This is a genomic window from Bradyrhizobium sp. 215_C5_N1_1 (genome assembly GCF_052075935.1).
Taxonomy (GTDB): domain Bacteria; phylum Pseudomonadota; class Alphaproteobacteria; order Rhizobiales; family Xanthobacteraceae; genus Bradyrhizobium; species Bradyrhizobium barranii.
Genome location: NZ_CP197228.1, coordinates 5019688 through 5075027, shown reverse-complemented (window position 1 = coordinate 5075027; position 55340 = coordinate 5019688). Strand labels below are relative to the sequence as shown.

Here is a 55340-nt window from a genome sequence, read left to right as displayed (position 1 = left end):
GGATTCCGCGAACACGCCGTTGGTGTCGTAGACCGTCACCTTCTGCCGATCGATCGACACGACGATCACGAGCGGACCTTGCGGCTTCGTGCCGGCTTCCTTCTCGGCGACGACCGCTTTCTTGCCAGCCGTACTGCGCTTCTGAGGCTTCTGCCGGGGAATGTCGGGATAGCGCTCCTGCCGGGCGGCGTAGGACCCGTCGGAGTAGTCGCTCCAGTAGTAGAACGCCGCGTCCGCCTGGCTGGTCAAGCCAATCGCACCCGCCGCCGTCAAAATGGCGACCTGCCACAGCCGGGCCGGCCTGGCAGAAAAACTGGCCCCGTTCACGCTATTCATTCCTCGAATCCACAATCCAACTCAGAAATTAGTCTCGCAGAGGGGATACGCGTTCACTAGCACGGCAGTTCTGCCGTCAGCGAATTTTGTCCATGACGTAGCAAAAAAGCCTCACGGAGCGGTAAACGGCGGCCGCGTTGGCTCCCGGTCGTCTTCCTGACCGGCTGTCGCATGCCTACATTGCCGGGACTTGTTACCGGAGAACTTCATGTCATCTCGTTTCCCCGGTCTTTCCGGCATCCGCTTGAAAGGCCTTGCTTTATTCCTCCTGTTGCTCGCTGTCCCAGCGAGTTCTGCAATCGCCGCCGACGAGCCGGATCTGATCTTCCGCCGCTCGACGGTATTCAAATGGATGAGCCCGAATGACAAGCTCGCGACCTACGGCCTCGACGACCCCGAAGTCGAGGGCGTGGCCTGTCATTTCACGGTGCCGGAGAAGGGCGGCTTCAAGGGCTGGCTCGGCCTTGCCGAGGAGGTCTCGGATATCTCGCTGGCCTGCCGCCAGGTCGGTCCGATCAAGTTCAAGAACAAGATGGAGCAGGGCGACGACATGTTCCGCCAGCGCCGCTCGCTGTTCTTCAAGAAGATGCAGATCGTGCGCGGCTGTGACGCCAAGCGGAATGTGCTGGTCTACATGGTCTATTCGGACCGGCTGATCGAAGGCTCGCCGAAGAACTCGACCTCGACGGTACCGGTCATGCCGTGGGGACCGGCTGACGCCAACGTCCAGAAGTGCGGCGAGTTCTTCACTCAGTGACGCGCGTGCGTTCACTCAGTGACGCTCTTGCGTTCACTCAGTGACGAGAGTGCGGCTGGCGCGCGGTTTTGCGAGATGCGAGCCGGTCAGCCGCACGAATGCTTGTGGCGCGGCCTCGTGGCCGCGGTCCGACTGCAGCGACATCGCCCCGATTGAAGCGACGCGGCTGGGTCGCTGGTCGGCGCGGTCCGTCCGCAGGTCCGCGTCGCGCGGCGTTGCGCGATCTTGCGCCGTCATGATGGCATCCCTCAACTGAACGCGCCCGGTGGTTCCGGGCTTCTCGGTTTCGATGGCTTGGGTCGCAGTCGAATCGCGCCCGGTTCGACGGAACCCAGCCCCCGTTCGGGCTTCTCTTCAGCAGAAAAACGTAAAATGCATGTGAAGTGCGGAAGGCGTGCGTGTGACGGCGCGCAGTGTGGGTCTGCTTCCAAGCAGGGACAGAGCCTGCAAGGCCACTTTCAGGCGCGGCGCGACCCATTTGAAAAGACTGGGATTTTCCGCTGAATGTTTCGTCGCCTAGCGCGTGACGAAACAATTCTCACAAAGACGAAACCATTTTCCGCTTTTGGCGCATCACGCGCGAAACGACGCATGGTTATCAGCTTCACAACGACGACGCACCGCCGGCCAAGGAATTGGGACACGAGATCATGCGCACGCTCAGCTTCATCCTTGCCTTCGTTTTCGTGCTCGCCGGCTCTTCGTTCGCGGGGGCGCCGGACGGCAATCTCCCGGGTGTCGGCACCTTCCAGTACAGCGGCTCGCCGGTCACCACCACGGCGCCGCAGCCGATCGTGGTCGCTGCGCGTTTCTGATCGACAGCCAAGAAAATCAAAAGAAAAATCACAAGAAAAACCAGCCGATAAAGGCCATCATGATTGTCCGATTCTGCGCCGCAGCGTTCGTTTCGCTTCTGACGATCAGCGCTGCCCACGCGCAGGTTCGCGCTCCTTCGAGGCTACCGGATCCCCGCAGCGAGTTCATGCGTCAGTGTGCGCCGCGGATGCTCGGGCGCTGGGAGCATCCCGAGGAGGTCTGCGGCTGCCTGCATGATCACGCCGTTGCTGCCGTCGAGGACCGCGATCTGCGCGAGGCGCTGTTGCGCGGCATCAGCGAGACCGGCGTGCCAACGATCGAGACTGATTGGGTGCCCGCGTCCAAGCAGGGCGAGATCGGCTCGACCTTCACCAAGATCGCCAAACCGACCTTGCAGTGCATGTTCGACCCGGCGAAGTCGTAACCATCACTTCGATTTCGGACCGAAGCGCGGAACGCAGGCGATGGTCCGCGCGACGCCCTTGTCGGTCATTCTCGCACCGCGCACTTCCTTGACCTGCCCGGCGGGGCAGGTTCCGTCATCCACTTGCACGCGCTGGCCGAGCTTGAGATCGGTGATGTCCTGTTCACGTCCGACAGTGACGGCATGCGCCGCCGTCGCGAGGGCGACCGAGATCAGCAGCGAGAGGCAGGTCGCGCGGCGCAGCAGCATGATGTGAGGTCCCGGCATCGATGCCGCAATGTAGGGAGCGGCAGGCGATTCTCATAGTGAACGTTCGTCACGCCCGCCGGGCCGATTTGCTCCTCGCGCGCAAGGCGCCACGCGACTCCAGCGCGAGCCGTTCGGCGGAGGCCACGAGTTGCGGAACCGCGTGGCCGGAAAATCCCAGCACGAACCCGGGCAGGGGACGCGCGCGCGAATAGGTGTCGGCCAGTAGCCAGCCTTCCGCGCCTGCCGCCTGCTTCGCTTCTGCCGCCGCCGACAGCTCGACCGATGGATCGAACCGGGCGACGAGGTGCAGCCCTTGCGACGGCACAGGCACCGACAACGCGCCGTCGGATGCTGTTTCCAGGGTCTCAGCCAGCGCGTCGCGCGCCTCGCGATAGAGCTTTCGTACCCGCTTCAGGTTGGCGGCGAACGCGCCGGAATTGAGCATGTCGGCCACCGCGCCCTCCATCAGCGTGCCGGGAAAGCGGTCGAGCGCGGCGCGCGCGGCCGTGACGTCCGCGATCAGCCGCTCGGGCAGCGCGCAATAGCCGATGCGCAGGCCCGGAAACAGCGTCTTGGCGAACGTGCCCATATAGATCACGCGCTGGAGATGATCGATGCCGGCAAGCGACATCAACGGCGCGCCGTCATAGCGGAACTCGCTGTCGTAATCGTCCTCCAGCACGAAGGCGCCGGCCTGCTTCGCCCAATCCAGCAGCTCCAGCCGTCGCGGCATCGACATCTGCACGCCCAGCGGAAACTGGTGCGACGGCGTCACATAGGCCGCGCGTGCGGACGATACGGCGGTGCGGCCCTTGGCGACACGTATCCCGTGCTCGTCGACGGGGACGGGCACGGCGCGATAACCGCAATGCCAAATGGTGTTTCGCGCGGCGGGGTAGCCCGGGTCCTCGCACCAGACCTGATCGTTGGGCCTCAGGATCGCGCTCAGCACGATGCGCAACGCGTGCAGCGTGCCCGAGGTCAGCATGATCTGATCGGGGTCACAGCGCAGGCCACGCGCTGACAGCAGATGATCGGCGATCGCGGAGCGCAGCTCGCGGCTGCCGCGGGGATCACCATAGTGCAGATGCTCAGGTCCGAACGCGCGCATGCGCCGTCCGAGGAAGGCACGGAAGCGCTGCACCGCGCGCTCGTCGATATGGGTGCAGCCGAGCGAGAACGCGCCCTGCCGCGGTGCTTCGACCACGGCCTTCGGCTTCTTCGAATCGGCCGCAGGCGCCGGAATGCGCGCGGCGACGAAAGTGCCGGAGCCAACGGTCGCGTCGGCAAAGCCGTCGGCGATCAGCCGCTCATAGGCAGTGACGACGGCGTTGCGGCGGAAGCCGGTCTGCTTGGCCAGTGTCCGCGACGGCGGCAGCGGCTCGCCGGGTTTGACGAGGCCAGAGACGATCATGTCGCACAACGCCTGGTACAGCCGGTGCGCCGACGACGCGACCGCGGTGATGTGCGGGCCGGTGAGGTCGAGGGGCAACTCCGCCTTGGCGGGCGCGGGTGAATTGGTTGGAATTTTTCGCATGGAATTGGCACTATCGCAGACCAAATCCGCGGTTACAACTCTCCTGGAATTGTTCCAAGCCCGACAGGAGCGGCCGTGAGCCAAACTGAACGCCAGAATTCCTATCCGACGTCAGCGCGCAACCAGGTCAAGCGCCGTCACGACCGCGGCTTCTACGATCACGACACCGTTCACCGCATCCTGGATTCCTCGATGCTCTGCCACGTCTCCTATGTCATCGACGGCCAGCCCTATTGCACGCCGACCTTCTTCTGGCGCGAAGGGACAAAACTCTATTGGCACGGCTCGAGCGCGAGCCGCATGCTGCGCAATCAGACCAGGGGCGAGCGCGTCTGCCTCACCGTTGCCCATCTCGACAGCCTCGTGCTGGCGCGTTGCGGCTTCAACCATTCCGCCGACTACCGCGCCGTGATGGCGTTCGGCACTGCCTATCTCGTCACCGATTCCGAGGAGAAGGAGCGGGCGGTGATCGCCATGGTCGATCGCTTCTTCCCGGACCGCACCGCGACCCTGCGTCAGAGCAACACGCAGGAGATCAAGGCGACCTCCTTCATCGCGATGGAGATCGAGGAGGCCTCGGCCAAAGTCCGCGCCAAGGGTGTCGCCGATGACGACGAGGACTACGAGTTGCCGATCTATGCCGAGTGCATCCCCGTGCGCACCGTCTTGGGCGCGCCGGAGCCGTGCTCGCGCCTGCTGGATGGTGTAACCCGGCCTGCGACGCTGAATGGCTATTCGGAAGGCCGGCTGCTCGAAGATGCATTGCGGGATGCTTATTTTGTGGAGTACCCGAACGGCTGAAATCGGCTAGCTTGCGCGCACCATTGACCAATTGGATGCTTGGAGTTGCCTGATGAATGCCGAAACGCAGCAGAGGATTCTTGACGCCGTCGATGTCGGCTTCGAAGCCCAGCTTGCGACCACAAGCGATTTCGTTGCGATCCCTTCGACCCGCGGGGCCGAGGGGCCGTGCCAGGACATGATCGGCGACCTCCTGCGCGAACGCGGCTACGAGGTCGACGACTGGCACATCGATGTCGATGACCTCAAGGATCTGCGTGGTTTCGGTCCGATCGAGCACGATTTCTCCAAGGCGCGCACGGTGGTGGGCACCTACCGCCCGCAAACGAACGGCGGCAAATCGCTGATCCTCCAGGGGCACTGCGACGTGGTGCCCGCGGGGCCGCTGGAACTGTGGGACACGCCGCCATTCTCGCCGGTCATCAAGGACGGCAAGATGTTCGGCCGCGGCGCCTGCGACATGAAGTCGGGCACGATCGGCGCGCTCTACGCGCTGGATGCGATCAAGGCGGCGGGTTTCAAGCCGACGGCGCGGATCCACTTCCAGTCCGTGATCGAGGAGGAGAGCACCGGCGTCGGCGCGCTCTCGACATTGCAGCGCGGCTATCGCGCCGACGCCTGCTTCATCCCGGAGCCGACCGGCGGCAAGATGGTGCGCTCGCAGGTCGGCGTGATCTGGTTTCGCCTGCGCGTGAAGGGCCATCCGACCCACGTTGCCTTCGCCGGCTCCGGCGCCAACGCAATCATGGCGGCCTATCATTTGATCCAGGCGCTGCAGAAACTCGAGATCGAATGGAACGAGCGCGCGAAAGCCGATCGGTACTTCAAGACGCTGAACCATCCCATCAACTTCAACCCTGGCATCATCAAGGGCGGCGACTGGGCCTCCAGCGTGCCGGCCTGGTGCGACGTCGATTGTCGTATCGCCGTCCTGCCGGGCTGGTCGATCGCCGATCACCAGAAGGAGATCATGGCCTGCGTTGCGGCTGCCGCGCGCAACCACCGCTTCCTCGCCAACAATCCGCCGGAGGTCGAATGGTCGGGCTTTTTGTCGGAGGGGTATGAACTGACCGACGCCGCGGCGCCCGAGGCCGCGTTCGGCAAGGCCTTCAACACCGTCTATGGCGGCGAAATCCAAGACCTCGTCTTCACCGCGCTCACCGACACCCGCTTCTACGGTCTCAATCACGGTATCCCGAGCCTCTGCTTCGGCGCGAGCGGCGGCGAGATGCACGGCTTCAACGAATTCGTCGACCTGGAGTCGCTGAAGAAGTCGACCAAGGCGATGGCCCTGTTCATCGCGGATTGGTGCGGGGTGGAGAAGGCGTAGGTCTCTCCGCCGTCATTGCGAGGAGCCCTTGCGACGAAGCAATCCAGAGCGTCGCTGCGGAAGCAGACTGGATTGCTTCGCTGCGCTCGCAATGATGGGCGGACGGTCCTGTAGGGTGGGCAAAGGCGCCCTTGCGCCGTGCCCACCATCTCTCTTCGATCTTGCGCGAAAGGGTGGGCACGCTTCCGCCTTCGCTCTTCGAGCTACGGCGGACAAATCGCTTTGCCCACCCTGCGGCACCTCGGTTGGAGCGCCCACTGCCTGAAACACGGGCGCGATCAAATACTTTAAGCTTAAAAGAAAGACTAGGACGCCGTCCTGACTGGTGGCAGACTGGCGCCCGGTTCGACGGCCGAATCCTAGGGTGTCACGATGCGCGATTGGGATGATGCTTATGCCAATTCGGCCCATATCCCGGGCTCGGACAAGATGCCGGCCCAATGGGCGGAGCGGGCGGCGGCTTACCGCGCCGGCCTGAAAGACTTCCGCGCGGACGTCTCCTACGGCCCGGGCGAGCGCCAGCGTCTCGACCTGATCCTGCCCGACGGCGACAGCAAGGGCCTCGTCGTCTTCGTGCACGGCGGCTACTGGATGCGCTTCGACAAGTCGACCTGGACCGATCTGGCCGAAGGCGCGCGGCATCACGGCTGGACGGTGGCGCTGCCGAGCTACACGCTGACGCCGGCCGCCCGCATCTCCGACATCACCGCAGAGATCACCGCCGCGATCGCCAAGGCGGCTTCGCTCGTTTCCGGCCCGATCCGGCTCGCCGGCCATTCCGCGGGCGGCCATCTCGTCACGCGCATGCTGTGCAACGACAGCCGGCTCGAGCCTGCCGTCTACAACCGCATCGCCGGCACGCTCTCGATCAGCGGCTTGCATGATCTGCGACCGCTGCTCAAGACGAAGATGAACGACACGCTACGCATGACCATGGAGGAGGCGACGCTTGAAAGCGCGGCGCTGCACCTGCCGCTGGGACATTCGCCGGTCACGGCCTGGGTCGGCGGCGGTGAGCGGCCCGAATTCATGCGCCAGTCCGATCTGATCGCCAATGTTTGGACCGGTTTCGACGTGCCGACGCGCCTCGTCGTCGATCCCGGGCTCAACCATTTTACGGTGATCGACGGACTGAAGGATCCGTCGTCCCCGATCACCGCGCGCCTGATCGGCCTCGACTGACGCGGCGAGGATCGATCGATCGAAAGGGCCTGCCATGACGTCCAGCGATTACGATCCCACGAGCGAAGGCGCCGAGACCGATTTCGCCCGGCGTATGTCCTACGGCGACTATCTGGCGCTGGACGCGATCCTCGGCGCGCAGCATCCGCTCTCGGAGGCCCATGACGAGATGCTGTTCATCATCCAGCATCAGACCACGGAGCTGTGGATGCGGCTTGCCATCCACGAGCTCAGCGCTGCGCGCCGCGCCATCGCCAGGGACGAAGTGCAGCCCGCGATGAAGATGCTGGCGCGGATGTCGCGCATCTTCGAGCAGCTCAACGGCGCCTGGGACGTGCTGCGCACCATGACTCCCAGCGAGTATACGCGTTTCCGCTCGCAGCTTGGCCAGTCCTCGGGCTTCCAGTCGCGCCAGTACCGGCTGATCGAATTTCTGGTCGGCAACCGCAACCACGCCATGCTCAAGCCGCACGCGCACGACGTGGAAACGACCAGGGTGCTCGAAGGCGAGCTTGCCACGCCGAGCCTGTACGACGAGGTGCTGCGGCTCGCCGACCGCAACGGGCTCAAGATGCCCGCGTCCGTGCTGGCGCGCGACGTTCGCGAAACCCACAGCTTCAACGAGGGCGTGCTCCAGGCCTGGCGGATCGTCTACGAAGCGCCGGAGACGCATTGGATGCTCTACGAGCTTGCCGAGAAGCTGGTCGACTTCGAGGACTACTTCCGGCGCTGGCGCTTCAACCATGTCACGACGGTCGAGCGCGTCATCGGCTTCAAGCGCGGCACCGGCGGCACCGGCGGCGTCAGCTATCTCAAGCGCATGCTGGAGGTCGAGCTGTTCCCCGAGCTCTGGCGCGTCCGCACGATTCTGTAGAGATCCCATGACCAAGCTTCGCGTCTATGACGACACCAGGGCCTTGTTCCATTTGCCTGAGGGCGTGATCTATCTCGACGGCAATTCGCTCGGCGCGCTGCCGCTGGGCGTTGCCGAGCGCGTCGGCAACGTCATCACGGCCGAGTGGGGCAACGAGCTGATCCGCGCCTGGAACAGTGCGGGCTGGTATGCCCAGCCGCGCCATGTCGGCGACCGCATCGCGCGATTGGTCGGTGCGGAAGCCGGCTCCGTGATGGTCGGAGACACGCTGTCGCTCAAGGTCTACCAAGCACTCGCCGCCGCGCTCGACATGAACGCCTCGCGCAAGGTGGTGCTATCGGACACCGGAAACTTTCCGACCGATCTCTACATGGCCGAGGGCCTGATCGCGACGCTCGGCCGCGGCCATCAATTGCGCCTGGTGGCGCCGGAGGAGATCGAGGCCACGTTGTCGGAGGAGATTGCGGTCCTCTACATCACCGAGGTCGACTATCGCACCGGACGGCGCCACGACATAGCGACGCTCACCGCGAAGGCGCATGCGCTCGGCATCGTCACGGTCTGGGACCTCGCGCATTCGGCCGGCGCGCTGCCGGTCGATCTCGCTGGCTGCGGTGCCGATTTCGCCGCCGGCTGCACCTACAAATATATCAACGCCGGCCCCGGCGCGCCGGCCTTCCTCTACGTCGCGCCGCGCCACGCCGACGGCGTGCGCGCCGCGCTGTCGGGGTGGATGGGCCACGCCAAGCCGTTTGCGTTCGAGCTTGGCTACGCGGCGGCCGGCGGCGTCGAGCGCATGCGCGTCGGCACTCCGCCGGTGCTCGCAATGGCGGCGCTGGAGGCCTCGCTCGACATCTGGGACAGGGTCGACCTTCGTGAGGTCCGTGCGCGTTCGCTCGCCCTTGGCGATCTCCTGATCGCCGAGGTCGAACGCCGCTGCCCCGAGCTCAAGCTCGTCACCCCGCGCGCGCACGAGCACCGCGGCTCACAAGTCTCCTTCGCGTTCGACGGCGGCTACGCCGCCATGCAGGCCCTGATCGCCCGTGGCCTCATCGGCGATTTCCGCGCGCCTGACATCATGAGGTTCGGGATTACACCGCTCTACATTGGGGAGAGCGAGATCATGCGAGCAGCCGAGATCATCGAGGAGGTGATTGCAGGCGAGGTCTGGCGTCGGCCGGAATATCAGGTCGTGAACGCGGTGACCTGAAGAAGGTCTCGTGCCCCGGACGCGGCGCAGCGCCCCCGGCAATGCGAAGCATCGTCCGGTGCGGTGCGCTGCAGAGCCGGGGCCCACGCTGCACTGAACTCCGTATCGAGACGGGTCCCAGCTCTGCGCAGCAACGCTGGCGCGTTGCAGCGCGTCCGGGACACGAGAGCCGCGATCAAGCTATTTGAGTCTACCCCACAAGGCCGTCACGATCGCATCGAGCCCATCCGTCAGCGCCGCCGGCCCCGGCTGCAAGATGATCGGCGACTTGATCTCGACGATGCGGTCGTCGCGCACGGCGGGGATCTCGTTCCAGCAATCGCGCGCGCGGATGCGGGCAGGGACGACCTTCTTGCCGCACCAGGAGGCAAGGATCACGTCGGGCGCTGCCTCGCGCACCGCCTCCGCCGAGACGATGCGATCCTTTGCCGCCTGCCGATGTCGCAATTCCTGAAACACATCCTGACCGCCGGCGATCTCGATCAACTCGGACACCCAGCCGATGCCGGAGATCAACGGATCGTCCCATTCCTCGAAATAGACCTTTGGCCGCGCCGAGGGGCGAGGTGTTGCCGCCATCTCTGCGAGGCGCCGTTCGAGATCACGGGCAAGGCCTTCGGCGCGTTCAGCGGCGCCGACCAGCGCACCAAGTGTCCGGATCATCGCCAAAATCCCGGCGATGTCGCGCTGGTTGAAAACATGGACGTCGACGCTCGCGCGCACGAGATCGGCGACGATGCCGGCCTGGAGGTCGGAGAAGGCCAGCACCAGCTCCGGTTCCAGCGCCAGGATCTTCGGGATGTCTGCGGAGACGAAGGCCGACACCCGCGGCTTCTCCCGCCGCACCTGGGGCGGGCGGACGGCGTAGCCGGAGACACCGACGATGCGGTCCTGCTTGCCGAGCAGGTACAGCGTTTCGACCGTCTCTTCGGTCAGGCAGACGATGCGGCGGGGCGGGAAGTGGCGCATGGGAAGAGCATATGCGCAAATGCCGTCGCCGATGTCAGCAGGGCCATTACCTCGGACGTCATTGCTTTGCCGCCCGAAGCAATTCACGCTGAAACAACAATGAATTGGGAGGAGATCCGATGACGCCGCTCGAGAAACTTAAAGCGATGAAGATGCCGTTTGCCGAGCTCAAGGGCGTCGAATTCGTCGAGGCCGAGAAAGACCGCGTGGTGGCGCGGATGACGGTCAGGCCCGACCTCTGCACACTCCACCACACCATCCACGGCGGCGCGGTGATGGCGCTCGCCGATTCCGTCGGTGCCGCCGCGACCGTGATCAATCTGCCGGAGGATGCCAAGGGCACCACGACGCTCGAGAGCAAGACCAACTTCATCGGTGGGGCGAAGGAGGGAACCACGGTTATCGCCACGGCTACACCGGTCCATCGGGGACGGCGGACCCAGGTCTGGAGCACCCGGCTGGAGACCGAGGACGGCAAGCTGGTTGCCGTGGTGACCCAGACCCAGCTGGTCCTCGTATGACTACGGGGGCTTGATTTTATTAACGAATTGGTCGCTTTCGATGCCTGAAACTTGGGCAGGTTCCCGTCTTGAAAAATATGCTGCGACGCACAATATTGGGGGCCTAGGGATTCGAACGCCTCCTCGAGGGACACCAAGAGGAGTTTTGACGTGGTACTTGACGTGGTACTTGAAGACACGACCCGCACGACGCCCGTTCCGGGCTATGTGCGGACCTTGAGCCAGCAGGAAGAATTGCCGCTTCTGCGCGATCACCTCCTGAGGCTTGATTCCGCAAGCCGGCACGACCGTTTCAACGGCTTTCTCGACGACAGCTTCATCGAGCGTTACGCCGCCCGCTGCGCCGAGGACGGCACCGTGATTGTCGCCTACATCGTCGACGGCGTGGTCCGCGGTGCGGCCGAGCTGCATCCGCCGGAGGACGATTCGTTGCCGGAGGTCGCCTTCAGCGTGGAAGCCTCGGCACGGCGCCAGAATGTCGGCACCATCTTGTTCAGCCGGCTGATCGCGGAAGCGCGCTGGAAAGGCTACAAGCGCCTGCGCATCACGACCGGCGCCGAGAATCACGCCATGCGGGCGCTCGCCAGGAAGTTCGGGGCGAATCTGCAATTCCGTCATGGCGAATCGACCGGCACGATCGATCTCGCCAAGACGCCCGAGGCCGAGCTCGCTGAACTCGCGGCCTCGCCCTTCACGGCCGGCCGCGCTCTTCTCAGCTTCAACTCGACCTGCTGGAAGATCATCTCCAGCATGTACGGCAATCGCGCCGCCTAAATCTAAAAGCGGACTGGAATCAAAAAGCGGACCGGCAAAACCGGTCCGCTTTCGTATTTGAGATGGGGAATTGAGCGCTCAGGTACCGGTGCGCTTGTCGTTGCCGAAGCGGCGGACGACACGGCGTTCGACCACCACCGAGCGCTGCGCACCCTGTTCGCCTGCGATCACGCGCGTGGCGGTGATGCGGCCGTTGGTGCGGGCCTGCTTCTTCACCTCGGCCTGCACGATTTCGAGCGGCATCCCCATCAGCGCTGCCGCGATCTCCGCCTGCTGCTCGTGATCGTCGGTGATGCCGACGGCGGCGAAGATCGCCTCGTCCAGGGTCGGCGGATCGTGGCGCACGCGCCGCGTGCCATATTTGGTGTTCCAGTCTGCGCTCATAACGGCCTCGGTTTGATGCCGGGATACCTAGTGCCGGAGATGTTGCATTGCAATATGAATTTGGTGTGGCATCACAGCTATGCGCTCACAGCTTTTCGAGCCTGTCGGCCTCATAGAGGTCGAGCGTGGTCGGCCCCGTGGCCAGCGAGCGCAAGGTGCGCACGAACTCGCCGGATGCAGGTACCGCAAAGTGGGCGGCGAGCGCGGTGCGGTCGGCCCATTGCTCGAAGAACACCAGCCTGAGCGGGTTCTCGCAGTCGACATGCACTGCATGTGAGATGCAGCCGGGTTCCTGTCGCGACCGATGAACATGCTCGAGGCTCAGGCGGCGCGCCTCGTCGAACGTTTCGGTGCGGACCGTTACGCTGCCAGTCACAACGATCATGCGATGTCTCCCGACGTGATTTCCGCTAGGGCGGCGATGCCTCGCGGGGCGTCTCTTTCATCGGTGCCTGCGGCCAGCGTGTCAGCGCCGCGTGTCCGGCCTCGGTCAGCCCGTAGATTCCCCGCTCAACGCGTTCGAACCAGCCATACACATTGCTAAGCAAGATCTTGCCGGCATCGGGACAGCGTTCGCGCAGTTCGCTCACGCGCCGCGGACCTCCCGCGAGCGCCGAGGCGCAGGCCAGCGCCTGCTGGCGATAGGCCGTCATGATCGGCGCGCGGGTGCTGCCACCGAGCACGGGATCGCCCTGGCGGCGCTGATGTTCGGCGACCAAGCGCGAACGGACCTTCGGCTCGCGGCGCGGCGCTGCCGTCGGCGGCTTCACCAGCACCTCGACCTGGCCGCGGTCAGTCACCCCAAGCATACCGAAGCCGAGGCGGCGGCAGAGATTGCGATAACGCGCATCGCTCTCGCGCCCCTTGCCGCGGATCGACATTTTTGCGGCGATCCAGACCTCGTCGGCTGCCGATGCACGATCGACCGCCTGGAGGATCAGCTCGAGATTGAAGGCGAGCTTGAGCTCGCCGATCACCACCACAGGCGGATCACCGGCGCTGAGACCGACGAGGTCGCAGCCGCCGATCTCGCCCTTGACCGTGAAGCCGAGCTCTTCGAGGAAGCGTTTGACGGGTAGATAAAGCGCGGTTTCCAAGGAAAGCGTCCGGGTCTTGCGTTCCGATCCGAGAATCAGTCGCGGCCAGTCTAGCCCGGAACGCAGTTGTGGCTCTGCGCCATTTGATCGGGAACCGATGGTGCGGTTATCCTGCGACCGGGACAGTCGGGCGCTTTACGAAGATGACGATCAGGAATGGCCTCTATCACATTCGCATCGAGATGCTGGATGCCGTCCAGGGCGGCAACCAGGGCGTCATGGTCCTGCGCGACGGCACCATGCGAGGTGGCGATTCATTCTTTTTCGCTTACGGCACCTACACCTCGGCCGACGGCAAGTGGAAGGGCGAGCTGACCAACGAGGAGCATTCGCCTTCGTTCGACGAGCGCCCGGTGTGGGGCCGCAAGGTCGTGACCATCGGATTCAGCGGCACCTACGCCGACGAGACCGCCTATGGCGAAGGCATTGCGCTCGCCGGCAAGCAGAGCATCCGCTTCAAAGGCAATCTGCGGCTATTAGTGCCGGACTAGACGCGGCCGCTCACCGGGATCAGCGCGCCGGTGACGCCGCTCGCGGCCTCGCTGGCGAGGAAGAGGATCACCTCGGCGAGTTCCTGCGGTGTCACCCATTTGGAGAAATCCGCTTTCGGCATGTCGGCGCGGTTGGCCTTGGTGTCGATGATCGACGGCAGCACCGCATTCACGGTCACCTTGCCCTTCCACTCGTTGGCAAGCGCCTCGGTGAGGCGATGCACGCCGGCTTTCGACGCCGCATAGGGGCCCATGCCGGAACCTGCCTGAAGCGCGCCCATGGCGCCGATATTGACGATGCGGCCGGCCCCGGATGCGGCGAGATGCGGCAGCGCCGCGTGCGAGGTGTTGAGGGCCGTCAGCACGTTGAGCGCATGCATGCGCTGCCACGTCTTGATGTCGCCGTCGCCCACGGTCTCGATCGCGAAGCCGCCGGCGATGTTGATCAGCGCATCCAGCCTGCCGAACTGCTTTGCCGCCGCCTCGACCGCCGTCTTCGCTTGCGCTGGGTCGGACAGATCGACGCCGCCGATCTCGATGCGCTCGGGCGTTGCCGACATCTGCGAGGGTGCGTGATCGATGCCGGCCACACGCGCGCCGCGCGCCAACGCTGTCTCGGCGACAACCTTGCCAAGTGCGCCGAGCGCGCCCGTCACGATCAGAACCTTGCCTTGCATCGTCGTTCTCCCGGCACGGCCGCTTACGATTGCAGATAGCGCGCCTTCAGCGCCGTTTGCTCCGGTGTGCCGAGCTTGAGGCCGTCGCGCAAGTAGGTTTCGAGATCGCCATATTCGTTGGAGACGGCCTCGAAGGCAGCACCAAGATATGAGGCTTCGACGCTGCCGATCGCATCGAGGACGTCGGCGGGAAGATCGGAAGCGTTCGATGCGTCCCGCTTGTAGTGCTGGTTGGTCAACAGGTAGTCCTCGGCAATGACCTCGTCGGTCACGCCGAGCGCATGCAGGATCAGCGCGCTTGCAAAGCCGGTGCGGTCCTTGCCGGCGGTGCAGTGGATCACCAGCGGCGCGCGGTCTTCCAGGAGATGGCCGAACAGCGCGCGAAAACTGTGCGTGTTGTGGCGGACATAGTTGCGGTAGGACTCCCGCATGAGCTCGAGCGCGACCGGCGCGGTGAGCCTGCCCTCAGCAAGCTCGGCGCGCAGCGCGGCGACGACCGTCGGCTCGATCGGCAGCGAATGCACGGTGATCTCGTTCACGACGCAGACGCCGGCCGCGCGCTCCTCGACGCCGCGAAAATCGAAGGCGCTGCGCACGCCCAGCGCACGGACGATCTCGACGTCGGCGGGCGTGAGCTGGCCGAGATGGTTGGAGCGGAAGATGTGGCGCCAGCGCGTGGTGCGGCCATCCGAAGTCGGATAGCCGCCGAGGTCGCGAAAATTGCTGGCGCCTTGCAGGGCGAGGTGGCGGGCAGGGGAATCTGGCATGAGATCAGCTTGGGTTACGTTTCCACTGGACGCACTACGGCGTCCTTGAGTGCATTCAAGGGGGCAATCATGAGCCGGCACAAGGCCATTGTTTTGGCGATCACCATGCTGTCGGGCGGAATTATCGGTGCGGGACAGGCGGACGCGCAGACGTTCCGGACCTATCGCTGCGCCGATGGTACGCAGTTCATCGTGGGATTTTATGACGATGACAAACGCGCCTTCCTCCAGATCGACGGCGAACCTGTCACGCTGAAGAAGCGGCTGGCGCTTTCTGGCACCCGCTATTCGGGGGCAGGGATCACACTGAGGATCGGCAAGACCGGAGCGACCACGGTCCAGCATCTGAAGCGGCCGGTCACTTCCTGCACGGTGATCGAAAAGCCCGCGCTCTAACCGGAAGTCCAGCAGGAATCAAAAAGGGCCGAAACCTCGTTGTTTCGACCCTTTTTCAAACTTCCGTCGGACGCTTGCGCGCGCGCGGCGGTATCATACCAAACACAAACATTAGCGTTCCCATTTGGGCTTTGCTTCGTCGACCGCATCCTGGTGGTACCAGCTGTCGCTGCAGATCGAGACGTTCGCAGGAAGCGAAGCATGATCGGCGGGAAGACGGGTGTCGCCATAGCGGCGTCCGGCGAGAGCCGCGCGGCCCCCGACAGGGAATTGGTAGATCGTTGCAGATCCGTGATTCAGACCATTATTCATCATTGCGATTGCTCCTGGGTCGAAGCGCCTTGGCCTCCATGGTGCGCCCGACTCGTTCGATTGTGGTTACTGGATTCCCCATATCGGCCGCGCATCCCGAATTGGAAAGTGCTGAAAAGGAAATCAGTTGCTGCCCAATCTGTAGGCAGGTGACCCTCTGCACCCCCTAAGGCACCGTGTCGGTGGCTAACGCCTGGGCCATTCCAAAGGTTGCTAGGCAGAGGCGCAGGACTTTGCGAAAGTTGCTGGACGTTGATGCGCGTTTCATCGGCAACCTCCGGCAACGGTGCGTCTGCTCCAGAATCAGGCGTTTTCCGCGGGATTTTTGCGGTGCAGCTTCACGCGAAGGTGCGCGGCTATGACGCACGCCGCCGGGGACGGTTTGCCGTCGGGGGCCGATCCCGGCCGCGGTGGAAAACCTCCCGCGCTGCGGCCTTTTGGCACGCAAAATGCTTGTAGAGGGTCGGCCGATGATGGCCGGGTACAAACGTGCGGGGGCTCTCAACCCCACCTTTCGCATCATCTACAGAGAGGCTCAATGACCAAGTATAAGCTCGAGTACATTTGGCTCGACGGATATACGCCGACTCCGAACTTGCGCGGCAAAACACAGATCAAGGAATTCGCGTCGTTCCCGACGCTCGAGCAGCTTCCGCTCTGGGGCTTCGATGGCTCCTCCACGCAGCAGGCCGAAGGCCACAGCTCCGATTGCGTGCTGAAGCCGGTCGCCGTGTTCCCGGACGCCGCGCGCACCAACGGCGTGCTCGTGATGTGCGAAGTCATGATGCCCGATGGCAAGACCCCGCACGCCTCCAACAAGCGCGCCACCATCCTCGATGACGCCGGCGCATGGTTCGGCTTCGAGCAGGAATACTTCTTCTACAAGGACGGCCGTCCGCTCGGCTTCCCGGCCTCCGGCTATCCGGCGCCGCAGGGCCCGTACTACACCGGCGTCGGCTTCTCGAACGTCGGCGACGTCGCCCGCAAGATCGTCGAAGAGCATCTCGACCTCTGCCTGGCTGCCGGCATCAACCATGAAGGCATCAACGCGGAAGTCGCGAAGGGCCAGTGGGAATTCCAGATCTTCGGCAAGGGCTCCAAGAAGGCCGCTGACGAAATGTGGATGGCCCGCTACCTGATGCTGCGCCTGACCGAAAAGTACGGCATCGACATCGAGTTCCACTGCAAGCCGCTCGGCGACACCGACTGGAACGGCTCGGGCATGCACGCCAACTTCTCCACCGAGTACATGCGTACGGTCGGCGGCAAGGAGTACTTCGAGGCGCTGATGGCGGCCTTCGACAAGAACCTGATGGACCACATCGCCGTCTACGGCCCGGACAACGACAAGCGTCTGACCGGCAAGCACGAGACCGCGCCGTGGAACAAGTTCAGCTACGGCGTTGCCGATCGCGGCGCGTCGATCCGCGTTCCGCACTCCTTCGTCAACAACGGCTACAAGGGCTATCTGGAAGACCGCCGTCCGAACTCGCAGGGCGACCCATACCAGATCGCTTCGCAGATCCTGAAGACGATCGCGTCCGTGCCGGCCGACAAGAAGGCCGCGGCCTAAGATCCTCCCGGCCCGGGCCGGGGGGCTGGCCCGGGTTGGTCTTCAATCCGCCGGAGCCGAAAAGGCTCCGGCGGATTTTTGCATTCCGATGACAGCCGTTGTTGTGGGTCTGCCGGCCATGCCGGCTTGAAGTCTGTCCATCGCCGGCGAAACCGGGATAGAATGCCCCGGGATGCGCGGGGCCGGGGACACGGCTGGTGTTTGAAGGCTTCTACAAGGTGCGATTTCAGCTCGGCGACGCGGTCGGCCGGAGCGTGATGCATGTCGGCAATGGCAAGATGCTCGGCGGCAATTCGGCCTTCGCTCATATCGGCACCTATGAGAGGACCGAAGCCGGCGTCGACATCGTCATCAAGACGGTCCGCCACAACCCGGACCCGAACTACCGCGCCATGGCCGGCACCGACGATGCGACCTTGCTTGCGAAAGGCTGGGCCGACGGCGATCTCTATCGCTTCAAGGGCGAGCTGAAAGAGCTGCCCGGCGTGCCCTTCCAGTCGGTGATGACGCCGATCACCGAAGACGAGGTGCCGATCGCGGGCGGCGTCGGGGAGGCCGGCATCGCCGACGGGCTCTATTCGATCCACCTTCGCATGCTCGACGGCGTCGATGGCGGCCTGACCGGCGTGATGTTGCTCAACCAGGGCCGCATCCTCGGCGGCGATGCCTCGTTCTACTATCTCGGCAGCTACACCGCGGCCAAGGGGCGCTGGAAGGGTCAGATCCTCAACCAGGAGCACACGCCGGCCAAGGACGATCCGATCTTCGGCGGCCATGAGGTCGGCATCGGTTTCTCCGGCACCTATGACGCGGAGCAGGCAGTGCTGGAGGCAACGGCGCTCGCCGGCAAGCGCAGCCTGCGCCTGACCGCCGCGCTCAAGCTGATGCACCGCGCCTGATCGCGACAGGAATAGCCCATGGAAAACATTCGCATGCTCTCGACGCTCGGCCTGATGGGCGCGATGCGCAGCCTGTCCTCCGCCTTCGAGGCCGCTCACGGCATCCATGTCGATGCCGACTTCGCGCCAACCCTGGCACTGCTGGAACGTCTGCGCGACGGCGAGCCCGCCGATCTCGTCATCCTGACCCGTGAGGGGCTCGACGAGATGATCGGCGATGGCCGCGTGGCCGCGGGTAGCGCGGCCGATCTGGCGCGCTCCTTCGTCGGCGTGGCCGTGCGGGCAGGGCAGGCGCATCCCGACATCTCCAGCGAAGCTGCATTGCGCAAGTCGCTGCTCGCGGCGCGATCCGTCGCCTATTCGCGGCTGGGCGCGAGCGGTGTCTATTTCGCCCAGCTGATCCAGCGATGGGGCATCGCAGCCGAGATCAACGCCAAGGCCACCATCGTCGAGCAGGGCTTTACGGCGGAGCGGCTCGTCAGCGGCGAGGCTGACCTCGCCGTGCAGCAGATCAGTGAGCTGAAGCAGGTCGAGGGCATCGAGGTCGTCGGCCCGATCCCGCACGATTTGCAAACACCGGCCGTGTTTTCCGCCGGCCGCATGGCCAACGCCAGACATGCCGAAGCGGCCGATCGGCTGCTGCGCTATCTGGCATCGCCGGAGGTCGTCCCGGTGCTGCGCCAATCGGGACTCGAGCCTTGAATTTGCCGGAGCAGAGACGCAACGTGGCGCCCATGCGGACTTGTCTCCTTGCCATCCTCCTCGCGCTTGCAGCGCCGTTATCGGCGCATGCGCAGTCGGCCGATCTCGTCCTGTGCGACCGGCTGGCCGCCGATCCCAGCGACCCCGACAAGCCGGCCGATGTGAAGGGCGTGACGGAGCTTGCTGCATCCGACATTGCGACCGCCGTCAAATTCTGCAAGCAGGCCGCACCGTCGTCGCGGCGCGCGATGTTCGCGCTCGGCCGCGCCTATGCCGCCAACCGGCAGACGGCGGAGGCGATCGCTGCCTGGCGCAAGGCGGCCGACAAGGGATCGAGCGCGGCGATGGTCGAGCTCGGCGTCGCCTACGGCACCGGCTCCGGTGTTGCGAAAGACGAAGCACAAGCGCGAAAGCTGTTCGAGAAGGCTGCGCAGGCCGGCAATCCTCGCGGTGTCAGCAATCTTGCTGCGCTCGGCGGCGCTGGCGGTGCTGCGCCGGCCGATCCCGCACAGGCGCGCGCGCTGCTCGGCAGGGCGGCCGAGACCAACGCGGAGGCGCAGTACCAGCTCGGCCTGATGCTCTCCAACGGCAACGGCGGCGAGAAGGACGACGTCGCGGCGCGCGCGATGTTCGAGAAGGCGGCGGCGCAAAACCATCCCGGCGCGCTGGAGCGGATGGGCGCCTTCGCGCAGGAAGGCCGCGGCGGCGCCAAGGACAAGGACGCCGCCAAGGCCTATTACGAGCGCGCTGCCGCGCTCGGCGACGAGGACGCCAAGAAGGCGCTGGAGCGGCTGCGCTGCCCCTATGCGATCAAGGACAAGCAGGGCAAGCTCGTCACCACGCTGTGCTTCTAGCTCACTTGTAGTAGTAGGCGACGTTGTTGCGGGCGTCGCGATAAGTCGTCTCGAGAAAGTCCGGATATTGAGCGGCCGCGCGCGCGACGGCGCGCACGACGCACTCCCAGAAATCGCCGTTCCAGTTGAAGTGCTCGAAGGTGGCATCTTCGAACTTCACGGCGGTGATGATGGCCTGCCGGATTGCTGCGTCATCGGCGCGTGGATGGGCGCGCTTCACATAACCGAACATCGGTCCCTCATGGGCGTGGTCGCGGTCGTAGCGGTATTTCTCGGCCATCTGCTGCGGGGTGAGGGTGCGATAGACGCGCACCTCTTCGTCGGTCGGGCGTCCGTCGAGTGTGTTGAACCGGTAGCGCCGGCACCAGAGCTCGAAGGCCGCATCGAGCAGCGGCTGCTTTGCAGCGCTGGCGATGATCGCTGCGATCTGCGCTTCGGCTGAAGGCTCTGTCTGGTTCATGCCGCTTTGTCGTGCGCTCGCTCCGGCGGGTTCGAAGGGGCCTCAAGGATGAACCAGCTCCGGCACGGGCCGTTGAACCACAACATGAGGAGGGCCGCCCGGGATCGCACGAAACAAAAAAGTCAAAAACAATCCCATGCACAGTAGCCAAGTCGTCGAAATCACTAAGTTCGTATTTTACGAAAATCAATTGACCCGTCGGGCAAAACAGGGGCATGATGGCATCATGCGGCGAGTGGGCTCCGCTCCCGGCCCTGCGCTGAAAAGCCGGATGACCTCGGTGCGTCTGAGTTCGTAGCGCATGATTCGAGGCTCCAGTTTCGGGGCTTGAATCATGTCCGCGGTGATACCATCAAGCCGCATTGGCCCTGCGAGGCGCCGCTAACTGGTTCGACCTGGTCGCGAATGACCCGCAACGGACCTCGCCTCTTAAGCCAACTGGTGACGTTCATATCCTGTCCGCGTTCCTCCTGTGATATTAATGACGCAATCGGCCAGATACGGCGCGCACTTTGTCGGAAGACCGATATTAGTCGGACACCGCGATGTTCCCCCGCTAAACCTGATACCGCAGAGCCCCGCTTAACGGGTCCATGCGCGACGGGCGCCGCAACGGCGCAACGGAATTTCAAACGTCGCTCTCTGGGCTGCGGGGAGATTTGGGTTGTCTTATTTTGTAGCGTCTGAAGGCGCGCTGGAAGCCGGCGCGGCCGTTGTTGCGCGCAAGCGATCGATTAGCCGCTTTGCGGCGCTGACCTTGGCCGCGTTGTCCCGCCGCCTGCTGGGCACCAGCTCCATGGTGGCGCTCGGACTGGTCCTGGCGACATCGACGCCATCGCGCGCCACCGACTGGACCGGCGGAACCTCAACCGACTGGTTCACCGCCACCAACTGGTCGGCCGGCGTTCCAACCAGCGCGGGCACCGCGAAGATCGACACCGTCGCGCCCAATGCCACAGTGGTCGGAGCGACCGGCGCGCAAGCGAACACTGTCATTGTTGGCTATTCAGACACCGGCACGCTGACGATCCAGAACGGCGGCACGGTGAGCAGCGGTCTCGGCTATCTCGGCCTCTTTGCCGGCTCGACCGGCACCGCGACGGTTGATGGCGCCGGCTCGGCCTGGACCAATTCCGGCTTGTTCATTGTCGGCCAAGCCGGCACCGGCACGCTGACGATCCAGAACGGCGGCGCTGTGAGCAGCGCCACCGGCTATCTCGGCGCCTTTGCCGGCTCGACCGGCACCGCGACGGTTGATGGCGCCGGCTCGGCCTGGACCAATTCCGGCAACCTCGTTGTCGGCAATTCCGGCACCGGCACGCTGACGATCCGGAACGGCGGCACGGTGAGCAACGCCGGCACCGGCTATCTCGGCGGCGCCTCGACCGGCACCGCGACGGTTGATGGCGCCGGCTCGGCCTGGACCAGTTCCAGCCTCATTGTCGGCTTTGACGACACCGGCACGCTGACGATCCAGAACGGCGGCGCGGTGAGCAACGTCACCGGCCATCTCGGCGTCAATGGCGGCTCGACCGGCACCGTAACGGTGGATGGCGCCGGCTCGTCCTGGACCAATTCCGGCGACCTCGTTGTTGGCAGTTTCGGCACCGGCACGCTGACGATCCGGAACGGCGGCGCGGGGAGCAACGTCATCGGCATCCTTGGCGCCAATGCCGGTTCGACCGGCACCATGACGGTCGATGGCGCCGGCTCGTCCTGGAGTTCCAGCGGGCTCTATGTCGGCAATTCTGGCGCCGGCACGCTGACGATCCGGAACGGCGGCACGATGAGCAACGCCGGGTTCGGCTATCTCGGCTTCAATGCCGGCTCGACGGGCACCGCGACGGTTGACGGCGCCGGCTCGACCTGGACCAATTCCGGCGACCTCAAAGTTGGCAATTCCGGCACCGGCACGCTGACGATCCAGAACGGCGGCGCGGTGAGCAACGCCGTCGGCTTTCTCGGCTCCCTTGCCGGCTCGACCGGCACCGCGACGGTTGATGGTGCCGGCTCGGCCTGGACCAATTCCGGCAACCTCGTTGTCGGCAATTCCGGCGCCGGCACGCTGACGATCCGGAACGGCGGCACGGTGAGCAACGTCATCGGCGATCTCGGCAACAATGCCGGCTCGACCGGTACCGTAACGGTGGACGGAGCCGGCTCGTCCTGGAGTTCCGGCGCGCTCTATGTCGGCGATTCCGGCGCCGGCACGCTGACGATCCGGAACGGCGGCGCGGTGAGCAACGCCACCATCGGCCATCTCGGCTTCAATGCCGGCTCGACCGGCACCGTGACGGTTGATGGCGCCGGGTCGTCGTGGACCAATTCCGGCCTCGTTGTCGGCTTTCGCGGCACCGGCACGCTGACGATCCAGAACGGCGGCGCGGTGAGCAACGTCGGCAACGGCTTCCTCGGCTACAATGGCGGCTCGACCGGCACCGCGACGGTTGATGGCGCCGGCTCGACCTGGACCAATTCCTTCAACCTCTTTGTCGGCTATTTAGGCACCGGCATGCTGACGATCGCCAATGGCGGCACCGTCTCGACGGCTTCGGGCATGCAGATCGCCGCTTTTGCCGGCTCGACCGGCACGCTCAATATCGGCGCCGCCTCCGGCCAGGCCGCGACCGCGCCGGGCACGCTGACCACGCCCTCGGTCGCGTTCGGGGCAGGCACCGGCAGCATCGTCTTCAACCACACCGCCTCGAACTACAACTTCGCCCCGGTCATTTCCGGCGCGGGGTCGGTGACGGTGGAGAACGGCACCACCATCCTGACCGCGACCAACACCTATAGCGGGGCGACCACGGTCAATGGCGGCACGCTGGCGGTCAACGGCTCCATCGCCAATTCGGCGGTGACGGTCAATGCCGGTGGCACGCTCGGCGGCAACGGCACCGTCGGCAATACCACCATCAACGGCGGCGGCGTGCTCGCGCCCGGCAATTCGATCGGCACGCTGACGGTCGGCGGCAATCTGGCGTTCAGCACCGGCGGCCTCTACCGCGTCGAGGTCTCGGCATCGGCCGACCGCACCAATGTCACAGGCGCCGCAACGCTCACTGGCGCCACCGTGCAAACGGTCTTCCAGCCGGGCAGCTATGTCAGCAAGAACTACACCATCCTGTCGGCGGCCGGCGGCCTCGGCGGCACCAGTTTCGGTGGCGTGAGCGGGCTGCCGAATTTTAATGCCGGCCTGAGCTACACGCTGTCCGATGTGTTGCTGAACCTCACGGCCTCGCTCGGCGCCGGCACCTCGCTGCCGGGCAATCCGCAGACCGTCGCATCCACGCTCAACAACTTCTTCAACAATGGCGGCGCGCTGCCGCCGGGCTTTGTCGCGCTGTTTGGTCTCACCGGCAGCAATCTTTCAGCCGCGCTGTCGCAAACCTCCGGCGAGACCGCGACCGGCTCGCAGCAGACGACCTTCAACGCGATGAACCAGTTTATGGGATTGCTGACCGATCCCTTCATCGACGGTCGCGGCGATGGCGTTTCAGCGGGATCATCGGCGGGCGCATCGGCCTATGCCTCGCCGGACAGGTCGCGCTCCGGTGCGGCGCGGGACGCCAATGCGATGTTCACCAAGGCGCCCGTCATGGCCGATCCGTTCGCGCAGCGCTGGAGCGTGTGGGCGGCGGGCTATGGCGGCTCGCAGACCACGGACGGCAACACGACACTCGGCTCCAACAACACGACCAGCCGCATCGCAGGCATCGCGGTCGGCGCCGATTACCGTATCTCGCCGAATACGCTGGCAGGCTTTGCGCTGGCGGGCGGTGGTACGACCTTCAGCACCGTCAATGGCGGCTCTGGCCGATCCGATATGTTCCAGGCCGGCGCCTTCGTCCGGCACAATGCGGGTGCGGCGTATCTCTCCGGCGCGCTGGCCTATGGCTGGCAGGACATCACCACCAACCGCACCGTGACGGTGGCCGGCATCGACCAATTGCGCGCGCAGTTCAACGCCAATGCCTTCTCGGGTCGCGTCGAAGGCGGCTATCGCTTTGTCAGCCCGTGGATGGGCGGCATCGGCATCACGCCCTACGCAGCAGGCCAGTTCACCACCTTCGACCTGCCGGCCTATGCCGAGCAGGCGGTATCCGGCGTCAACACCTTTGCGCTGGCCTACGCATCAAAGAGTGTCACCGATACGCGCAGCGAACTCGGCCTTCGCAGCGACAAATCATATGCGATGCCGGACGGAATCTTCACGCTGCGCGGTCGCCTGGCATGGGCGCATGATTTCAACCCCGGCCGCAATATCGGCGCGACGTTCCAGACGCTGCCGGGCGCATCCTTTGTCGTTGGCGGCGCCGCGCAAGCCAGCGACTCCGCGCTCGTCACCGCTTCTGCCGAAAAGAAATGGCTGAACGGCTGGTCCGCCGCCGCCACTTTCGAAGGCGAGTTCTCTCAGCTCACCAAGAGCTACGCCGGCAAGGGCGTCGTGCGGTATGCGTGGTGAGGTGGCGGCTTCCCGAACGACGCCTCTCCAAAGCCATCTGGTGATGTCGATATCCGCGTTCCTCCTGTGATATTAGTGACGCAGTCGGCCAAATACGGCGGCGCGCTTTGTTGGATGCCGATATTGGTCGGACTCCGCGATGTTCCCCCGCTAAACCTGATTCCACAGAGCCCCGCTTAACGGGTCCATGCGCGACCGGCGCCGCAACGGCGCAATGGAATTTCAACGGTCGCTATTTGGGCTGCGGGGAGGTTTGGGTTGTCTTATTTTGTAGCGTCTGAAGGCGCGCTGGAAACCGGCGCGGCCGTTGTTGGGCGCAAGCGATCGATTAGCCGCTTTGCGGCGACCATGCGCGCGGCGATGACGCGCGCGGCGCTGTTCGCCGGCGTCTTGCTCGGCGCGCTCGCGACCGGAGCGCAGGCCCAGACGGTGATCAACGTCACGGTCGCCAACGACACCGGCACCACCTCGGGGGGCTCGACTGGCGGCGCCGGCACGCTTAGCGCCGCGCTCGCGCAGATCAATGCTTCCACGCCCCCCGGCGGCTTCATCATCAACCTGCAGACCAATGTCACGCTGTCAGGGCCGCTGTCGCCGATCTTCAACTCGGTGACCATCAACGGCAACGGGTTCACCATCAGCGGCAACAATTCGCAGCGCATCTTTATGGTCGGCGTTGACACCGCGACGCAGACCAGCGCGGGGGTGGCGGGCTCGATCATCGCGGACCGCCCTCAGGTGGCGATCAGCAACGTCATCCTGTCCGCGGGCCTCGCCCAGGGCGGCGGCAACGGCGCCGGCGGCGGCATGGGGGCGGGCGGCGCGCTGTTCGTCAACCAGTCGGCCGACGTGACGCTGAGCAATGTCAGCTTCGCCAACAACAACGCGAAGGGCGGCAACGCAACAACCAACACGTTTCGCGGCGGCGGCGGCCTCGGTGGCAGCGGCGGCGGCAGCGGCGGCGGCGGCATCTTCGGCGGCGGCGGCCCCGGCGGCGGCGGCATTTTCGGCGGTTCCGTTGCCGCTGCCGGCGGCGGCGGCTATAGCGGCGCCGGCGGAAACGGCACGAACGGCACCGCGGGCCTCCTGTCGATAGCCGGCCTCAACGGCGCCGGCGGCGCCGGATTTGGTGGTGGCACCACCGGTGGTGCCAATGGCGGCGGCGGCGGCGGTATCGGAAATGCGGGCGGGGGTGGCGGCTTCGGCGGCGCAAGCAGTTCCGGCTCGACCGGCGGGGCGGGTGGTTTCGGCGGCGGCGGCGGCACCGGCTTGAACGGCGGCCCGGCGGTGGTTTCGGCGGCGGCGGCGGTGGTTTCAGCGGCCCTGGCGGCGCCGGTGGCTTCGGTGGCGGCGGCGGCGGTGGCGGCGGTGCGGGCGGCTTTGGCGGCGGCGGCGGTGGCGGCGGCGGCGCGGGTGGGTTTGGCGGTGGCGGCGGAGGCGGCGGGACCGTTGGGGCGGGTGGCTTTGGTGGCGGCGACGGCGCCAGTGGCGGGAACGGCGGCGGCGGCGGCATGGGCGGGGCGGTGTTCGTGGTCAAGGGCGGCTCGCTCACCATCAACGGCAACGGCTCGACCTCGGGCGGCAGCGTAGCCGGCGGCACCGGCTCCAATGGCGGCGGTGCGGGCTCGGCCTTAGGCACGGGCCTCTTCGTGCAGGGCTCGACGCTGACCTTCGGTGGCAGCGGCAGCTACACGGTGTCGGACGCCATCGCCGATCAGAACGGTTCCGGCGGCGCCGCGGCCTCGGACGGCCTCGGCGGCACCGGTGGATCGAGCGCCATTACCAAGAGCGGCATCGGCACGCTCAGCTTGGCGCCAACACTTATACTGGAGCTACGACGATCAATGCCGGCACGCTAAGGGGCGCTGCGGCGAACACATTCAGCGCTACGAGCGCGACGACAATCAACACCGGCGGCACGCTCGATCTCGGTTTGCTGGCACAAACGATCAATATCGTTTCGCTATCGGGCGGCACGTTGGCCAACGGCGCGTTGACCGGCGCAGTGACCTCAAGCGGCGGCACGCTGAACAGCCTCGGCGGCGGCATGACGCTGACGGTGAATAGCGGCGCGACCAATGTGACGGGCACCAACACCTTCACAGGCGCGACCACGGTCAACAGCGGCCTGCTCTCGGTCAACGGCACGAGCACGGCCAGCGCGGTGACGGTGAATGCCGGCGGTACGCTCGGCGGCAACGGCACGGTCGGCAACACGACCATCAATGGCGGCACGCTGGCGCCCGGCAATTCGATCGGTACGTTGACCGTGCAGGGCAATCTCGTGTTGACGGCCGCATCGAGCTACATGGTCGAGGTGTCGCCTTCGGCGGCCGACCGCACCAACGTCACCGGCGTGGCGACGTTCGGCGGCGCCACCGTCAAGGCATCTTTCGCAGCCGGGGCCTATGTCGCAAAGCAATACACCATTCTCAACGCCGCCGGCGGTATCGGCACCAGCACGTTCGGCTCGATCGTCAACACCAACTTGCCGGGTGGCTTCGCGTCGAGCCTGAGCTATGACGCCAACAATGCGTATCTCAATCTCGTTCTCAGTTTCGTGCCGCCGCCCGGGACGGGTCTCAACAACAACCAACGGAACATCGCCGACCCGATCGTCAATTTCTTCAACTCCAACGGCAGTATTCCGCTGGCGTTCGGCGGGCTGACGCCGGCGGGACTGACCCAGATCTCCGGCGAGACCGCGACCGGCTCGCAGCAGACGACCTTCAACGCGATGAACCAGTTCATGGGATTGCTGACCGATCCCTTCATCGACGGCCGCGGCGATGGCGTTTCAGCGGGGTCATCGGCGGGCGCATCGGCCTACGCCTCACCGGACATGCCACGCTCCGGTGCGGCGCGGGACGCCCATGCGATGTTCACTAAGGCGGTCGTCATGGCCGATCCGTTCGCGCAGCGCTGGAGCGTGTGGGCGGCGGGCTATGGCGGCGCGCAGACCACCGACGGCAACACGACACTCGGCTCCAACAACACGACCAGCCGCATCGCAGGCACCGCGGTCGGCGCCGATTACCGTATCTCGCCGAATACGCTGGCAGGCTTTGCGCTGGCCGGCGGTGGTACGAACTTCAGCGTCGTCAATAACGGCTCTGGCCGATCTGATCTGTTCCAGGCCGGCGCCTTCATCCGGCACAATGCCGGTGCGGCGTATCTCTCCGGCGCACTGGCCTATGGCTGGCAGGACATCACCACCAACCGCACCGTGACGGTGACCGGCATCGACCAGTTGCGCGCGCAGTTCAACGCCAATGCCTTCTCGGGTCGCGTCGAAGGCGGCTATCGCTTTGTCAGCCCGTGGATGGGCGGCATCGGCATCACGCCCTACGTAGCAGGACAGTTCACCACCTTCGATCTGCCGGCCTATGCCGAGCAGGCGGTAACCGGCGTCAACACGTTCGCGCTCGCCTACGCTTCGAAGAGTGTCACCGATACGCGCAGCGAACTCGGCCTTCGCAGCGACAAATCATATGCGATGCCGGACGGCATCCTCACTTTGCGCGGTCGCCTGGCATGGGCGCACGATTTTAACCCCGGCCGCACTATCGGTGCGACGTTCCAGACGCTGCCGGGCGCATCCTTTGTCGTTGGCGGCGCCGCGCAAGCCAGCGACTCCGCGCTCGTCACTGCTTCCGTCGAGAAGAAATGGCTGAACGGCTGGTCCGCCGCCGGCACTTTCGAAGGCGAGTTCTCTCAACTCACCACCAGCTACGCCGGCAAGGGCGTGGTGCGGTATTCCTGGTAAGTTGACGATTTCCGGTTTTGGCCCTTCGCATCATTTCGCTGTGCTGCGGAATTTGGTAGCTATCGGGGGCATAGCGGACTCTGGCAAGCCGACCGATCGGCCGATTTATGGGATCACGGCCTAGGTAGCCCGCGATTCTTTTTTTGATTTTGTGGGCTCAAGACGTTGCTGGATGGACTCTACAAGGTTGAATACGGCGTCAACGATGCGTTCGGCCGCAGCATCATGTGCCTGCATGACGGTAAGATGCTGGGCGGCAATTCGGCCTTCGCGCACCTTGGAACCTATGACGAGCGCGACGGCGAGATCGTCGCCGAGGTGATCACCGAACGGCACAACGAGGATCCCAATTACAAGCCGCTGATGGGAGCCGATATCGCCTCGATCGGTGCGCGCGGGCGGCTGCACGGCAACCAGATCCGTCTCGAGGGTGGCGCGGACACCATGCCGGGCGCAAAATTCTGGGCCAATCTCACCCGGCTCGACGACGAGGGGCTGCCTCCGAGTGGTGCGGTCGGTCCGGGCGGCATCGCCAACGGACTCTATGGGATGAGCCTGCGCGCGCTTGACGGTGTCGATGCCGGATTATCGGGCGTGATGCTTCTGATCGACGGCCGCATCCTCGGCGGCGATGCGTTCTTCTACTATCTCGGCTCCTATTCCTCGGCGGACGGCCGCTGGAAGGGCGAGATGCTGAACCAGGAGCACACGCCGGCGAAGGGCGAAAATCCCGTGTTTGGCGGCTATGAAGTCGGGATCGGCTTCTCCGGAACCTGCATGGCGGATAGCGGCGAGCTCGAAGGCATCGCGCTCGCCGGCAAGCGCAGCCTGCGCCTTGCAGCCTCGCTCAAGCTGATGCGGCGGGCCTAGGACGTGCACTCATAGTAGCCGCGTCGGCTCGCGCCAAAAGTAACATCGAAGTGGTCTGGACGAATGTCGTCCTTGGGCAGAGGCGCGAAGGCCAGTTCTTACCACTCCCGCTTCATTTCATCGCAAGATCGCGGTCGATGTCTTGCAGGTGCACGAAAGTTGCCCAGGCTTTTCGATATTCGCTATCTGTCGGATCGATCGCAAGCAAGGCGCGACACGCCTCTTTGATTTCGTCCGACGAGGGACGCATCGCGACGTTTCCGGACGACTTGGCTTGGTTCCAGCGCTCCTCGACGCCGTTCGCCAAGGCGAGTGCTTCGGAGGGGCTCCGTTTCCGGGTTGACCTCGCCAAAGGGTGATCCGGAGGGAATTTGGGCCATGCGACGGGAGGCTGATCGGCTCGCCACTCACTCTCCTTGCCGGTCCCACGCTCTCCCGGCAAGTTTGCCTGGGCTCCATTGGCCGATTGAGGCGGGACAGTCCGTGCGCCCAGCTCGCGGAGCTGCTGCTCCATGGTCCCGCCGGACGCCGTTGCGCCTGCCGCAGGTGCACGCGTCGTCAGACCTGACACAGTTGAGGTGCCGGCCTGCGGAGCAACCTTCTGAACGGTTTGCGCAACGGACAGCATGCCAGGCGAAAGAGCAGGCTTCTGCTGCGCGACCTTGTCATTTTCAGTGGGGCAAGGCCGAAATCCCGAGCGCAGCTGCGTGATCCGGCCGTCGTCGTCGATGCGGGCAAAGTCAACGGCCACAGTGTAGACGAAAGCGGCATCGATGGATTGGCCGGATTTGTCTCTCGCGTTGACGGCGCCGCAGACATATCGCGCCGCGTCGGCCTCGACTGAACGCAATGCGCTGAATTTGGCCGAGTCCGGATCGATCAGCACGTGCCGAACTGCTGCGCGAGCTTTCATGTGCTCGTTAGAGAAGATGCTGAGCACGACATCCGGATTGAACATGTCGGGCTGGTAGTACCACTTGTACTCCACAGCAAGGAATGCTGCGCCAAAGGCCGTCGCGATCAGGAAAGGAGATGCATTCATGGATTTGGTCGGGTAATGGAACCCGGTATGGTTGTTTTATCTTCTTGAACCATTTACGATAGAATCTACTAACAATCCGTAAATTGGTTGCTCCCGCGATTTTCAACAACCGGTGGAAGAGCCACAGCTGGTTTTGCTCAAGGGGGCAGTTGCCGGTGCGGGAAACACACTGAGCAAGGTCAACCAAGGGGGCACAGGCTGACGCCTGGCGGGTGGCAGCGGCAGGTCCGCTGTGGGCCATAACCGGACATCAACCAGCGAAGGACCGTGGGTCTCACAGCACTGGCGTACACTGCATGTCTGCTCCGACGATGAGCGGCCCGTTGTAGGCAGTTCGCAAATCAGCGATGGCCGCATCGAGTTCAAACAGACCGAAATGACTGACGATGAGCTGCTTGACCGCAGCCTCTTGGGCAACGCGTCCGACGACTGCCGGTGTTGCGTGCAAGGGAACATTCGCACCGGGCGCGATCGCAAGATGCATGATCAGGAGGTTCGCGCCCTTTGCGAATTCGACGAAGCCTGGATCGGTGCCGTTTTGGTCGGAGCTAAACACGATCGACACATTTCCGGTCTGCACGCGATAGGCCAAGGTTGGCATATTTCCATGCGGGATGTTCCGTGCCGTGACTGTCGTTCCCTCGCGCTGCAAAACCACGGATGGATCGCTTTTGACAGCGTCAATCACTCCGACATCAAGTCGAACGCCACCCGCCACAACGCGCCCCATATCGGGCCGCACGCCGCTGCCCCCGTATGAGCCGCCTAACGCCGATCCGAGCACTGGAAATGCGCCAGTCTTCTCGTCAAAAAGCCTGTTGAGGAAAATCGCAAAGTCAGGGGCCGCATCGTTGCCTGTAGGACCGAAAACCTTGAGAGGTTCCTTGCGGACCTCGTGGCTCAGCCAAAGGAACGCTGGCAAGTCGGAAACGTGATCTGGATGAAGATGGCTTATTCCGACCATCCACAAGTCTTCGAGTTTGGCTTGCGATTCACCAAAGCGGTGTTGAGCACCACCGCCCATGTCGATGAGTATTCTTGCGCGCCCCTCGATCCAGACCAGATAACTCGTCGATGCCCGAGTGGGATTCATTCTGGGGCCACCGGAACCGAGGATTTGCACGTCGAGCGGCGTTGTACCGCAACTCTGTCCGAAAGCGCTCAAACTGCTCAGTGACGCACAGAAAATTCCCAGCAAGAAAATAACCGGAAGCCGAACCATGAAGACACCCATGTTGTTCAAACAGAGTCTATCAAATCGGTCTTGCAAATTTCACGACAGGGCCGAGATGGTCATTCGGGCAGCCCTGCTTGCCGCAATCCTTCCTCATATCGCGCGACGTCCTCAGCACGTCGATAAGGGCCAAGCACATCTTTGAGATTGGAAACGCGCAGCGTGGGGCTGAGTTCTCGCAGCCGAGCCACGGCCTTGTGTGCTTGCTCCGGCCGACCGGCCATTGCGTTGCTTGCGGCGGTGATCCGTAATCCAGGCCGATAGTCCGGGCTGCACTGCAATGCCATTGCCGCCCATGATGCCGCTTCGTCATAGCGGTCCAAAAAGAAATGTGCATACGCGGTCCCGGCTCGCATGCCCATCAGCCACGGATCAAGTGGGCTCAGGCGAATGGCTCGTGCGAAGCGCTCGATCGCCGATTCCGGCTCGCCGAGCCAGAGTTTTACCCAGCCGCCGAAATTCCATGCCTCAGCCAAATTGGAATTAAGCGCGATCGCGCGATCAACTAAGCCGGCACCTACCCCGAGATCCCCAACAACAAACGCTAACGCATTCCCGCCAGCGGAGAGCGCGTTCGCGTCATCCTTGCCCAACTCAACTGCCCGTTGGGTGAGCTTCTTCACTTCGGCAATCGCGTTCGCCGTGTCCGGAATCCAGCCATTGATCCTGGCAATGAGGTAGCAAAAGGCTGCGCGACCGTAGGCGGTGGCAAATTCCGGGTCGAGCTCGATCGCGCGGTTGAACAGACGCAATGCCTCGTCGTTCGCTTGCCGGTTACCAAACTGATGAAGCCGGGCCAGACCGCGCAAATAGTGGGCATAGGCGTCGAGACTAGCGGTCGGCTTGCGTTTGGCGCGCTCGATCTCAGCTTTCTCCACCGCAGGCGCGATCGCCCCGACAACGCTTTCAGTCACCTGGTCCTGCAAATCGAAGATGTCGCCGAGCTCGCCATCAAACCGATCGGCCCAAATATGTGCTCCAGTAGCGGTATCGACGAGTTGTCCCGTAATGCGCACTCGGTTTGCCGCCTTGCGAACGCTCCCTTCCAACACGTAGCGCACCCCAAGCTCGCGCCCCACCTGCTTCACGTCGACAGCGCGCGCCTTGTAGGTGAAGCTGGAGTTTCGGGCGATGACAAATGGCGCCTTGAAACGGGACAGCGCCGTGATGATGTCCTCGGCCATTCCATCGGCAAAGTATTCCTGTTCGACATCGCCAGACATATTCTGAAACGGAAGCACCGCAATGGAAGGCTTGTCGGGCAGCGGAGGCGGACTCCCGGCCTCGGCAGCAAAAACTGGCGCAGCCTCTCGCGTTTCCGTCGGCGCATCGACCTCAAAGGCCCTGATTGGCTCCTGAATGTTCTTTACATGTTGAACGCCAAGATCCGGACCTGGGTCTGTGACCGAGGCTCGCGCGGGCAATTCTTCCTCGGTGATCTCGCCAACAAACCGGAAGCCTCTGCGAGAAACCGTCCGGATCAGGCGTTGCTCCTTGCCGGTATCCCCGATTGCCTTGCGCACGGCATTGACGTGGCTGGTCAGCGTGGATTCGGACACGATCCGTCCTTCCCACACCGCCTTCAGAAGATCGTCCCTTGTCACGACCTGTTCCCGGTTTCGGACCAGGAAGAGCAGCAGGTCGAACACCTTCGGTCCGATGGGGATGAGCTCGGAGCCTCGCTTGAGCTCGCGCCGGTTGGCATCGAGACAATAATCTTCGAATAGAAACGACACTTGTGATCCTTCCTGGACAAGAAGCCAAGGAAAACTCGATCGCAATTCAGGCCGGCTGCAAGGTCTTTTCCGTTCGAAACAGTACACATTTTCTCACCCTTCGGGAACGAGGGTTCGAGAAATGGTTGGCCCGCCTGCACTCGACGCGCACTGACGTTCGCAATCAACGCAACAAACCTGGCCGAGCCGAGGCACGGCTTACCACCTGCATCGCCTCCCGAGTGCGAGGATACGTTCATGAACAAGCATATCTTGCGCGCTTCCCTGGAGGACGCGTCAGTTGCGCCTGAGGCGTGCCAGGTCACTCCGGCTCATGCCGAGCGCCCTCCCGCCGGTGCAGAAATGGCGCGGGTGCTCGGGACCACGCCATTTCACATGGCTTTGGATTCCTCCGGCGCCGGAATCGCCCACTGGAAGCATGACCCGCTGCACGACGTCGTCGCGCCCATGAGCCATCACGTCATCATGGCTTACAACGGCACGGTGCAGCGCATGGAGCGGCGGATGGGAAGCGCGGTTGCGATCGGTACGTTTCGTCCCGGAGTCGTGATCATCATCCCCGAAGGATCGAGCTCCGGGTGGGATATTCCGAAACCTGTCGATGTCATCCAACTCTATCTTCCGCACGCCACGCTCGAGCGGGTTGCAGGCGAGGTCGACAGCGCCACCTCGACCGATCTGCTGGAGCGAACGGCGCATCCCGACCCCATTACATCCCGATTGCTCCTGACCGCGACCGACGCCGTGGTGGGCAATGTCGTCGTGGATACACTGTTCAGGCATCAGCTGATGGACCTCTTGGCCACGCGCCTGCTGGCGGCGCATGTCGGCGCGCCGTCCACGTTCCAGCCGACGCGGGGCGGCCTCTCACCGGTCGTATTGCGCCGCGCCATCGAGCGCCTGCACTCGGACATCGACGCTGACGTCTCCCTGGCCACGCTCGCCTCGGATGCCGGTCTGTCGCGCTTCCACTTCTGCCGCGCTTTCAAGAAGAGCACCGGGCTTTCCCCACATGCCTGGCGGCGCCAGCAACGGCTCGAGGAGGCCAAAAACATGCTGCGCGACACCGACGCGTCGGTCATCTCGATCGCGGTCGCGCTCGGCTATTCTTCCCAGACCGCGTTCGCCGCCGCCTTCAGGAAGCTGACCGGGGATACCCCGAGCAATTGGCGACGGCGTGCACGTTGACAGCATCGCCTATGCGGGGAACAGCATCATTGCGAGAAAGGCTCCCGGATGCAGGCGGGCAAAGAAGGTCCCATGACCGCTATGGGTCACAAGCCGACGCCTGACGGGCGGTAGCGGCAAGTCCGCTAGATGGGACATTGGCGGACGTCACGCCTTGCCGCTCGGACAGCGCGCTTCGGCTGGAAGCGGACAGCGAGACGGCAGGCAGCGGGCGCGAAGCGTCGCGTCGGGATGAATTACAGGAAGCCGGCGTCTGGCGGGGTGGAATCCGGGCCCGGCCGGGCTTCCCCTGGCGGCCCGTATGGCCTATGACGCTGCAACGCAACATTCCCCCCAAAAAGACCCCATGATCCGCCTCGACAACGTCAGCAAGCAAGCCGGCCACCAGATCCTGTTCATCGAAGCCTCCGCCGCCCTCAACAAGGGCGAGAAGATCGGCCTCGTCGGCCCGAACGGCGCGGGAAAGACCACGCTGTTCCGGATGATCGCCGGTGAGGAACTGCCCGATGAAGGGCAGGTTTCGACCGATCGTGGCATTACCATCGGCTATTTCAACCAGGACGTCGGCGAAATGAGCGGCCGCAGCGCCGTGGCCGAGGTGATGGATGGCGCAGGTCCCGTGAGCGAGGTCGCAGCCGAGTTGCGCGAGCTCGAGGCCGCGATGGCCGACCCCGACAAGGCCGACCAGATGGACGAGATCATCGCGCGCTATGGCGAGGTGCAGCACGCGTTCGAGGAGCTCGACGGCTACGCGCTCGACGGCCGCGCGCGCGAGGCGCTGTCCGGCCTCGGCTTCAGCCAGGAGATGATGGACGGCGACGTCGGCAAGCTTTCCGGCGGCTGGAAGATGCGCGTGGCGCTGGCGCGTATTCTTTTGATGCGCCCCGACGTCATGCTGCTCGACGAGCCGAGCAACCATCTCGATCTCGAAAGCCTGATCTGGCTGGAAAAATTCCTGCACGATTTCGAAGGCACGCTGCTGATGACCTCGCATGATCGCGAGTTCATCAACCGCGTGATCTCCAAGGTGATCGAGATCGATTCCGGATCGCTCACGACCTATACCGGCGATTACGAGTTCTACGAGCAGCAGCGGGCGCAGAACGAGAAGCAGCAGCAGGCGCAGTTCGAGCGCCAGCAGGCCATGCTCGCCAAGGAGATCAAGTTCATCGAGCGTTTCAAGGCGCGCGCGTCTCATGCCGCCCAGGTGCAGAGCCGGGTGAAGAAGCTCGACAAGATCGAGCGGGTCGAGCCGCCGCGCCGCCGCCAGACCGTGGCATTCGATTTTCCGCCGGCGCCGCGCTCGGGCGAGGACGTCGTGGCGCTCAAGAACGTCTACAAGGGGTACGGCAGCAAGCGCATCTATGACGGCCTCGATTTCATGATCCGCCGCAGGGAGCGCTGGTGCGTGATGGGCGTCAACGGCGCCGGCAAGTCGACGCTGCTCAAGCTCATCGCCGGTGCGAGCGAGCCGGACGAGGGCACGGTGGCAGTCGGCGGCAGCGTCAAGATGGGCTATTTCGCTCAGCACGCGATGGATCTGCTCGACGGTGAGCGCACCGTGTTTCAGTCGCTCGAAGACCAGTTTCCGACCGCGGGGCAGGGGTCGTTGCGCGCGCTCGCCGGCTGTTTCGGCTTCTCCGGCGACGATGTCGAGAAGCGCTGCCGCGTGCTGTCGGGCGGCGAGAAGGCGCGCCTCGTGATGGCCAAGATGCTGTTCGACCCGCCGAACTTCCTGGTGCTGGACGAGCCGACCAACCATCTCGACCTCGCCACCAAGGAGATGCTGATCACGGCGCTGGCGGATTTCGAGGGCACCATGCTGTTCGTCTCGCATGACCGCCACTTCCTGGCGACGCTGTCGAACCGCGTGCTGGAACTGACGCCGGAAGGCATCCACCAGTTCGGTGGCGGCTACACGGAATATGTCGCGCGCACCGGGCAGGAAGCGCCGGGGCTGCGGAGCTAGTTTTTGCTCTTGCGCGAGATCGTGGCGATCGCCTCGATCTCGTTGGTCCAGATCCCGCCGGAATAGGCTTGCGGCAGCCGGGCGAACAATTCGGGCGTATCGATGCCGGTGGAGAACTCGCCGCCGCTGTAGGGGCCGAGCACGAAGACCGCGCTGTTGGCGTCGGTCATGCGATTGAGGAAGCGATCGGGCCAGCCCCATAGCCAGGGCGCGGCGTTGATCGGTACCAGCACCATCGCGTTGCGGCAGGCGGCTGGCATCAGGCCGGTCCAGCCATAGCCGATATAGCGGATCAGGCAGCTCCGGATGGCCCCGCGCGAAATGGTGCGGACATCAGGGGTGAGGCCACGGATCACGTCTATGGGCTCGTCGCCGCCATAGACCATGATCGTCCGGCGCCGCTCGGCCGGGAGCGCGTTCAGCACGGCGGCAAGTTTCTCGCCTTCGTTTGGGTCTCGGCTCTTCACGTTGATCAGGAGTTTCTTGTCAGGGAAGGCGGCGAACACCTCCGACAATGTCGGCATCATCCCGATGCCTTTACCGCGAAACGGGAATGTCTTGCCGCCGTCGGCCGTGTAGCCGTAGCCGATGTCAAGCATTTTCAGTTTCGCCATGCTCTGTTCGCGCGTGACGCCTTGGCCGTCGGTACGGCAGTCGAGAGTCCAGTCATGGAAAACGGCGAATTCGCCGTCGGTCGTCGGGTGCACGTCGAGCTCGACCGCATCGGCGCCGGCGTCGAAGCTCGCATGCATCGAACGGAGGGTGTTCTCGAGGTAGTCATGCGCCGGCGGCAACATTCGCGCGGCGGTGCAGGTGTCGTTCCTCACATCGCGCTCGTCAAACCGCTGTGCCATACCGCGATGCGCGAGCAGCACCGGTTTGCCGTCGCGATGCGGCGCCAGCAGATCGGTGTTGTTGATGTAGACGCCCGCGGCCACGGCAATCAGGACTGCCGTGACGACTCTGAGTTTCCTGCCCACCAGATATTCCCCATTCCAGGGTTATCGTCGGCGGCGTTTGAGGTTGATTTGCGGCAATCGGGGTGCATGGGAGGCCTGTACGCCTCGCGGCTTGAACGGTCCTATGTCGCCCGCTACGTTCCCTCCCAAAAAAAAGGGAGCGAACAACCATGAAGCAACTGCGGATCGGCGACATCACCATCGATGCGGTGATCGAGCGGGAAGGGCCGTGGCGGCGGCCGCAGGATTTCTTCCCGGCCTATGACGAGGGCGTGTTCGCCCGTCATCTGCCGACGATGGAGCCGGAGGTGTTCGATGCCGCGCGCGGCATGATGGTCATCACCTACCAGACATTTGTCGTGCGCACGCCGCGCTACACCATTCTCGTCGACACCTGTACCGGCGAGGACAAGGGCCATCCGCCGCCGTTCGACTTTCCCGGCAAGGAGCGCTGGCGCAACGAATTGTTCGCGCTCGGCATCTCTTTCGAGCAGATCGACTACGTCTTCTGCACGCATCTGCACATCGACCACACCGGCTGGAATACGACCTTGCGCGACGGCCGCTGGGTGCCGACGTTTCCGAATGCAAAGTACGTCTTTCACAAGGGCGAGTACGCTGCCTGGGAGGCGGAGAATGCCAAAGGCAACAATCCGCCCGGCACCGTCTTCCGCGACAATTGCCTGCCGATCGTCGAGGCCGGGCAGGCGCTGCTGGTCGACGACGACTACGCGCTCGATGACACCGTCACGCTGACGCCGACGCCGGGGCACTCACCCTGTCATTGCTGCGTGAATATCTTTTCGAACGGGCGCCGCGCAGTGGTCGCGGGCGATCTCATGCATCACCAGATCCAGTGCCGCGAGCCGGACTGGTCGGCGAAGCCGGATTGGGATGCCAAGCAATCGGCGGTCTCGCGGCGAAAGTTCTTCGCCTCCGTTGCGGACACCGACACGCTGATCCTGCCGATCCATTTTCCGGCGCCGACGGTCGGGCTGATCAAGCCGCTGGGTGGGGCGTTCGACTATCGGTTCAAGCGGGACTAGGCCGTGTACGCCCAAATCAGTCCTTTCCCGCCGTATTGATCACGGCCTGGCCGCCGTCGATATATGAAATGGGCGGCCATCATCGAACGATTTCAAGCGTGACATTGACCACGCCGATCTTGATCATTCCAAGGGCCTGGGCCGCACCCGATGTAACGTCGATGATGCGTCCATGAACAAATGGACCACGGTCGTTGACTCTCACGATCACGGACTTTTTGTTCAAGACATTAGTCACGCGCAGGCGCGTTCCGAAAGGCAAGGACGGATGCGCCGCATGCAGCGCATGCTTGTTGAACCTCTCGCCGCTCGCGGTCATCCGATCTTCCGAGTAGAAACTCGCAAGCCCAAACAGTGGGGTTTCCCTTCTAGGATGTTTTTTATGAAATGCATGCTGATGGTTGCTCTTCCGATGCGTTGCGCGCCGAATGTCGCCGTGCGCTTTCGGGCCTTGCCCTGCTGCGCGCTGACGCCGTCGGGGTGATTTCGTGGCGAGCGAGGAGAGGTCGTTGGCGTTTGGCGAACCGTTTGCGTCGCGGGTATGGTCATGCACGTCCCGCGGCGTTGCGCCAGGGACAATCGCCGACTTCGTCATTCGACTGAACTTCGCATGCGCAAATTCAATTCCACCATCGAGTGCGATGCATGATGCAGCAATCGCGGTAGCAGCGAGCAGTGCAGGTTGACCGCTCCATCGTTTCATGATGGCCCCCCCAGCGCCTCAGCTGGTTGGAGTAGTTCGGTTCCAGGAATTGCCGGCTTTGACATATGTCAACGTTGCCGTGGAAGGCAGCGGAGTTGCCATTTCGGTCAGCGCCCAGCCGACGCGCAACGAGAATTTGCCCAACTGCCCGCACATCGTCGCAAAGAAGAGCCGCTGGCCTTGGGGGGAAGCCAGCGGCTCTGGTAGGGGCATTGTGCATAGTGGGTGCTATGCAAACTCTCAATCCAGGCCAAGGTACGCGTCTGATTCAGATCAAACCTGGACAATCCGTCATTCGACGGGTCCGTCATCCAGCAACCAATGGTGCAGGGCGCGTAGAGGTGGGCCGTGCGGCCCACCGAGATCAGATGCCAAGCGCGCTGGAGATTTCGCCGAGGGTTGCTTTCTCGGCGTCGCTGACCTGAACACCCCCACCAAACCACCCTCCGCCTTCCGATGCAGCCTCAGCCGTCTTTTGACTAATCTGACGCAGCCAGCCCTTGAAAGCCGCGGCATCATCCGGAGCTTTCGCAGCAAGCAGCGCCGTGACTTCATGCAACGATGCGATCGTCTTGGTCTTGATCTCGGCCGGCGTGCTCTTGCCGAGCTCTGCCTTCAACCCGTCATGAGCCGCGGCCCGGCCGTCGCTCGTCTGGAAGTCGGCGACCACAGCCTTTACCAAGGGGTTGGCATTGGGATCGGTGGCCGCCTGGGCGAGCGCGGTGCCGCCAGCAAATGATTCCTTCAGAAGGCCAAACAATCCGCTCGGTTCGGCAGCCGTAATGGCCATTCCAGCATTCATCGGGCTTCTCAGGAGGAGCGCCCATTCATCCTTGGTGAAACTGGTCTTGTCGGCCATGGAGTCTTCTCCTTTCATCTTGCAGGACGGGAGGGTGGGAAACACGTCCCGTCCTGAAGTGTGGCGAGTTTATTGCGTGTGACGTCTCTGGCTTTCAGGCTTTCGCCAACTGGTCGAGCTTGGCACGAAGATTGTCGATCACTGGCTTTGCGATCGTGCCGGCCGGTGTCGCCGAGACCTTGTCGCACATCTGATTGATGGCCGGCGCCGCCGCGACGATCAGCTTGGCAAGCGCGCGTCGCGCTTCCGGAGAAAGCTTGGCAGCTCGTGCCGTGACGCCATCCAGCTGTGAGATGGCGTCGTTGATCTTCGGCAGGGCCGCCTGCGCGCTAGCTTCATCGGTGATGGTCGGCAGTTGAGCCTGCAGCGTACCAAGGGACGAATTGACCTGGTTCGCCAGATTCACGCCGTCAACGGTCAGATCCGCGGGCGCCATGCCCACAGTTCCGGTTGAGGGCCGCGTAATGTTTGTACTCTGAGCGACCGTCGGCTCGGTCGGACGCTGAAGCGCATATATGGCAAGCCCGGCAACGATAACGAGCGCGGCGAGCCAATATGGCCATTGCGACCGGCCGGCGGCCATGGCGGCCTGGCTCGCGCCAGTAGCGCCGGAAACGCCGGCGATCCGGCTCCCTGTGGCGGCGGCCGAGGCCATTCCACTGCGTGCCTTGTCGATCAGGCCCGCGGCGCCGAGTTGATCACTGAGGCCCGATGGAATCGCCGCCATGATCTGATCTTTCTGCGAGCGCAGAAGCGATGCCAGTCCGTTTGCATCCATCCCGGCGTCATGCTGCTGCTTGCCGAGCATACCCACGACCAGCGGCCCGACCACGGCGAGTAACGACTTGCCGCCGCCATCGCCCATTCCCGCGAAACTGCCGATCGCCTGGGCCATGGTATCCATGGTTCGGCCTCCAAGCAGTCCGGACAACATGCTTGAACCCGTCTGAGCCAGGTCCGGGGCGCCGGCGTTGCGCAACATATCCAAGGGATTGCTGCCTTGCTGTTGTGACAGCAGTTTTGACAGTTGATTGGCGCCGGCCGGGGTTCCGACCAGATCCGACAGGCTGGCCAGTATTGTCGGGATGGCCGCTATTGCGGCCTTCTGCGTCGCGCTTCGGTCCATCCCAAGAAAGGAGGAAATCTGCGCAATGACTTCAGGGGTCAGGAGCTGTTGTGCAGCTGAAATGAGATTGACGGCCATGGCGGTCTCTCCACTACGTTGCAGGTCTGTTGGTTGCCCCCTAATTCGCGAATTTGATGTGACAGGCGTCGATGGTTCCGAACGGCGCCTATCGCCCAAGTTGAGATTGCATCGATAGTTCGACTCCTTGATCCAGATCAAAGGTCTTGGGTGCAGGGCAAATGCGAAGAGTTCGGCGCGAGATATCCAGTGCGCTGCGGCCCATCAGGCGGACCTGGTTGAGAGGCATCGATGTTTCGCTGACGGGCCAGGATTGGCTATCGGCTCCGAGCACCGCAATGCCCGCTAGCGGGCATGATGACGCGCAGTGGGATTGTACCAGAAGACAATTGTTCGTCGCGCGGACATCCACGTTACTGGCAGTGCGCGGGTGGGCTGCGGTCCGCGCCTCGATGACGGTCCCGGAACCTCACACTCAACCCAAGTCCGGGGCCGTCGTTTGGATAATCCAAATTGATCAGAAGGATCGTCGACCGCGTATCGAACTTCGCCAGTTTCTTGCTCGCAAGCCCTGGATGCGGGCGCGCGGCGCTAGCTTGCCCGCGCTGCGGATGTGAAGCCTCCCGCGAGAACGTTCAGCGGGGACGAGCTAGGGGATGCTCTCACCTGATTTGCGAGCAATGCGGAAAGACCAGTGATATTGCAGGATGGCGGCTGCAGGGGCTTTCCGAGCAAGGCTCAGGACCACTTATCGGATGAGCTATGTCCGCCGGCCCGGGGCGAGCGCTGAGGCGCCGATATGGGCGCGACGGAATCGTTCCCCGCTTTTGTCGAGCGACGACGCAGGAGCTATGAAGCGTCGCAAGGCGTCTCCTGTCTCCACATGAGCGGCGGTCGAACCGGAAAGCTGGATGATCCATTTGGAGGAGACGGCGATGCGGATGCTCCGTTGGCTAATTCTAGGCAGTGCGGCGATCCTGGCGATCGCCTCGGCTACAGCCCAAACTTACGATCCCAGCCATCCCGTCTGCCTTCAGAGATGGGAGTGGGGTGGCAGCACCTATTTCGAATGCGCTTATACGTCATGGGATCAGTGCCGAGCGTCGGCGATCGGACTTTCCGCGATGTGCGTGGAGAACCCGTATTGGCAGCAACCGCAGGCGAGGCGATCAGGCGGCCGATTGCGTTCATCAACCCCATACTGATGCGCCCGGCGACAACGGCGATGCAGCAGACACCGACCGTCGCATGGAGCCGGTACGGGAAGTGACCGGACCTATTCGATAGCATCGTCGGCGCGCGCGAGCAGTCAGGCCGACACGTCCGGGCTAAAGACCCCGCCGCGGCACACGAGCCGGCGATCAAGTCGCACCACATTTGCGGGCGCGCCGGAATCGTTCGCTGCCTTTGGCGCGCGACGACGCAGGAGGAATAAAACGCCGCAGAGCGTCGCCTTTTTCCATACGACGCGGCAGTAGAAAATTCCGGAATGGCCGTCGAACGACAACACAAACTCGTCGGCAAATATGTAGTACGGCGTGGAAATGCGGGCACCCAAGGCGTTGATATCGCGCACCAGGCACGGATGAGTCCCGTGAATTTCACCAAACGATAGCCGCGCGGCCCGGTTGATCGGTATGCGCTTCATTGCACGACGTTCGATCATGGCGAGATGCTCCCAATGAAAGACGATCGCACTCGACGAAGTCACTTTCCCGGTCCCGCCGATATCCGGAAAACGGCAATTCCCGCACGTTGATCTGTGCGGCTCACGCTAACAAGCAGCGTTGTTGTCTTATTAAAATTGGATCGAATTGGTGGTTAATTCGAACGGCTTGACGACGATGTTACCAGAGGATGGTCGTGCTTTCGACTTGGCCCGGCCATCTGATCTGTGCCGCACGGACACACATATGTGGATGCCCGGGACAGGCCCGGGCACGACGGAGTTGCAGAGTGTCCGTGCAGCAGTGGCGAACCAGCGGCGATCAGGCGCCGACCTCGCACTTCTTCATGAAGCTGTTCTTGGCGGCACCGGCAAGCGGCTTGCCGTCGGCGCTGACGGCCTTGGGCGTGCAAGCGTCGGCCTTGCACTTCTTCATGAACGAGGTCTTGGCGGCGCCGGCGAGCGCCTTGCCGTCCTTGCCGACCGCCTTGCTCTCGCAGGTGTCGTCCGCGAGGGCCGAGCCCGCTGCAAAGGTGGCGACGATCGCTGCGAGAAAAATCCGCTTCATCATGGGTGTCTCCCTAGGACAAAATTACCAAGCGGATTGGAACCGCGAATCGTGGCGCAATCAAGCAGGATCGATGCGCGCCACGACCGATGTCGCGGATTTTTCCATTCATCTGCGGTTCAGATTCCGCGCGCGAGCAGTGTCTTGAAATCGGCCCGTGCGCGTTGCGCCTCGGCCTTCGCGGCCGCGGAAGCATCGCCAAGGCCGAAATAGCCGTGGATCAGGCCGGGGCCCTCATGGTGCTTGACGCGGACGCCGGCGGCCTCCAGCGCCCGTGCATAGGCCGCGCCTTCGTCGCGCAACGGATCGAACCATGCGGTGGTCACGATCGCGGGCGCGAGCCCTTTGAGCGAAGCGGCGCGGAGCGGCGAGACCCGCCAGTCGGCGGCATCCTTGGGATCGGCGAGATAGTGGCCGCAAAACCATTCCATCGTCGCGCGTGTCAGAAAATAGCCGTCGGCATTCTCGGTGCGTGACGGATAGGGCGCGTTCTCGCGCGCATCCGCGTAGCCCCCGACGACGTCGGTCACGGGATAGACCAGCAGTTGGGCCGCGAGCGTGATGCCGGCGTCGCGGCAGGCGATCGCGGTGGCGGCTGCGAGATTGCCGCCGGCGCTGTCGCCGGCAACGCCGAGACGCTTTGCATCGCCGCCAAATTCCGCGACGCGGTTGAAGATGTCACTTGCGGCAGCGAACGCGTCCTCGAAGGCGCCGGGAAAGCGCGTTTCCGGCGGGCGCCGATAATCGACGGAGACGACGACCGCGCCGGTTTCGATCGCGAGATTGCGCGCCTGCCGGTCGTGGGTTTCGAGATCGCCCGCGACCCAGCCGCCGCCGTGGAAGAAGACTACGGTTGGCGCAGGATTGGGGCCGACGCGATAGACACGTGCATCGAGCGGCCCGGCGCCGCCTTTCACCTTGATATCCTGCACCGTGTCGACGGGGGGCGGCGGCACATCCGCACGCGAGGCAGCCAGTGCGCGCAAGGCATCGCGCGCGCTCTGTGGCGTCATCGTGGTGGGATCGCGCAGCGGCAGCAGCGGAATGATCTGGGCGATGACGGGATCGAGCGGTGCGGGCATTTGCAGGTCCTCGCTGGGTTCTTGGTCTTGCTTGCGGGGTAGCATAGATTTGGCGTACCGCATCGGCAACCGGTTACGCGTTACAATTGCAATGCCGCGGAATGAACGGTCAGGGAGGTCAAGAGTTGGAATTCGAAACGCTGGTCCAGTCGCGCCGCAGCGTGCGCGGTTTCAAGCAGCAGCAGGTATCCCGCGCGGTGATCGAGGCGATCATTGAGAGCGCCAAGCGCGCGCCGTCGTCGATGAACACCCAGCCCTGGCATGTGCATGTGCTCACAGGCCCTCCGCTTGAAGAGCTGCGCCGCCGCAACATGGAGGAGATGGTCGGCGGCGCCAAGGTCAAGCGCGACATCATCAGCCATGGCGAATACCAGGGCATTCATCGCACCCGGCAGGTCGACATCGCCAAGAAGCTGTTCGGCGCGATGGGAATTGCGCGCGACGACAAGCCAATGCGGCAGGACTGGGTGCTGCGCGGCTTCCGCCAGTTCGACGCGCCGGTCTCGCTGGTGCTGACCTATGACCGCGTGCTGGATCCCGGCGCGGTCTGCCATTTCGATCTCGGCGCGCTCTGCTACGGCATCGTGCTCGCGGCCTGGGATCGCGGTCTCGGTTCGGTGATCAACGGGCAGGGCATCATGCGCTCCGACATCGTGCGCGAGGTCGCGAGGATTCCGGAAGACGAGGTCATCATGACCTGTGTCGCGATGGGTTATCCCGACGACAGTTTCGCCGCGAACGCCGTTCGCTCCGATCGCGAGGGCAACGACGATTTCGTGCGTTATGTCGGCTTTGCCGACTAGCGCGGGAAGTCACAGATGCTCAGAGCCGGCTGACGCTGCGAGGCGGCGGAGGCGGCAGAGGGGAGATTATTCTCTCGTCGATTTTTTTTGATGCTGAGCCGCTGGTGGCCTCTTGCAATCTCGATCGCGCGGGAGGAACAATACGGGGAGTGAAAGGTTTGTTGCTGGCGCGAGGGAATCGACATGCGGCGGCTGGCTAGCCTGGTTCGACGGTTCTTCGGTCCGCGACCGCGGTATCCGATCGATGATGATCCAAATCTTCCCTTCACACCCGATGAGCTCGGCAAGCTGATCCGGAGTGGCAGACGCGAGGACATGAAGCTGCTTGCGGAAGGACTGGCCTCCCGGTCGATTCCGCACCGCGCCAAATACCGGGCCACGCACTAAGCGCGGTTCGTGACGAGGTCCTCGCTGCGGGATCGCCCAGCCTGCGCGGTTATCGCGTGAGCGCAACCTCCTTGAACGAGGTTACGAGGGCCTTCTCCAGCTTTCCGGTCATCCCGCAAAGAATGTTGTAGGCCTCGGTGCGCGGCATTGTCGGCTTGTAGTGCCGGTGTTCGATCAGCGCGGCGAAGATGTCCGAGATCGTCAGAATGCGGACGATGTCATTGATGCTCTCGCCGCACAGCGCGTCAGGATAACCGCTCCCGTCGAGATATTCGTGATGATGCCGCACGGCGTCGAGAATCTCGGGCGAGATTTTCTCGTGATCCTTCAGAAACTCGTAACCCGCCGCCGGATGCTTCTCGATCATGGCGCGTTCGTCGGCGTCGAGGCGGCCGGGCTTGTCGAGGATCGCAAGCGGAATCTGCGCCTTGCCGATGTCGTGGAACATGGCCGCGGAATACAGCCGCTCGAGATCGGCTCGCCCGACGCCGAGGCTCAGTCCGAAGTCGATCGCCACGCCGGTCACGAGCAGGCAATGCTGGTAGGTTCCCTCATGGTGACGCCGCACGGTGGCAAGCCATTCGGACAGGCCGTGCTCGGTGATGCGGTCGGCGATCCTGCGGCCCGCTTCCTTCGTGCCGTCGACGTCGAGGGGCTCGCCGAGCGTGACGGCCGTGAACATCGACGCGATGGCGGTCGCCGCGGCTTCGACGGCGTTGTCCGGTTGCGCTGCGTCACTTGAGCCAGCAGAGGCCGGTTCGGCCGGGTCAGCCAGCGCTGCCAGCAGCTTGCTCTTGTTGAGAGCCCCGGGAAGAACGAGGGTGGCGCCGAGTGCGTAGGCCTGCGAGATGCCGACGTGAGACGAGTGCTCGACGAGGAAGATGCGCTTCGTGGCTTTCGCCAGCTTGCCGGCGCGCTTCTTGATGGCCGCGATGGTGCCGACGTCACGCAGCTCCGCGCGAACCACGACCGCGAATGGCACTTGTGACAGCCTGGCTTCCGCATCGAGCCGTTCGCCGGCGACGGTAAATTGCCGTTCGAGGGCCGAGCAGACGCCCGCCAGCTTGTCGGACGAATCGGCCAGCACATGCACAAACGGGCGAACCGCTTCCGTCGTTCGGACGCCGCCGTCATTTTTGGCGGGGCTGGATATGGTTCGGGCACTCTGCACGGCGGACCAGACTATGGTGACATTGAATGAGCTCGATGAATTCTGGAGCCTATTTGCTCGGCGTGGAGTTTGGCGCGGCAGCCGCCTTTGCGCTCGCCGGCTTCTTCTTGCCGTCTGCGGTGATGAAGTGCACGCCGGCCATGGTGCCGTCGATCCACACCAATTCGCACCGCCGGTAGGCAAGACCCGTCGATGACAGCAGCATGAAGAATTCCTTGGCCTGGAGCACGTCGAGCGTCCCTTCGACCTCGATCTTGGCGCCACTTTGCGACACGTCGAGCAGGAAGCAACTGCGTCGCCAGGTGCCGTCGGAGCCCATCAGATTGACAGCCTGCTTGTGATCCATCCGTACGCGAAGCGCCTTTCGACCGTCGAACCTCATCGGCTAACCCCCATTTTTGTGCCGCGATGTCCCGCATCGCTTGGGTTGGCACTCGCTGCAATTTCCCCCCAGCGCACTGTCCATTGGCTGGTCGACAAGAGAAGCGTTTCGAAAATCTGCTGCGCCCGTTCGCGCTCGACGAAGGAGAGCCGTGAGCCACTACGGTTGCTCAGGATTGCAAGCGTGGTGGCCCAGTTCAGCCGTGCGGCCCGGCAGGCCATGACGAGGCCCTCGCAATCGTCATCGGTCATGACATGCTCCACGATCTCGATCGGAGCGCCGGAGAGCACGGAGAGCGCCGTGAACAGATTGGCCGTCTCGCCGCGGATCGTGAAGCGGTTGACGGTGGAATCGTTGAGCTTGCCGACGCGGCTGAGGGCGACGATCTCCGGCCTCGCGCTCGCATAGTCGGCCGGGCAGGGCAGTTTGGGCGGAACAAGCGCGGCGCGTTGTGCGGGCGGAATGGTGGATGCGTTGGCCTTGGCCGGCGCCTTCGGGGCCGGCGCCTTCTGGGACAGCAGCTTCCGGACGACCAGGTCGGGCGTGCCGGGCCGCAGCACCAGCGCCTTGGCAATCTCGCCGTCCGGATCGGCCCTGGCGATCAACGCGGTGTAAGCTGCCTCGGAGAATTGGGTTCCCGGGTTCTCGATCAGCGCAAGGCAGATCGGGCCGCCGCGCTTGATCAGCGCCTCGGCCACTTCAGGCTCGATCGAGTTGCGCGCGGCGATCGCGCGTTGGTGCCGCTCGCCGCACGAGGCCGCGATCGCCGCGAGATCGGCGGCGGAGACTGCCTGCGATTTGAGGAGGACAGGACAGGCCACGTCCGGGTCGTCGTGCGAGGCAAGGCGCTGCAATGTCTCGGGCGGGGCCACCTTGAGCTCGGCAAGCGCCGTGCTGAGTTGGACGAGCGCCTTGGCCTCGACGCGTTCCGTCAATCGCAGCAGAACGCCGTCAACCACGCCGGCGAGCAATTCCTGAGGCCGGTCGCGGCTACCGGTGAGCAACTGCACAATGCCGGATAGGATGCGTGCACAGCGGTCCGGCGGGCAACTAGCGACCGCCTGTTCCAGCTCAACCAGAATATCAGCAGGCAAATTTGCCATCATGGCAGGGGCCTGACTCAAAAAAATCGCGACTATCCAATGACCTTCATTCCGCCTGACATGCGTTAATTTGAAATTTAGAGCTTGATCGACGGGGTATCAGCGCACCGCTGGCGGCGCTGGAAACGCTATCGAAATTCGGCGAGACTCGATGCGGCGACTTGTCCTTTGAACGGGACCCTCGCCAACTGAACGAGACGAATTAGGATGATTCTTTCGGTCGAACGGGACAACCGAAAGGGGGAAACTCGGCCGGCATCGCCGCCGGACGCGCGTTGGTTACGACGCGACGTTTCACATTGCCATGAACGATATTGCGCCCAGGGTATTTCGCTTCTCCGACGTCGATGAATTTCGAAATGCCATACGAGGCCTGAATTTCGAGTTCACGCCCTTCGTACGGAGGATTTCGGCCGAGCAGACCATTCTGTCGCTGCCCGGTTGCGACGTGAATTTCACGCGGGCGTTTCCCCGCGTCGTCGACGCGCAGCTCGTCGAGAATTGCACCGCCATCGGATTCACGATGGATGAGCTCAACGTGCCCATCCGCTTCAACGGCTCGCAGCGGGCCCGACCGGTCATCGTCATCGGCAGCGGCGGCGCCGCCTACACCACCATCGAGGAGGTGGAGCGGCAAATTGCCTCGGTGGTGTTCAGGCCGGGGGTGACGGATCGCGGCTGGCCGCACGCGACATCCAGCTTCAAAATATTTGAAACGACGGCCGCGAGCCTGAACCGGCTGCGCAGCCTGGTCCGGGAGGTGCTGGCTGCTGCGTCGGAGCCGATCGGAGCCGCGGACGTGCCGCTGAAGGCTGCAGCCATGAAGGAGTCCCTGCTTGGCGCCGTCGACGACGCATTCGAAAGCGTCGTTGCCGCGCGATGGACCCTGCGTCCCAATGACGAACGCAATTTCAGGATCTTCCGGGAGATCCGCGCGCTTCTGTCCGACGACCTCTCGCAGCCGATCTACAGCGAGGAGATCGCGCGCAAGCTCAACCTGTCCGTCCGCACCCTGCACGACGTCGTCCGCCGCTATCGCGGCATGAGCCTGCATCGCTATTTGCGCCTGCGCCGGTTGTGGCTGGTGCGTCAGCGCCTGCTCGCCGGTGCCGACAGCGTCAAGGCCGTCGCACTGGCGTTCGGCTTCTGGCATCTCAGCGACTTCTCCAGAAGCTATCGCGACCAGTTCGGCGAGACGCCGTCGCAAACGCTGGAGCTCGGACGACAACGGTAGCGCGGCAAATCGGTTGAGGCCGTACCGCCGTTTCGTGCTAGCGTCCCGGCCATGAGCAATCGCATCCTCGTCCTCTACGGCTCCTACCGTTCCGACCGCATGGGCGTCCGCCTTGCGAATTTCGTCATCGATCGCCTGCGCCAGCGCGGCGAGGAGGTCGAGTTCATCGACGCCAAGGCGATCGGCCTGCCGATGCTCGACCGCATGTACAAGGAATATCCCAAGGGGACGGCACCCGAGGCGCTCGAGAAGCTGGCGGGGCAGATCCGCGGCGCCGACGGCTTCGTCTTCGTCACCGGCGAATACAATTGGGGCATCCAGCCTGGCCTGAAGAACCTCACCGATCACTTCCTGGAAGAGTGGTTCTGGCGCCCGGCCGCGATCGTGAGCTATTCGGCCGGCCGACTGTCCGGCGCACGCGCCTCGACCGCCTGGCATGGCACGCTGTCGGAGATGGGCATGGTCGTGGTGTCGAGCACCATCGGCGTCGGCCCGATCGCGCAGACGCTGTCGGCCGAGAGCGAGCCGATCGGCGAGGGCGGCAAGGCACTGGAGCGCTCGTTCCCGCGCTTTGCCGACGACCTGCTGTGGTGGATCGAGGCCGCCAAGGCGCAGCGGACGCGCAAGGCGCCGCCGTACTGATGCCGTATGCTGTTCCGCGCAGGGGGACGGTTGCCGTCAGCGATCTGCCGCGCCAACCATTCAGCCCAATGGAATTGCGTGAGAATTCGGCGTTTCTGCCGCGACTTGAGGCCATGCGTGGCTATGCGGCCCTGTCGGTGCTTGCGTTTCACGCCTGCATGCTGTCTTGGGACATGGTCGCGACCGGAATGGCGCCGGTCGTCGTCTTCTTCGTGCTCAGCGGCTTCCTTCTCGCGCGATCGCTGGATCGAGATCCCGATCCGGTCACCTTCGTGCGTCATCGCCTGTTCAGGCTGCTCCCTGCCGCTGTCGCGACGGTGCTCCTGCTGACGCTAGCCTATCAAACCTTCGGCTTCTATATCGGCTTTCTGCCCTCGTTCGACCCGTTCAACGTCGTCCTCAATGCGCTCCTCATCAAGAGCGACATCAACGGCGTGATGTGGTCCCTGACCGTGGAGTGCGTCGCAGTTCCGGTGATCCTGATATCCCACGCTCTGCTGAGGCGTCATGGCACGACCCCGGTGTGGCTCCTGGTCACCTTTCTCTTCGCAATTGCGTTCTGGGGACCCTATGTTCACTTGCTGGGCGGCTTCACCAATCTTGCGCCGCTCTACGCGTTCGTCGTTGGCTTGCTCGTACAATCAAGCCGGACCACGCTGACCAGGGGATCGCAACCACCTTGGGCAGCGACGATCGCAGCCATCGCTCTTGTTGTCCTGGTCATAGTGGCGGTTCGCAAGCAGACCGCCGTAACGATCGCGTTTGAAACGCTCTGCGCGTCCGTTCTGATTTGGCTTGCCGCCTTCAGCCCCGGCAAGCTCGTCGCACTGCGGCCGCTGGATCTCGATATCGCCCGGTTCTTTGGACGAATATCGTACAGCTTCTATCTGCTGCACATGATCGGGCTTGCGATCGCGACTCGTCTGCTGCCGGTCGAGCTGGATCCGGTCATCCGCGCAGCGGTCCTGTTCCTGGCAGCGTTGCTGATCACGACGCCGGCGGCCTGGCTGATGTGTCGCTTCGTCGAAGTGCCATTCATTGACCTGGGACGCAGGCGGATCGTGACAAGAGCGGCCTGATGCCGCCGGCCGCTCTTAGGCGGCCCTGACCTCGCCGAGGAAGCGGTCGAACTGGCCGGCGAGATCGCGCGACTGGGTCGAGAGCTGCTCGGCCGCGCCCAGCACTTCTCTTGCGGCCGCACCGGTGTCGTCGGCGGCGCGCTGCACGCCCGATATGTTGGTGTTGACCTCCTGGGTGCCGCGCGCGGCTTCCTGCACGCTGCGGGAGATCTCCCGGGTCGCCGAACCCTGTTCCTCGATCGCAGCGGCAATCGCGGTGCCGATCTGGTCGATCTCGGCGATGACGTCGGCGACGTTGCGGATCGCGTTCACGGTCTCGTCGCTTGCGGACTGGATCGCGGTGATCTGCTCGGAGATTTCGGTGGTGGCCTTGGCGGTCTGGCCCGCCAGCGATTTCACTTCGGATGCGACGACCGCAAAGCCGCGGCCGGCGTCGCCGGCGCGGGCGGCTTCGATGGTCGCGTTGAGCGCCAGCAGATTGGTCTGCTCGGCGATGCTCTGGATCAGCGTGACGACGTCGCCGATCTTCTGGGCACCCTCGGCGAGCGCGCGCGCGGTGTCGCCGGTGCGGCGGGCGTTGTCGACGGCGCGCGCCGCGATCTCGGTGCTTTGTGCCACCTGACGGCCGATCTCGGAGATCGAGGAGGTCAGCTCTTCGGTCGCGCTCGCGACCGTCTGCACGTTGGTCGAGGTCTGCTGCGAGGCGGCGGCGACGACCGCGGCCTGGCTGTTGGTCTGGGCCGCCGTCGAGGTCATCGACTGCGCCGTGCTTTCCATGGTGGAGGAGGCGCGGGAGAGGCCGCCGACGAGCTCGGTGACCTTGGCCTCGAATGCACGGGTGAGCCCGTCGAGCGCCTGGGCGCGGCGCATCTTGCCGTCGTTCTCGGCCTGCTTCTCGGCTGCGAGCCGGTCGGCCCGGATCATGTTGTCCTTGAACACCTGGACGGCGGAGGCCATCCCCCCGATCTCGTCGGAACGCTCGGCGCCGGGGATCTCGTCCGCAACGTCGCCGTCGGCAAGGCGGGACATCCGCGTCGTCAGGCTGACGATCGGGGCACAGACGCGGCGGCGGACCATCACGATCAGGCCCGCGCTGGCGATCAGCACGGCGAGGAGGCCAGCGAGGGCGATGGTGAAGCTGGTGCGCGCGGCGGAGGAAGCGCCGGCGAGGATCTGCTCGGCATTGTCGTAGAAGGCGTCGCGGACGCCGATGATGGACCCGAGGCCCTTCTGGGACGCCACGTAGAAGGTCTCGACATCGTGCTCGTATTTGCCGCTGACGGCGCCGTCCTTGACGAGCTTCATCTCGCGGCCGAATTCCTCGACATAGTTCGAGTTCATTGTCTCCAGCGCCGCGGCGACGTTAGCCGGAGTTGCCGCATTGCCACGCAATTCCATCAGCGACATCACGATCTGGTCGTTGCGGCCCTGCATGCGGGCCATGTCGGCCTTCTCGGCGTCGTTGGCCACTTTCTTCGCGCCGACAAGGTTCTTGTGCACGCTGGAATTGAGGCCGCCGACGTCGCGCAGCGTCATGGCGATGTTGGCGTAGTTGGACTGGCGATAGGCGTCGCCGTTCAGGATTGCGATACGGCGGACCTGCTCGTTGAGCAGCGCGGTGACGCCGGCATTGAGCACGGCATTGTCGGCGACGACCTTTTTGGCCGCGTCCTTGCGGGCATCCGTAGGTCCTGCGATCGCCTTGTCGATGGCCTCGCGGAGCGCGGTGAATTTCGAATTGATCGCGTCGATGTTGCTGCCGATGGTGGCGCCGTCGTCGAACGGGCCGGGCAGCTCCTTGCGCAGCGCGTTCATCCTGTCGCGGGCGCCGTCGGTCTGCTTGCGCAGCTTGTCGTGCTCGGTGAGCTGCGCCGGATCGACCGTCGCGGGCCCGTAGAGGATGTTGGTGGCAAAGCCGCGCTCGGGATTGAGGTAGCGCGGGATGTCGCTGGCGGCGCGGACGATCGCGAGTCGTCCCTGCGCTTCGGCGATCCTGTCCATCGTCTGGTACTTCGTCACGGCGACGTAGACGGCGAGGCCGCCGCCGACTGTCGAGAGCGAGACGATGGCGGTGGTCAGCAGCGTACCGATTTTCATGATCTGTCCGGCAATTGGCGCGGGGAAGAAAATTATTCTGCGCAAACGATAGGCAGCCGGTGTTAATCCGGAGTTTACGCTGCCGGCCGCCATGCCCCGCCTGCATGCGTCCATTCGTCTAGGCGTAGGTCGCGCTAGCGCGCCGGCCGATCGAGCCTGGCGAGCATCTCCAGCGTCGCGCCGTCGCGCTCGCCTGCGAAATATCGGGCGAGCGCCTGGTCGAAGACGAGTTCGTCGGAGACCGCGCCGAACAACGTCATCGAGGAGCGGAATTTGGCGTCATCGGGCGCGCCGAGGATCGCGTTGATGGTTCGTCCCTCGACGGCAAGCACGAGCGTGGTGCATTCAATGAGTCGCGGACCGAGTACGGGGTGGGCGAGGTAGGCTCTGGCTTCCGCGCGCGAGCCGATTGCGTAGCGCTGCGACATGGTGCTGAAGCCGAGGCCGGCGATCTGCGGGAAGACGAACCACATCCAGTGAGTCTGTTTCCGGCCCCGGGCCAGCTCCCCCTGGACGTCGCGAAAAACCGGGTCCTGGGCCCTGACAAAGCGCTCTAGGTCGAAAGGATCGGTCATTGGATACCTCAAGGGGGGCTTGCCGGCCGCGATTATGCCTAAGTTTTGGCTCCCAATGCGATGGCTGGTATAGAGTCTCCGGACGGGGGTTGGGCCCTCCGGGGGTCGATTTGGGGATCTAATGGTTTCCGACCGCGCAAGCGCCGAAAGGCTGTTGTCGCGCCGCCGTATTGGGCGAGCGGAGACGATACTGCTGTCCTTGGCAGCCGTCGCGCTGGCACTGGGAGCTGCCGCCTGGGTCGCGGACACGGGCGATTCGGCGCCGCTGGTCACTGCCTCACTGCCTCCGGCCACCGCACTGCCTCCGGCCAATGGCCCTTCGTTTGACGACCGTTTCGCTTCGGTATCCAGCAGCCCGCCGGCCCGTGACTTCGGCCTGCGGACGCTGGAGCGCTCCGCGGTGAGCGTGGTCCAGCTCAAGCTGCGCGACGCCAAGGCGATGCTGGCCCAAAAACTCCAGGGCGACGACTGGCGCTCGACCCTGACCGGCTCGACCCTGACCGATGACGACCGGCACGTGGTTGACGAGACCAGGCCGTCGCAGCGCGCCGACGCCATCCCGATGCCGCGCTCGCGCCCGACCCAGGCAGACCTCGCGTCCCAGATCGCCTCGAGCCAGGCCTATGCCGAGACCAATCCCCGGGTCGACAACCGCAACTTCTTCGAGAAGTTCACCGACAAGATCAAGCTGGCCTCGCTGACGCCCGGCGACGGCCTGCTCAGCAGGGCGCCTGATCTCGCCGCGCTCGGCTACGATTCACGCACGGCGGTCTATGACATCAAGGCCAAGGCGCTTTACCTGCCGAGCGGCGTCGCGCTGGAAGCCCATTCGGGCATGGGCGCGTTGATGGACGACCCCAATCATGTCGACCAGCGAATGGTCGGCGCGACCCCGCCCGCGACCTACGATCTGAAGCCGCGTGAAAAGCTGTTCCACGGCATCCGCGCGCTGCGCCTGACGCCGACCGAGGGTACCAGCGCGCTTGGCCGCGTCGGGCTGCTCACCCACAGCTACATGCTCGGACCGCGTGGCGACTCCAACGGCTGCGTCTCGATCAAGGACTATGATCGTTTCCTCAAGGCCTGGGACAATGGTGAGTTCAACCGCCTGGTCGTGGTGCCGAGCCTGAGTGGATCGGCGATAGCCGCGCAGCGCGCGAGCACCGACTCCTGATATT

56 protein-coding genes and 1 pseudogene (1 of these 57 running past the window's edge) are annotated in these 55340 nt (G+C 64.1%); 30 read left to right on the top strand and 27 right to left on the bottom strand.

What is annotated here, in order from left to right; all coding sequences use genetic code 11:
• A protein-coding gene (locus AB7G19_RS24665; RefSeq protein ID WP_354131224.1) for a L,D-transpeptidase crosses the window boundary here: on the bottom strand, positions 1 to 336 show its beginning. The gene continues 1284 nt to the left of window position 1, outside the view; 336 of the gene's 1620 nt are visible here — the first part of the coding sequence; it begins with the start codon at positions 334 to 336; its stop codon lies off the left edge, out of view.
• Positions 337 to 544: 208 nt separating this feature from the next.
• Between AB7G19_RS24665 and AB7G19_RS24660 the strand changes: the two genes are divergently transcribed.
• Complete coding sequence (locus AB7G19_RS24660) at positions 545 to 1093, top strand: CreA family protein (RefSeq protein ID WP_028157500.1); 549 nt, start codon at positions 545 to 547, stop codon at positions 1091 to 1093.
• Between the two features lie 33 nt (positions 1094 to 1126).
• On the opposite strand, the gene AB7G19_RS24655 is transcribed toward AB7G19_RS24660, so the two are convergent.
• On the bottom strand, positions 1127 to 1330 hold the full coding sequence (locus tag AB7G19_RS24655) for a hypothetical protein (protein ID WP_354131225.1): 204 nt from the start codon (positions 1328 to 1330) through the stop codon (positions 1127 to 1129).
• Positions 1331 to 1743: 413 nt separating this feature from the next.
• On the opposite strand from AB7G19_RS24655, the gene AB7G19_RS24650 reads away from it, so the two are divergent.
• Positions 1744 to 1908 (top strand): hypothetical protein, encoded by a 165-nt coding sequence (locus tag AB7G19_RS24650; RefSeq protein ID WP_354131226.1) that lies wholly within the window; start codon positions 1744 to 1746, stop codon positions 1906 to 1908.
• A 59-nt stretch (positions 1909 to 1967) separates the two neighbouring features.
• On the top strand, positions 1968 to 2333 hold the full coding sequence (locus AB7G19_RS24645; RefSeq protein ID WP_063983641.1) for a hypothetical protein: 366 nt from the start codon (positions 1968 to 1970) through the stop codon (positions 2331 to 2333).
• 3 nt (positions 2334 to 2336) lie between these two features.
• On the opposite strand, the gene AB7G19_RS24640 is transcribed toward AB7G19_RS24645, so the two are convergent.
• Positions 2337 to 2582: a DUF6719 family protein gene (locus AB7G19_RS24640; RefSeq protein ID WP_071914551.1), complete on the bottom strand. Its 246-nt coding sequence runs from the start codon at positions 2580 to 2582 to the stop codon at positions 2337 to 2339.
• Positions 2583 to 2649: 67 nt separating this feature from the next.
• On the bottom strand, positions 2650 to 4119 hold the full coding sequence (pdxR, locus tag AB7G19_RS24635) for a MocR-like pyridoxine biosynthesis transcription factor PdxR (protein ID WP_354131227.1): 1470 nt from the start codon (positions 4117 to 4119) through the stop codon (positions 2650 to 2652).
• Between the two features lie 75 nt (positions 4120 to 4194).
• Here pdxR and AB7G19_RS24630 point away from each other — a divergent pair, with 75 nt between their 5' ends.
• From AB7G19_RS24630 to kynU, 5 genes are all read left to right on the top strand, one after another.
• Positions 4195 to 4920, top strand: a complete 726-nt coding sequence (locus tag AB7G19_RS24630; protein WP_441268170.1) for a pyridoxamine 5'-phosphate oxidase family protein — start codon at positions 4195 to 4197, stop codon at positions 4918 to 4920.
• 52 nt (positions 4921 to 4972) lie between these two features.
• Complete coding sequence (locus AB7G19_RS24625; protein WP_135216866.1) at positions 4973 to 6250, top strand: ArgE/DapE family deacylase; 1278 nt, start codon at positions 4973 to 4975, stop codon at positions 6248 to 6250.
• A 372-nt stretch (positions 6251 to 6622) separates the two neighbouring features.
• Complete coding sequence (locus AB7G19_RS24620) at positions 6623 to 7432, top strand: alpha/beta hydrolase (RefSeq protein ID WP_135216867.1); 810 nt, start codon at positions 6623 to 6625, stop codon at positions 7430 to 7432.
• 34 nt (positions 7433 to 7466) lie between these two features.
• Complete coding sequence (gene kynA / locus AB7G19_RS24615; RefSeq protein WP_135216868.1) at positions 7467 to 8306, top strand: tryptophan 2,3-dioxygenase; 840 nt, start codon at positions 7467 to 7469, stop codon at positions 8304 to 8306.
• 7 nt (positions 8307 to 8313) lie between these two features.
• Positions 8314 to 9516, top strand: coding sequence for a kynureninase (gene kynU / locus AB7G19_RS24610; protein WP_354131228.1), 1203 nt, complete (start codon positions 8314 to 8316; stop codon positions 9514 to 9516).
• A gap of 180 nt (positions 9517 to 9696) precedes the next feature.
• Here kynU and AB7G19_RS24605 read toward each other — a convergent pair whose 3' ends face one another.
• Positions 9697 to 10485 carry a cobalamin-binding protein gene (locus AB7G19_RS24605; RefSeq protein WP_441268169.1) on the bottom strand — a complete coding sequence of 263 codons (789 nt, stop codon included), beginning with the start codon at positions 10483 to 10485 and terminating at the stop codon, positions 9697 to 9699.
• A 119-nt stretch (positions 10486 to 10604) separates the two neighbouring features.
• Between AB7G19_RS24605 and AB7G19_RS24600 the strand changes: the two genes are divergently transcribed.
• Both AB7G19_RS24600 and AB7G19_RS24595 read left to right on the top strand, forming a co-directional pair.
• Positions 10605 to 11006, top strand: a complete 402-nt coding sequence (locus AB7G19_RS24600; protein WP_028157491.1) for a PaaI family thioesterase — start codon at positions 10605 to 10607, stop codon at positions 11004 to 11006.
• 162 nt (positions 11007 to 11168) lie between these two features.
• A complete protein-coding gene (locus AB7G19_RS24595) occupies positions 11169 to 11780 on the top strand; it encodes a GNAT family N-acetyltransferase (protein ID WP_028147806.1) in 612 nt (203 codons plus the stop codon).
• Between the two features lie 78 nt (positions 11781 to 11858).
• Here the strand turns inward: AB7G19_RS24595 and AB7G19_RS24590 are convergent, their stop codons facing one another.
• The 3 genes from AB7G19_RS24590 to AB7G19_RS24580 all read right to left on the bottom strand — a co-directional run bounded on the left by AB7G19_RS24590 (position 11859) and on the right by AB7G19_RS24580 (position 13261).
• Positions 11859 to 12164 carry a hypothetical protein gene (locus AB7G19_RS24590; protein WP_135216870.1) on the bottom strand — a complete coding sequence of 102 codons (306 nt, stop codon included), beginning with the start codon at positions 12162 to 12164 and terminating at the stop codon, positions 11859 to 11861.
• Between the two features lie 85 nt (positions 12165 to 12249).
• Positions 12250 to 12549 (bottom strand): putative quinol monooxygenase, encoded by a 300-nt coding sequence (locus AB7G19_RS24585; protein WP_135216871.1) that lies wholly within the window; start codon positions 12547 to 12549, stop codon positions 12250 to 12252.
• A 25-nt stretch (positions 12550 to 12574) separates the two neighbouring features.
• Complete coding sequence (locus tag AB7G19_RS24580) at positions 12575 to 13261, bottom strand: DUF2161 domain-containing phosphodiesterase (protein ID WP_135216872.1); 687 nt, start codon at positions 13259 to 13261, stop codon at positions 12575 to 12577.
• 143 nt (positions 13262 to 13404) lie between these two features.
• Between AB7G19_RS24580 and AB7G19_RS24575 the strand changes: the two genes are divergently transcribed.
• A complete protein-coding gene (locus tag AB7G19_RS24575) occupies positions 13405 to 13752 on the top strand; it encodes a GrlR family regulatory protein (RefSeq protein WP_354131230.1) in 348 nt (115 codons plus the stop codon).
• Here the strand turns inward: AB7G19_RS24575 and AB7G19_RS24570 are convergent.
• Together AB7G19_RS24570 and AB7G19_RS24565 are read right to left on the bottom strand one after the other, a co-directional pair.
• Positions 13749 to 14429: an SDR family oxidoreductase gene (locus AB7G19_RS24570; RefSeq protein WP_354131231.1), complete on the bottom strand. Its 681-nt coding sequence runs from the start codon at positions 14427 to 14429 to the stop codon at positions 13749 to 13751. The two genes, AB7G19_RS24575 and AB7G19_RS24570, sit on opposite strands and share 4 nt — an antisense overlap.
• A 23-nt stretch (positions 14430 to 14452) precedes the next feature.
• Positions 14453 to 15196, bottom strand: a complete 744-nt coding sequence (locus AB7G19_RS24565) for a tyrosine-protein phosphatase (protein WP_354131232.1) — start codon at positions 15194 to 15196, stop codon at positions 14453 to 14455.
• A gap of 69 nt (positions 15197 to 15265) precedes the next feature.
• Between AB7G19_RS24565 and AB7G19_RS24560 the strand changes: the two genes are divergently transcribed.
• The gene (locus AB7G19_RS24560) at positions 15266 to 15592 is read left to right on the top strand and encodes an MliC family protein (RefSeq protein WP_166105761.1); all 327 of its coding nucleotides are present in this window, start codon (positions 15266 to 15268) and stop codon (positions 15590 to 15592) included.
• Positions 15593 to 15703: 111 nt separating this feature from the next.
• Here AB7G19_RS24560 and AB7G19_RS24555 read toward each other — a convergent pair whose 3' ends face one another.
• Entirely contained in the window at positions 15704 to 15907 is a 204-nt protein-coding gene (locus AB7G19_RS24555) for a DUF2735 domain-containing protein (protein ID WP_028147811.1), read from the bottom strand.
• Between the two features lie 535 nt (positions 15908 to 16442).
• Between AB7G19_RS24555 and AB7G19_RS24550 the strand changes: the two genes are divergently transcribed.
• The 4 genes from AB7G19_RS24550 (at position 16443) to AB7G19_RS24535 (ending at position 19932) form a co-directional block, all read left to right on the top strand.
• Positions 16443 to 17477 (top strand): glutamine synthetase beta-grasp domain-containing protein, encoded by a 1035-nt coding sequence (locus AB7G19_RS24550; RefSeq protein ID WP_038943077.1) that lies wholly within the window; start codon positions 16443 to 16445, stop codon positions 17475 to 17477.
• 197 nt (positions 17478 to 17674) lie between these two features.
• Complete coding sequence (locus AB7G19_RS24545) at positions 17675 to 18376, top strand: GrlR family regulatory protein (RefSeq protein ID WP_071914523.1); 702 nt, start codon at positions 17675 to 17677, stop codon at positions 18374 to 18376.
• A gap of 18 nt (positions 18377 to 18394) precedes the next feature.
• Positions 18395 to 19078: a substrate-binding domain-containing protein gene (locus AB7G19_RS24540; RefSeq protein ID WP_354131233.1), complete on the top strand. Its 684-nt coding sequence runs from the start codon at positions 18395 to 18397 to the stop codon at positions 19076 to 19078.
• A 32-nt stretch (positions 19079 to 19110) separates the two neighbouring features.
• Positions 19111 to 19932: a tetratricopeptide repeat protein gene (locus tag AB7G19_RS24535; RefSeq protein ID WP_354131234.1), complete on the top strand. Its 822-nt coding sequence runs from the start codon at positions 19111 to 19113 to the stop codon at positions 19930 to 19932.
• A 1-nt stretch (position 19933) separates the two neighbouring features.
• Here AB7G19_RS24535 and AB7G19_RS24530 read toward each other — a convergent pair whose 3' ends face one another.
• Positions 19934 to 20392: a hypothetical protein gene (locus tag AB7G19_RS24530; protein WP_354131235.1), complete on the bottom strand. Its 459-nt coding sequence runs from the start codon at positions 20390 to 20392 to the stop codon at positions 19934 to 19936.
• Positions 20393 to 21056: 664 nt separating this feature from the next.
• Here AB7G19_RS24530 and AB7G19_RS24525 point away from each other — a divergent pair.
• The 5 genes and pseudogenes from AB7G19_RS24525 (at position 21057) to AB7G19_RS24505 (ending at position 29493) form a co-directional block, all read left to right on the top strand.
• Positions 21057 to 24857: an autotransporter outer membrane beta-barrel domain-containing protein gene (locus tag AB7G19_RS24525; protein ID WP_354131236.1), complete on the top strand. Its 3801-nt coding sequence runs from the start codon at positions 21057 to 21059 to the stop codon at positions 24855 to 24857.
• A gap of 258 nt (positions 24858 to 25115) precedes the next feature.
• On the top strand, positions 25116 to 26447 hold the full coding sequence (locus AB7G19_RS24520) for a hypothetical protein (RefSeq protein WP_441268168.1): 1332 nt from the start codon (positions 25116 to 25118) through the stop codon (positions 26445 to 26447).
• Positions 26448 to 26625: 178 nt separating this feature from the next.
• Positions 26626 to 26697, top strand: a pseudogene (locus AB7G19_RS24515) (hypothetical protein); the annotation flags it as partial.
• Between the two features lie 93 nt (positions 26698 to 26790).
• Positions 26791 to 28623 carry an autotransporter domain-containing protein gene (locus tag AB7G19_RS24510; RefSeq protein WP_441268167.1) on the top strand — a complete coding sequence of 611 codons (1833 nt, stop codon included), beginning with the start codon at positions 26791 to 26793 and terminating at the stop codon, positions 28621 to 28623.
• Between the two features lie 165 nt (positions 28624 to 28788).
• Entirely contained in the window at positions 28789 to 29493 is a 705-nt protein-coding gene (locus tag AB7G19_RS24505) for a GrlR family regulatory protein (protein WP_354131238.1), read from the top strand.
• A 112-nt stretch (positions 29494 to 29605) separates the two neighbouring features.
• Here AB7G19_RS24505 and AB7G19_RS24500 read toward each other — a convergent pair whose 3' ends face one another.
• The 3 genes from AB7G19_RS24500 to AB7G19_RS24490 all read right to left on the bottom strand — a co-directional run bounded on the left by AB7G19_RS24500 (position 29606) and on the right by AB7G19_RS24490 (position 33505).
• Positions 29606 to 30535 (bottom strand): hypothetical protein, encoded by a 930-nt coding sequence (locus AB7G19_RS24500; RefSeq protein ID WP_441268166.1) that lies wholly within the window; start codon positions 30533 to 30535, stop codon positions 29606 to 29608.
• 274 nt (positions 30536 to 30809) lie between these two features.
• Complete coding sequence (locus tag AB7G19_RS24495; RefSeq protein WP_441268835.1) at positions 30810 to 31769, bottom strand: MBL fold metallo-hydrolase; 960 nt, start codon at positions 31767 to 31769, stop codon at positions 30810 to 30812.
• 59 nt (positions 31770 to 31828) lie between these two features.
• Positions 31829 to 33505, bottom strand: coding sequence for a winged helix-turn-helix domain-containing tetratricopeptide repeat protein (locus AB7G19_RS24490; RefSeq protein ID WP_439036400.1), 1677 nt, complete (start codon positions 33503 to 33505; stop codon positions 31829 to 31831).
• A gap of 237 nt (positions 33506 to 33742) precedes the next feature.
• On the opposite strand from AB7G19_RS24490, the gene AB7G19_RS24485 reads away from it, so the two are divergent.
• Positions 33743 to 34693, top strand: a complete 951-nt coding sequence (locus AB7G19_RS24485) for a helix-turn-helix transcriptional regulator (protein ID WP_439036401.1) — start codon at positions 33743 to 33745, stop codon at positions 34691 to 34693.
• 346 nt (positions 34694 to 35039) lie between these two features.
• Positions 35040 to 36662: an ABC-F family ATP-binding cassette domain-containing protein gene (locus AB7G19_RS24480; protein WP_063983614.1), complete on the top strand. Its 1623-nt coding sequence runs from the start codon at positions 35040 to 35042 to the stop codon at positions 36660 to 36662.
• On the opposite strand, the gene AB7G19_RS24475 is transcribed toward AB7G19_RS24480, so the two are convergent.
• Positions 36659 to 37642, bottom strand: coding sequence for a glycerophosphodiester phosphodiesterase family protein (locus AB7G19_RS24475; protein WP_354179673.1), 984 nt, complete (start codon positions 37640 to 37642; stop codon positions 36659 to 36661). The two genes, AB7G19_RS24480 and AB7G19_RS24475, sit on opposite strands and share 4 nt — an antisense overlap.
• 149 nt (positions 37643 to 37791) lie before the next feature.
• On the opposite strand from AB7G19_RS24475, the gene AB7G19_RS24470 reads away from it, so the two are divergent.
• Entirely contained in the window at positions 37792 to 38667 is an 876-nt protein-coding gene (locus AB7G19_RS24470; protein WP_441268165.1) for an MBL fold metallo-hydrolase, read from the top strand.
• Positions 38668 to 38746: 79 nt separating this feature from the next.
• On the opposite strand, the gene AB7G19_RS24465 is transcribed toward AB7G19_RS24470, so the two are convergent.
• From AB7G19_RS24465 to AB7G19_RS24455, 3 genes are all read right to left on the bottom strand, one after another.
• Positions 38747 to 39370 carry a septal ring lytic transglycosylase RlpA family protein gene (locus AB7G19_RS24465; protein ID WP_441268164.1) on the bottom strand — a complete coding sequence of 208 codons (624 nt, stop codon included), beginning with the start codon at positions 39368 to 39370 and terminating at the stop codon, positions 38747 to 38749.
• 364 nt (positions 39371 to 39734) lie between these two features.
• Entirely contained in the window at positions 39735 to 40229 is a 495-nt protein-coding gene (locus tag AB7G19_RS24460; RefSeq protein ID WP_063983612.1) for a hypothetical protein, read from the bottom strand.
• 94 nt (positions 40230 to 40323) lie between these two features.
• Positions 40324 to 41433, bottom strand: coding sequence for a DUF937 domain-containing protein (locus tag AB7G19_RS24455; RefSeq protein WP_441268163.1), 1110 nt, complete (start codon positions 41431 to 41433; stop codon positions 40324 to 40326).
• 851 nt (positions 41434 to 42284) lie between these two features.
• Here AB7G19_RS24455 and AB7G19_RS24450 point away from each other — a divergent pair.
• Positions 42285 to 42578, top strand: a complete 294-nt coding sequence (locus AB7G19_RS24450; RefSeq protein WP_441268162.1) for a DUF3551 domain-containing protein — start codon at positions 42285 to 42287, stop codon at positions 42576 to 42578.
• Between the two features lie 104 nt (positions 42579 to 42682).
• On the opposite strand, the gene AB7G19_RS24445 is transcribed toward AB7G19_RS24450, so the two are convergent.
• The 3 genes from AB7G19_RS24445 to AB7G19_RS24435 all read right to left on the bottom strand — a co-directional run bounded on the left by AB7G19_RS24445 (position 42683) and on the right by AB7G19_RS24435 (position 44689).
• The gene (locus tag AB7G19_RS24445; protein WP_441268161.1) at positions 42683 to 43039 is read right to left on the bottom strand and encodes a PilZ domain-containing protein; all 357 of its coding nucleotides are present in this window, start codon (positions 43037 to 43039) and stop codon (positions 42683 to 42685) included.
• A 322-nt stretch (positions 43040 to 43361) separates the two neighbouring features.
• Positions 43362 to 43610: a hypothetical protein gene (locus AB7G19_RS24440; protein ID WP_135216116.1), complete on the bottom strand. Its 249-nt coding sequence runs from the start codon at positions 43608 to 43610 to the stop codon at positions 43362 to 43364.
• Between the two features lie 116 nt (positions 43611 to 43726).
• On the bottom strand, positions 43727 to 44689 hold the full coding sequence (locus AB7G19_RS24435) for an alpha/beta hydrolase (protein WP_208071701.1): 963 nt from the start codon (positions 44687 to 44689) through the stop codon (positions 43727 to 43729).
• 125 nt (positions 44690 to 44814) lie between these two features.
• Here AB7G19_RS24435 and AB7G19_RS24430 point away from each other — a divergent pair, with 125 nt between their 5' ends.
• Entirely contained in the window at positions 44815 to 45492 is a 678-nt protein-coding gene (locus tag AB7G19_RS24430; RefSeq protein WP_441268160.1) for a nitroreductase, read from the top strand.
• A 436-nt stretch (positions 45493 to 45928) separates the two neighbouring features.
• Here AB7G19_RS24430 and AB7G19_RS24425 read toward each other — a convergent pair whose 3' ends face one another.
• Genes AB7G19_RS24425 through AB7G19_RS24415 form a run of 3 tightly spaced genes read right to left on the bottom strand, consistent with a single transcriptional unit; the run spans position 45929 to position 48538 of the window.
• The gene (locus AB7G19_RS24425; RefSeq protein WP_441268159.1) at positions 45929 to 47050 is read right to left on the bottom strand and encodes an HD-GYP domain-containing protein; all 1122 of its coding nucleotides are present in this window, start codon (positions 47048 to 47050) and stop codon (positions 45929 to 45931) included.
• Between the two features lie 49 nt (positions 47051 to 47099).
• Complete coding sequence (locus tag AB7G19_RS24420) at positions 47100 to 47432, bottom strand: PilZ domain-containing protein (RefSeq protein ID WP_028152715.1); 333 nt, start codon at positions 47430 to 47432, stop codon at positions 47100 to 47102.
• Positions 47429 to 48538 carry a DUF2336 domain-containing protein gene (locus AB7G19_RS24415; RefSeq protein ID WP_441268158.1) on the bottom strand — a complete coding sequence of 370 codons (1110 nt, stop codon included), beginning with the start codon at positions 48536 to 48538 and terminating at the stop codon, positions 47429 to 47431. Before AB7G19_RS24415 ends, AB7G19_RS24420 begins: the two co-directional genes overlap by 4 nt.
• Before the next feature lie 301 nt (positions 48539 to 48839).
• Between AB7G19_RS24415 and AB7G19_RS24410 the strand changes: the two genes are divergently transcribed.
• The 3 genes from AB7G19_RS24410 to AB7G19_RS24400 are packed head-to-tail and all read left to right on the top strand — an operon-like array spanning position 48840 to position 51490.
• Positions 48840 to 49769 (top strand): helix-turn-helix domain-containing protein, encoded by a 930-nt coding sequence (locus AB7G19_RS24410; RefSeq protein WP_441268157.1) that lies wholly within the window; start codon positions 48840 to 48842, stop codon positions 49767 to 49769.
• A 51-nt stretch (positions 49770 to 49820) separates the two neighbouring features.
• The gene (locus AB7G19_RS24405; RefSeq protein WP_439036411.1) at positions 49821 to 50411 is read left to right on the top strand and encodes an NADPH-dependent FMN reductase; all 591 of its coding nucleotides are present in this window, start codon (positions 49821 to 49823) and stop codon (positions 50409 to 50411) included.
• Positions 50360 to 51490, top strand: coding sequence for an acyltransferase family protein (locus tag AB7G19_RS24400; protein WP_085399207.1), 1131 nt, complete (start codon positions 50360 to 50362; stop codon positions 51488 to 51490). Before AB7G19_RS24405 ends, AB7G19_RS24400 begins: the two co-directional genes overlap by 52 nt.
• Before the next feature lie 15 nt (positions 51491 to 51505).
• On the opposite strand, the gene AB7G19_RS24395 is transcribed toward AB7G19_RS24400, so the two are convergent.
• Both AB7G19_RS24395 and AB7G19_RS24390 read right to left on the bottom strand, forming a co-directional pair.
• Positions 51506 to 53587, bottom strand: coding sequence for a methyl-accepting chemotaxis protein (locus AB7G19_RS24395; RefSeq protein ID WP_441268156.1), 2082 nt, complete (start codon positions 53585 to 53587; stop codon positions 51506 to 51508).
• A 134-nt stretch (positions 53588 to 53721) separates the two neighbouring features.
• Positions 53722 to 54162: a DUF1810 domain-containing protein gene (locus AB7G19_RS24390; RefSeq protein ID WP_441268155.1), complete on the bottom strand. Its 441-nt coding sequence runs from the start codon at positions 54160 to 54162 to the stop codon at positions 53722 to 53724.
• 190 nt (positions 54163 to 54352) lie between these two features.
• Here AB7G19_RS24390 and AB7G19_RS24385 point away from each other — a divergent pair, with 190 nt between their 5' ends.
• Complete coding sequence (locus AB7G19_RS24385; RefSeq protein WP_441268834.1) at positions 54353 to 55336, top strand: DUF2778 domain-containing protein; 984 nt, start codon at positions 54353 to 54355, stop codon at positions 55334 to 55336.
• Positions 55337 to 55340: the final 4 nt, after the last annotated feature.

Bases quoted from the DNA above. Each gene is read 5' to 3' on its own strand.
- AB7G19_RS24660 (WP_028157500.1), top strand. From the start codon at position 545: ATGTCATCTCGTTTCCCCGGTCTTTCCGGCATCCGCTTGAAAGGCCTT.
- AB7G19_RS24655 (WP_354131225.1), bottom strand. From the start codon at position 1,330: ATGACGGCGCAAGATCGCGCAACGCCGCGCGACGCGGACCTGCGGACG.
- AB7G19_RS24650 (WP_354131226.1), top strand. From the start codon at position 1,744: ATGCGCACGCTCAGCTTCATCCTTGCCTTCGTTTTCGTGCTCGCCGGC.
- AB7G19_RS24645 (WP_063983641.1), top strand. From the start codon at position 1,968: ATGATTGTCCGATTCTGCGCCGCAGCGTTCGTTTCGCTTCTGACGATC.
- AB7G19_RS24640 (WP_071914551.1), bottom strand. From the start codon at position 2,582: ATGCTGCTGCGCCGCGCGACCTGCCTCTCGCTGCTGATCTCGGTCGCC.
- pdxR (WP_354131227.1), bottom strand. From the start codon at position 4,119: ATGCGAAAAATTCCAACCAATTCACCCGCGCCCGCCAAGGCGGAGTTG.
- AB7G19_RS24625 (WP_135216866.1), top strand. From the start codon at position 4,973: ATGAATGCCGAAACGCAGCAGAGGATTCTTGACGCCGTCGATGTCGGC.
- AB7G19_RS24620 (WP_135216867.1), top strand. From the start codon at position 6,623: ATGCGCGATTGGGATGATGCTTATGCCAATTCGGCCCATATCCCGGGC.
- kynA (WP_135216868.1), top strand. From the start codon at position 7,467: ATGACGTCCAGCGATTACGATCCCACGAGCGAAGGCGCCGAGACCGAT.
- kynU (WP_354131228.1), top strand. From the start codon at position 8,314: ATGACCAAGCTTCGCGTCTATGACGACACCAGGGCCTTGTTCCATTTG.
- AB7G19_RS24605 (WP_441268169.1), bottom strand. From the start codon at position 10,485: ATGCGCCACTTCCCGCCCCGCCGCATCGTCTGCCTGACCGAAGAGACG.
- AB7G19_RS24600 (WP_028157491.1), top strand. From the start codon at position 10,605: ATGACGCCGCTCGAGAAACTTAAAGCGATGAAGATGCCGTTTGCCGAG.
- AB7G19_RS24590 (WP_135216870.1), bottom strand. From the start codon at position 12,164: ATGAGCGCAGACTGGAACACCAAATATGGCACGCGGCGCGTGCGCCAC.
- AB7G19_RS24585 (WP_135216871.1), bottom strand. From the start codon at position 12,549: ATGATCGTTGTGACTGGCAGCGTAACGGTCCGCACCGAAACGTTCGAC.
- AB7G19_RS24575 (WP_354131230.1), top strand. From the start codon at position 13,405: ATGACGATCAGGAATGGCCTCTATCACATTCGCATCGAGATGCTGGAT.
- AB7G19_RS24570 (WP_354131231.1), bottom strand. From the start codon at position 14,429: ATGCAAGGCAAGGTTCTGATCGTGACGGGCGCGCTCGGCGCACTTGGC.
- AB7G19_RS24565 (WP_354131232.1), bottom strand. From the start codon at position 15,196: ATGCCAGATTCCCCTGCCCGCCACCTCGCCCTGCAAGGCGCCAGCAAT.
- AB7G19_RS24560 (WP_166105761.1), top strand. From the start codon at position 15,266: ATGAGCCGGCACAAGGCCATTGTTTTGGCGATCACCATGCTGTCGGGC.
- AB7G19_RS24555 (WP_028147811.1), bottom strand. From the start codon at position 15,907: ATGATGAATAATGGTCTGAATCACGGATCTGCAACGATCTACCAATTC.
- AB7G19_RS24550 (WP_038943077.1), top strand. From the start codon at position 16,443: ATGACCAAGTATAAGCTCGAGTACATTTGGCTCGACGGATATACGCCG.
- AB7G19_RS24540 (WP_354131233.1), top strand. From the start codon at position 18,395: ATGGAAAACATTCGCATGCTCTCGACGCTCGGCCTGATGGGCGCGATG.
- AB7G19_RS24535 (WP_354131234.1), top strand. From the start codon at position 19,111: ATGCGGACTTGTCTCCTTGCCATCCTCCTCGCGCTTGCAGCGCCGTTA.
- AB7G19_RS24530 (WP_354131235.1), bottom strand. From the start codon at position 20,392: ATGAACCAGACAGAGCCTTCAGCCGAAGCGCAGATCGCAGCGATCATC.
- AB7G19_RS24500 (WP_441268166.1), bottom strand. From the start codon at position 30,535: ATGAATGCATCTCCTTTCCTGATCGCGACGGCCTTTGGCGCAGCATTC.
- AB7G19_RS24495 (WP_441268835.1), bottom strand. From the start codon at position 31,769: ATGGGTGTCTTCATGGTTCGGCTTCCGGTTATTTTCTTGCTGGGAATT.
- AB7G19_RS24485 (WP_439036401.1), top strand. From the start codon at position 33,743: ATGAACAAGCATATCTTGCGCGCTTCCCTGGAGGACGCGTCAGTTGCG.
- AB7G19_RS24480 (WP_063983614.1), top strand. From the start codon at position 35,040: ATGATCCGCCTCGACAACGTCAGCAAGCAAGCCGGCCACCAGATCCTG.
- AB7G19_RS24470 (WP_441268165.1), top strand. From the start codon at position 37,792: ATGAAGCAACTGCGGATCGGCGACATCACCATCGATGCGGTGATCGAG.
- AB7G19_RS24465 (WP_441268164.1), bottom strand. From the start codon at position 39,370: ATGAAACGATGGAGCGGTCAACCTGCACTGCTCGCTGCTACCGCGATT.
- AB7G19_RS24460 (WP_063983612.1), bottom strand. From the start codon at position 40,229: ATGGCCGACAAGACCAGTTTCACCAAGGATGAATGGGCGCTCCTCCTG.
- AB7G19_RS24455 (WP_441268163.1), bottom strand. From the start codon at position 41,433: ATGGCCGTCAATCTCATTTCAGCTGCACAACAGCTCCTGACCCCTGAA.
- AB7G19_RS24450 (WP_441268162.1), top strand. From the start codon at position 42,285: ATGATCCATTTGGAGGAGACGGCGATGCGGATGCTCCGTTGGCTAATT.
- AB7G19_RS24445 (WP_441268161.1), bottom strand. From the start codon at position 43,039: ATGATCGAACGTCGTGCAATGAAGCGCATACCGATCAACCGGGCCGCG.
- AB7G19_RS24440 (WP_135216116.1), bottom strand. From the start codon at position 43,610: ATGATGAAGCGGATTTTTCTCGCAGCGATCGTCGCCACCTTTGCAGCG.
- AB7G19_RS24435 (WP_208071701.1), bottom strand. From the start codon at position 44,689: ATGCCCGCACCGCTCGATCCCGTCATCGCCCAGATCATTCCGCTGCTG.
- AB7G19_RS24420 (WP_028152715.1), bottom strand. From the start codon at position 47,432: ATGAGGTTCGACGGTCGAAAGGCGCTTCGCGTACGGATGGATCACAAG.
- AB7G19_RS24415 (WP_441268158.1), bottom strand. From the start codon at position 48,538: ATGATGGCAAATTTGCCTGCTGATATTCTGGTTGAGCTGGAACAGGCG.
- AB7G19_RS24410 (WP_441268157.1), top strand. From the start codon at position 48,840: ATGAACGATATTGCGCCCAGGGTATTTCGCTTCTCCGACGTCGATGAA.
- AB7G19_RS24405 (WP_439036411.1), top strand. From the start codon at position 49,821: ATGAGCAATCGCATCCTCGTCCTCTACGGCTCCTACCGTTCCGACCGC.
- AB7G19_RS24395 (WP_441268156.1), bottom strand. From the start codon at position 53,587: ATGAAAATCGGTACGCTGCTGACCACCGCCATCGTCTCGCTCTCGACA.
- AB7G19_RS24390 (WP_441268155.1), bottom strand. From the start codon at position 54,162: ATGACCGATCCTTTCGACCTAGAGCGCTTTGTCAGGGCCCAGGACCCG.